This is a genomic window from Amycolatopsis sp. MtRt-6, assembly GCF_017308975.1.
Taxonomy (GTDB): domain Bacteria; phylum Actinomycetota; class Actinomycetes; order Mycobacteriales; family Pseudonocardiaceae; genus Amycolatopsis.
The window spans coordinates 1-44,689 of the sequence record NZ_JADWPD010000053.1; the positions used below are offsets into that span (position 1 = coordinate 1).

25 protein-coding genes and 5 pseudogenes are annotated in these 44,689 nt (G+C 72.9%); 8 read left to right on the top strand and 22 right to left on the bottom strand.

Translation table 11 applies throughout. The annotated features are described in order from the left end of the window. From I4Q55_RS50865 to I4Q55_RS50465, 6 genes and pseudogenes are all read right to left on the bottom strand, one after another. Positions 1-140 (bottom strand): annotated as a pseudogene (locus tag I4Q55_RS50865) (crotonyl-CoA carboxylase/reductase); the annotation flags it as partial. Further along, positions 137-676, bottom strand: a complete 540-nt coding sequence (locus tag I4Q55_RS47485) for a hypothetical protein (RefSeq protein WP_206797545.1) — start codon at positions 674-676, stop codon at positions 137-139. The gene I4Q55_RS47485 and the pseudogene I4Q55_RS50865, both read right to left, overlap by 4 nt. Continuing rightward, positions 663-2,615 (bottom strand): annotated as a pseudogene (locus I4Q55_RS47490) (beta-ketoacyl synthase N-terminal-like domain-containing protein); the annotation flags it as partial. The gene I4Q55_RS47485 and the pseudogene I4Q55_RS47490, both read right to left, overlap by 14 nt. Positions 2,616-2,628: 13 nt before the next feature. Next, a complete protein-coding gene (locus tag I4Q55_RS47495; RefSeq protein WP_374194551.1) occupies positions 2,629-9,258 on the bottom strand; it encodes an SDR family NAD(P)-dependent oxidoreductase in 6,630 nt (2,209 codons plus the stop codon). 90 nt (positions 9,259-9,348) lie between these two features. Beyond that, positions 9,349-16,712, bottom strand: a pseudogene (locus I4Q55_RS51190) (SDR family NAD(P)-dependent oxidoreductase); the annotation flags it as partial. 33 nt (positions 16,713-16,745) lie between these two features. Further along, complete coding sequence (locus I4Q55_RS50465; protein ID WP_374194552.1) at positions 16,746-23,516, bottom strand: type I polyketide synthase; 6,771 nt, start codon at positions 23,514-23,516, stop codon at positions 16,746-16,748. A 9-nt stretch (positions 23,517-23,525) separates the two neighbouring features. Here I4Q55_RS50465 and I4Q55_RS49970 point away from each other — a divergent pair, with 9 nt between their 5' ends. After that, entirely contained in the window at positions 23,526-23,948 is a 423-nt protein-coding gene (locus I4Q55_RS49970) for a hypothetical protein (RefSeq protein WP_242548025.1), read from the top strand. A gap of 35 nt (positions 23,949-23,983) precedes the next feature. On the opposite strand, the gene I4Q55_RS47530 is transcribed toward I4Q55_RS49970, so the two are convergent. After that, positions 23,984-25,399: a hypothetical protein gene (locus tag I4Q55_RS47530; RefSeq protein WP_307793500.1), complete on the bottom strand. Its 1,416-nt coding sequence runs from the start codon at positions 25,397-25,399 to the stop codon at positions 23,984-23,986. Between the two features lie 440 nt (positions 25,400-25,839). Between I4Q55_RS47530 and I4Q55_RS47535 the strand changes: the two genes are divergently transcribed. The 3 genes from I4Q55_RS47535 (at position 25,840) to I4Q55_RS47545 (ending at position 28,315) form a co-directional block, all read left to right on the top strand. After that, a complete protein-coding gene (locus tag I4Q55_RS47535) occupies positions 25,840-26,220 on the top strand; it encodes a peptidase inhibitor family I36 protein (RefSeq protein ID WP_206797552.1) in 381 nt (126 codons plus the stop codon). Positions 26,221-27,525: 1,305 nt separating this feature from the next. Beyond that, on the top strand, positions 27,526-27,870 hold the full coding sequence (locus tag I4Q55_RS47540) for a hypothetical protein (RefSeq protein ID WP_206797553.1): 345 nt from the start codon (positions 27,526-27,528) through the stop codon (positions 27,868-27,870). Positions 27,871-27,982: 112 nt separating this feature from the next. Next, positions 27,983-28,315, top strand: coding sequence for a hypothetical protein (locus I4Q55_RS47545; protein WP_206797554.1), 333 nt, complete (start codon positions 27,983-27,985; stop codon positions 28,313-28,315). Between the two features lie 285 nt (positions 28,316-28,600). Here I4Q55_RS47545 and I4Q55_RS47550 read toward each other — a convergent pair whose 3' ends face one another. The 4 genes from I4Q55_RS47550 to I4Q55_RS47565 form a co-directional block, all read right to left on the bottom strand. Further along, complete coding sequence (locus I4Q55_RS47550) at positions 28,601-28,996, bottom strand: LLM class flavin-dependent oxidoreductase (protein WP_206797555.1); 396 nt, start codon at positions 28,994-28,996, stop codon at positions 28,601-28,603. Between the two features lie 193 nt (positions 28,997-29,189). Beyond that, positions 29,190-29,366 carry a hypothetical protein gene (locus I4Q55_RS47555; protein WP_242548026.1) on the bottom strand — a complete coding sequence of 59 codons (177 nt, stop codon included), beginning with the start codon at positions 29,364-29,366 and terminating at the stop codon, positions 29,190-29,192. 78 nt (positions 29,367-29,444) lie between these two features. Further along, positions 29,445-29,885 carry an SRPBCC family protein gene (locus I4Q55_RS47560; protein WP_206797556.1) on the bottom strand — a complete coding sequence of 147 codons (441 nt, stop codon included), beginning with the start codon at positions 29,883-29,885 and terminating at the stop codon, positions 29,445-29,447. Between the two features lie 59 nt (positions 29,886-29,944). After that, a complete protein-coding gene (locus I4Q55_RS47565; RefSeq protein WP_206797557.1) occupies positions 29,945-30,835 on the bottom strand; it encodes an AraC family transcriptional regulator in 891 nt (296 codons plus the stop codon). A gap of 144 nt (positions 30,836-30,979) precedes the next feature. Between I4Q55_RS47565 and I4Q55_RS47570 the strand changes: the two genes are divergently transcribed. Beyond that, positions 30,980-33,658, top strand: a complete 2,679-nt coding sequence (locus I4Q55_RS47570; protein ID WP_206797558.1) for a glycoside hydrolase family 9 protein — start codon at positions 30,980-30,982, stop codon at positions 33,656-33,658. A gap of 94 nt (positions 33,659-33,752) precedes the next feature. On the opposite strand, the pseudogene I4Q55_RS49975 reads toward I4Q55_RS47570, so the two are convergent. After that, positions 33,753-34,318: pseudogene (locus I4Q55_RS49975) on the bottom strand (class II fructose-bisphosphate aldolase). 87 nt (positions 34,319-34,405) lie between these two features. Then, positions 34,406-34,726, bottom strand: a complete 321-nt coding sequence (locus I4Q55_RS47580; RefSeq protein ID WP_206797560.1) for a hypothetical protein — start codon at positions 34,724-34,726, stop codon at positions 34,406-34,408. Positions 34,727-35,005: 279 nt separating this feature from the next. Here I4Q55_RS47580 and I4Q55_RS47585 point away from each other — a divergent pair, with 279 nt between their 5' ends. Continuing rightward, a complete protein-coding gene (locus I4Q55_RS47585; RefSeq protein ID WP_206797562.1) occupies positions 35,006-35,602 on the top strand; it encodes a DoxX family membrane protein in 597 nt (198 codons plus the stop codon). Between the two features lie 65 nt (positions 35,603-35,667). Here the strand turns inward: I4Q55_RS47585 and I4Q55_RS49980 are convergent, their stop codons facing one another. The 3 genes from I4Q55_RS49980 to I4Q55_RS47600 all read right to left on the bottom strand — a co-directional run bounded on the left by I4Q55_RS49980 (position 35,668) and on the right by I4Q55_RS47600 (position 38,556). Next, positions 35,668-36,252, bottom strand: coding sequence for a hypothetical protein (locus tag I4Q55_RS49980; RefSeq protein ID WP_242548027.1), 585 nt, complete (start codon positions 36,250-36,252; stop codon positions 35,668-35,670). Positions 36,253-36,373: 121 nt separating this feature from the next. Next, positions 36,374-37,360 (bottom strand): nitroreductase family protein, encoded by a 987-nt coding sequence (locus I4Q55_RS47595; protein ID WP_206797563.1) that lies wholly within the window; start codon positions 37,358-37,360, stop codon positions 36,374-36,376. 245 nt (positions 37,361-37,605) lie between these two features. Continuing rightward, on the bottom strand, positions 37,606-38,556 hold the full coding sequence (locus I4Q55_RS47600; protein ID WP_206797565.1) for a nitroreductase: 951 nt from the start codon (positions 38,554-38,556) through the stop codon (positions 37,606-37,608). Positions 38,557-38,742: 186 nt separating this feature from the next. Here I4Q55_RS47600 and I4Q55_RS47605 point away from each other — a divergent pair. After that, positions 38,743-39,106: pseudogene (locus I4Q55_RS47605) on the top strand (universal stress protein); the annotation flags it as partial. Positions 39,107-39,138: 32 nt separating this feature from the next. On the opposite strand, the gene I4Q55_RS47610 reads toward I4Q55_RS47605, so the two are convergent. The 6 genes from I4Q55_RS47610 to I4Q55_RS47635 form a co-directional block, all read right to left on the bottom strand. Further along, the gene (locus I4Q55_RS47610; RefSeq protein WP_206797567.1) at positions 39,139-39,876 is read right to left on the bottom strand and encodes a hypothetical protein; all 738 of its coding nucleotides are present in this window, start codon (positions 39,874-39,876) and stop codon (positions 39,139-39,141) included. Beyond that, positions 39,873-40,208, bottom strand: a complete 336-nt coding sequence (locus I4Q55_RS47615; protein WP_206797569.1) for a hypothetical protein — start codon at positions 40,206-40,208, stop codon at positions 39,873-39,875. Before I4Q55_RS47615 ends, I4Q55_RS47610 begins: the two co-directional genes overlap by 4 nt. Positions 40,209-40,212: 4 nt before the next feature. Beyond that, positions 40,213-41,298 (bottom strand): acetate/propionate family kinase, encoded by a 1,086-nt coding sequence (locus I4Q55_RS47620; RefSeq protein ID WP_206797571.1) that lies wholly within the window; start codon positions 41,296-41,298, stop codon positions 40,213-40,215. 14 nt (positions 41,299-41,312) lie between these two features. Beyond that, positions 41,313-41,663: an acetate--CoA ligase family protein gene (locus I4Q55_RS49985; RefSeq protein WP_242548029.1), complete on the bottom strand. Its 351-nt coding sequence runs from the start codon at positions 41,661-41,663 to the stop codon at positions 41,313-41,315. A 130-nt stretch (positions 41,664-41,793) separates the two neighbouring features. After that, positions 41,794-43,488, bottom strand: a complete 1,695-nt coding sequence (locus I4Q55_RS47630) for a GAF domain-containing sensor histidine kinase (protein ID WP_206797579.1) — start codon at positions 43,486-43,488, stop codon at positions 41,794-41,796. Between the two features lie 223 nt (positions 43,489-43,711). After that, entirely contained in the window at positions 43,712-44,350 is a 639-nt protein-coding gene (locus I4Q55_RS47635; RefSeq protein WP_206797573.1) for a response regulator transcription factor, read from the bottom strand. Positions 44,351-44,512: 162 nt separating this feature from the next. On the opposite strand from I4Q55_RS47635, the gene I4Q55_RS47640 reads away from it, so the two are divergent. Then, a partial coding sequence (locus I4Q55_RS47640) for a cytochrome ubiquinol oxidase subunit I (protein WP_206797581.1) occupies positions 44,513-44,689 on the top strand: 177 nt, incomplete at its 3' end.

Below are 44,689 nucleotides of genomic sequence, written 5' to 3' on the forward strand. Positions count from 1 at the left end.
CTCTCCAGGCCCTCGAACATCCCGACCTCGTCCGCGTGCACCGTCACCCCGCGATAACTCTCGGGCACCGGCAACGAGCCGACCACGGCCGCCTCACCGGTCAGGATGGCCTGCTGGATCTCGCCGAACTGTGGTGTCACGGCAGCAGGCTCCCGTCATCCGGCAAGTACCGCTCTTCGTCTTCGTGCGAACGCCACAGGCCGGTGCCGTCCGGCGGTACCGGGTCACTGACTTTGTCCAGGATGTTCCGGCCCGGGTCGACCAGCCACTTCCGCAGCGCCTCGGTCCACCACGGTGTGTCGACGACCCAGTCGAGCTTGGCTCTCGGCTCGTCGCCGGGGAGCCCCCGCCGCACTGCGGCCAGCTCCGCGGTCCAGCCGTTGACGGCGGTGGCGAAAGCCTTCTCCGGATCGGGGTGCCCGAGCACGTCGCCGATCGTCGTCCAGCTGAGGCCCTCGGCCCGGGCCGCGACCACGGCGCGTTCGAGGTACCGGGCCGCCAAGCCGGTCAGCGCCTTCGCGGCGTGCAGCGCGGCGGCATCGGTGTCGTGCCGCCAGTAGTACTCGGGCGTCACGGCGTGCCGCGCGCACACGGCGATCTCCCAGCCCGCCTGCGCCGCGGCCACTTTCGCGTGCAACGCCTCCGGATAGGAATCGAAGTTTTCAGTGCCTTCCATGGCCAAGCCGTCCCTCCTGTCGAGGTTTCCCCGCCAGCCAGTAGTGCCGGCGCTGGAAGGGGTACGTGGGCAGGTCGACCAGCCGGGCGCCGGTACCGGCGAACAGCGCGGCCCAGTCGATGGGTGCGCCGCGGACGTACAGGTCCGACAGGACGGCCAGCAGGGCGTGCGCGGAGGTGACGGCGAGTGGCACGACCGTCGCGCCCGGCCCGGCGGCGGGCCGGGCGCCGAGCTCGGCCAGCCGGCCGGCCAGCGCACCGGCCGAACGAGCCTCCGGGAACCACTGGCGGAGGTCGGGATGGACCTGATCGGTCTCGGTGGTTTCCCAGACGAACCGGAAAGCGGGCTCCGCACGCGACGCCGGGGGGCGCGTGGCCAGCCGGCGGAGAAAATCCTGCCGGTCGGCGGCGACGTACGCGGCGCGGTAGCCGAACACCGCCCGGGCGGCCAGCGAACGGCCGATGTCGGCCACCGTCAGTTCGTCGTGGGCGAGCACGTGCTCGCGCAGCCGTTCGGCTTGCTCGTGCAGGGCGGCGGGGGTCCGCGCGGACAGCACCCACGGCACCGGGCCGCGCGGTGCCGGTGGAACGGCGGCGGCACCGGCGTACTCCTCGAGCACCACGTGGGCGTTGGTTCCGCTCACGCCGTGCGCCGACACCGCGGCCCGGCGCGGGCGGCCGGTCCCGGGCCAGTCGTGGTTCTCGGTGAGCAGCCGGACAGCGCCGCCGGCCCAGTCGATCCGCGGTGACGGGGCGTCCACGTGCAAGGTCCTGGGCAGCACCCCATGGCGCATGGCCTGCACCATCTTGATCAGCCCCCCGGCCCCGCCCGCGGCCTGGGTGTGCCCGAAGTTCGACTTCATCGACCCCAGCAGCAGTTCTCCGGCCCGGTCCTGGCCGTAGACCGAGATCAGGGCATTGGCCTCGATCGGGTCACCCACCGGCGTCCCGGTGCCGTGGGCCTCGACGGCGTCCACTTCGGACGGTCCGAGTCCGGCGTCCGCCAGCGCCGCGCGGACCAGCCGTTCCTGCGTGGGGCCGTTGGGTGCGCTGAAGCCGTTGCCCGCGCCACTCTGGTTGACGGCGGTGCCCCGGATCAGGCCGAGCACCCGGTGTCCGTTGCGCTCGGCGTCGCTGAGCCGTTCCAGGACCACCAGCGCGGCCCCCTCGCCGAGGCCCATGCCGTCGGCGGCGGCGGCGAACGACTTGCACCGGCCGTCGGGAGCCAGGCCGCCGCCCTGGCGGACGGTCTCTTCGAACAGTTCGGGGGTGGACATCACCGCGACACCACCGGCCAACGCGAGCGAGCACTCGTCGCGGCGCAGGGCCTGCACGGCCAGGTGGACGGCGACCAGCGACGACGAGCAGGCCGTGTCGACCGCGAGTGCCGGTCCCTCGAACCCGTAGGTGTAGGCCAGGCGGCCCACGGCGACACTTCCCGCGCTGCCGAAGTACCGGTAGCCGGGGATGTCGCTGGGCGGCTCCGGCAGCCGGTACGCGTAGTCGTGGAAGATGACTCCGGCGTACACGCCGGTCCGGCTGCCGCGCAACGGGTCCGGGTTGATCCCGGCGTGCTCGAACGCCTCCCAGGACAGCTCCAGCAGCAGCCGCTGCTGGGGATCCGAGGCCAGCGCCTCCGTCTCGGACATGCCGAAGAAGGCCGGGTCGAATTCGGCGGCGTCGTGCAGGAACCCGCCGCCGGCCACGGGCAGCGCCGCCGGGTCCCAGCAGCGGTCGGCCGGCGGCCCGGAAATCGCGTCGCGCCCCTGCACGAGGAAGTCCCACAGCTGCCCGGGCGAGCCGACGCCGCCGGGGAAGCGGCACGCCATGCCCACCACGGCGACCGGCTCGGACAGCCGCTGCTGCCGCTTGCGGAACTTCTCGTTCTCGCGCAGCGCCGCGCGCAGCGCTTCGGCGAGCCGTTCCGGCGAAACACCCATCGGGCTCCTTCGGTCAGGACGGGTTGTCGTCAAGGGCCAGTGACACGAGCGCTTCCACGTCCATGTCGTCGAATTCGTCCGGCTCGGGCCCGGGCTCGACGGCCTCCGGGAACAGGGCGGCCGCGAGGTACCCGGCGACGGCGCCCGGGGTCGGGTGGTCGAAGGCGATCGTGGCTCGCAGCCGCAGCCCGGTGGCGGCGGCCAGCCGGTTGCGCACCTCCACCGAGGCCAGCGAGTCGAACCCGAGTTCCTTGAACGGCCTCGCCGGCTCGACGTCGGCCACGGTCCCGTGCCCGAGCACCTCGGCGACCGTCCTGCGGACCAGCTCGGTCAACGCCTCGACCCGCTCGGCGGCGGGCAGGCCGGCCAGCCTGGTCAGCGCCGAACGGTCCGCGCCGGAGTCCTCGCGGACGACCCGGCGCGCGACCGTGCGCACCAGGTCGCGCAGCACCGCGGGCAACGGGGTGCTCGCGGCCAGGGACCGCAGCTGCGCGAGGTTCAAGCGCACCGGGAAGACCGAAGCGCGGTCCGAGCCCAGCGCGGCGTCGAACAACGCCATGCCGTCCCGCTCGTCGATCGGCAGCACGCCGGTCCTCGCCATCCGGCCGGCGAGCTCGGCCCGGTCCAGGTGGCCGGTCATCGCGCCGCCGGGGCCGGCCCAGTAGCCCCAGCCCAGTGCGAGGCCGGGCAGTCCGTTGGCGCGCCGGTGGGCCGCCAGCGCGTCCAGGAACGCGTTGGCGGCGGCGTAGTTCCCTTGCCCGGCACCGCCGAACGCGGAAGCCGCCGAGGAGTACAGCACGAAGGCGGCCAACCCGGCGTCCTTGGTCAGCTCGTGCAGCGCCCACGCGGCGTCGACCTTGGGCCGCAGCACGCGGTCGATCTTGTCCGGGGTCAGCGAACCGATCAGGCCGTCGTCGAGGACCCCGGCCGCGTGCACGACGGCGGTCAGCGGCCGGTCCGCCGGCACCGTCGCCAGGAGCCCGGCGAGTGCGGCGCGGTCGGCCACGTCGCAGGCGGCCACGGTCACCTCGGCCCCGGCTTCGCGGAGTTCGGCGGTGAGCCGGTCGAGGTCCGGTGCCCGCTTCCCGCTGCGGCTGACCAGCAGCAGGTGCCGCACCCCGTGTGCGGTCGCGAGGTGCCGGGCCAGCACCCGGCCCAGCGCTCCGGTGCCACCGGTGATCAGCACCGTGCCGCCGGGGTCCAGGACGCCGGTCCCGGGCGGGCCGGCCACCAACCGCCGCAGGCGGGGCACGAGGACACGGCCGTCCCGGAGGGCGAGCTGGGGTTCGCCGGACGCGACGGCCCGGTCGAGCACGGCTTCCGACGCCGCGGTTCCGTCGGTGTCGATGACCGTGAACCGGTGCGGGTTCTCGGACTCCGCCGAGCGGATCACCCCCCAGACCGGGGCGTGGGCGAGATCGGTGATGTCCTCGCCGGGAAGTGCGCTGACGGCTCCGCGCGTCAGGACGACCAGCCTGGCTCCCGCCGGTTCGTCCTTGGACAGCCAGGTCTGCGCGAGTTCCGCCGCGGCCGCCGTGGCGGCCTGCGCGTCCCGCTTGCCGCTGAGTTCGACGAGCACGGCCGCGGGCCCGGAGCCGAGCTGGGCCAGCTCCTCGGGTCCGGCCACCCGGCGCACTTCGCCGGCGGTTCCCTCGGGCAAGGGGACTTCGATGAAGTCCATTCCGAAGAAGGCGTCGCCGGGCACCTGGCGCTGCTGAGGCATCGCCGGGCCCGTGCGCACGCCCGCGATCGAGGCGACCGGATCACCGTCGTGGTCGGCGATGCGCACGGCCCACCAGCCGTCGCCCTGGTCGGTGAGCTCCGCGCGCAGCGTCGACCCGCCGGTGGCGTGCAGCACGAATCCCCGCCAAGCAACGGGAACGCCCGCGGAAGCCGCCGAGAACACGGCTTCCAGGAGCAACGGGTGCAGCACGAACTCGTCCTCCCGCCGCTCCCCGGCCAGCTGGACCTCGACGAAGGTCGAGGCTCCGCTGCGCCAGGCGGGCGCGGCCCCGGGCAGTGGCTCGGCACCGTGCGGCGGCCACTGCGCCAGGTCGAAGGACGGCACCCGGCCGGCCACGGCCAGGGACCCGGTGGCGTGGGTCGTCCACGGCCCGCCCGCGTCCCGCGAGTGGATGGTGAACTCACGGCTCCCCGTAGCACCGGGCCCGGCCACCAGCACCTGGAGCTGCCGGTCCTCCTCGCCGGGCAGCAGGACCGCGTCCCGGACCGTGAGCTCGGCGAGCAGGTCGCAGCCGACCTCGTCGCCGGCGCGGACCGCCAGCTCGGCCAGCGCAGACGGCACCGCCCGGCCGCGGAGCCAGGGGTGTGCGCCGGCGCTGAGGCCGCCGGTGAGCAGGCAGGCGTCCCCGGCCAGCGCGGTGCTGCCGGTCAGCACCGCGTGGCCCAGGGTGCCCTGGTCCTGCTGTGCGCCCGGGGTCGCGTAGTGCGGCCAATAGCGCCGGCGCTGGAACGGGTAGGTGGGCAGCTCGACTCGTCGGGCACCGCGGCCGGCGAAGGCGGCCCGCCAGTCGACCGGGATGCCACCGACGTGCGCCTCGGCCAGTGAAGTGAGCATCCGGCGCAGCCCGCCGTCGTCGCGGCGGATGCTGCCGGCCACGACCGCGGTCGTGGCGGCCTCGTCCAGGTTCGCCTGGATCGCCATGCCCATCACCGGGTGCGGGCTGACTTCGACGAAGGCCCGGAACCCCGCGCCGAGCAGGCTGCCGACGGCACGGTCGAAGGCCACCGGTTCCCGCATGTTGGCGAACCAGTAGCCCGCGTCGAGCGTGCCCGGTTCCCGCTGGGTACCGGTGACGGCCGAGTAGAACGGCACCTGACCGGGGCGTGGCCGCACGCCGGCCAGCAGCTCGGCCAGTTCGGCCTCCAGCTCGTCGACCTGGGCGCAGTGCGTGGCCACCGTGGACGCCACCAGCCGCGCCCGGATCCCTTCGGCGGTGAGCTCGGCGACCAGGCTCTCGACCGCCTCGGTTTCGCCCGCGACGGTGGCCAGGCCGGGCCCGTTGATCCCGGCGAGGGTCAGGCTCCCGTGCAGGCGCGCCCGCAGCTCGGCCACGGGCAGCGCGACCGAGGCGAGCACGCCCCGGCCGACCATCCGCTGGGCCAGGAGCCGGCTGCGGAGCCCGACCACGCGGACCGCGTCGGCGAGGTCGAGCTCGCCCGCCACGTACGCGGCGGCGATCTCACCCTGGCTGGTGCCGGTCACGGCGGCCGGGACGACGCCCAGCGAACGCCAGAGCGCCGCGAGCGACACCATGACGGAGAACAACACGGGCTGCACGACGTCGATGCGCCGGAGGTCCATCGCCCCGGCCGCGCCTTCGACCACGTCCCGGACCGACCAGCCCAGCAGGGACTCGAACTCCGCGGAGCACCTGAGCAGTTCCGCGCGGAACACCGGAGAGCCGGCGAGCAGTTCCCGGCCCATGCCGTCCCACTGCGAGCCCTGGCCGGGGAAGACGAACACCGGGCCGCCGGCCGGTGCGGCGGTGCCGGACAGCACCGTGCCGGCGGGCTTTCCCGCGCCGAGCGCGGTGAGCCCGGCCTGCAGTTCCGCCCGGTCTTCGCCGAGCACCACCGCGCGGCAGTCGAACGTGGCGCGAGTACTGACCAGCGAGTGGCCGACGTCCGCGGGTTCCAGCTCGGGGTGGTCCGCCAGCAGGGCACCGAGCTGCGCGGCCTGGGCGTGCAGAGCGGGGGTCGTCTTCGCCGAGAGGACGAGGGGGACGATCCCCGCGCCGCGCGGGCTTTCCGGCGGCGCGGGGCTGTCGGGCACCTGTTCCAGGATCACGTGGGCGTTGGTGCCGGACAGCCCGAACGACGACACCCCGGCCCGGACCGGCCGGTCCGAGCGCGGCCAGGACCGGGCCTGGGTCAGCAGGTCCACGGAACCGGCGGACCAGTCCACGTGGCTGGTCGGCGTGCCCACGTGCAGCGTCCGGGGCAACAGGCCGTGGCGCATGGCCATGATCATCTTGATCACGCCGCCCACCCCCGCCGCGGCCTGGGCGTGGCCGATGTTGGACTTCAGCGACCCCAGCAGCAGCGGCACCGCGCGTTCCTGGCCGTAGGTCGCCAGCAGCGCCTGCGCCTCGATCGGGTCGCCGAGCCGGGTGCCGGTCCCGTGTGCCTCGACGGCGTCCACATCGGACGGTGCCAGCCGGGCGTCGGCCAGTGCCTGCTGGATGACCCGCTGCTGGGCCGGTCCGTTCGGGGCGCTCAGCCCGTTGCTGGCGCCGTCCTGGTTGACCGCCGACCCGCGGACGAGACCGAGCACGGTGTGGCCGTGGCGCTCGGCGTCGGAAACCCGTTCCAGCAGCAGCAGGCCCACGCCCTCGGACAGCACTGTCCCGCTCGCGTCGTCGGAAAACGCGCGGCAATAGCCGTCAGTGGCCAACGCACGCTGCCTGCTGAACTCCACGTAGCTCAGCGGCGACGACATGACGGTCACGCCGCCGGCCACGGCCATCGTGCACTCCCCCCGCCGCAGCGCCTGGACCGCCATGTGGAGGGCCGACAACGACGAGGAGCACGCGGTGTCGACGGTGATCGCCGGGCCTTCCAGGCCGAACAGGTAGGCCAGCCGGCCGGAGAGCACGCTGGCCGAGTTGCCCATGCCCGCGTAGCCGCCGGTCAGGTCCTCACCGGCGAGCACCCGGGCCGCGTAGTCCTGGATGTTGCTGCCGATGAAGACGCCCGACCGGCTGCCGCGCAGGGTGTCCGGGGTGATGCCCGCCCGCTCGAACAGCTCCCAGGTGCTCTCCATCAGCAGCCGCTGCTGCGGGTCGATCACCAGTGCCTCGCGCGGGTTGATCTCGAAGAACGCCGGGTCGAAGTCGGCGAACCCGTCGATGAAGCCACCACGCCAGACCGACGTCTTGCCCGGTGCTCCGGGTTCGGGGTCGTACAGACCGGGATCCCAGCCGCGATCGGCCGGGAACGGACCGACGGCGTCGCGGCCCTCGGCCACCAGGCGCCACAGGTCTTCCGGGGTGCGCACGCCGCCCGGGTAGCGGCAGCTCATCGCCACGATCGCGATCGGCTCGTCGGCCGGACCCGCAACCGGGGCGACGCCGTCCGTGGCCGTGCCGTACAGGACGTCCCGCAGGTGCCCGGCCAGTGCCGCCGGAGTCGGGTGGTCGAAGACCAGGGTCGCGGGCAGGCGCAGCCCGGTGGCGGTGTTCAGCGCGTTGCGCAGCTCCACCCCGGTCATCGAGTCGAAGCCGAGGTCGCGGAACGGGCGCTGGGGCCGCAGCTCCTCGGTCCCGGTGAGGCCGAGCACGGCGCCGGCGTGCGACCGGACCAGCTCGAGCAGGACGCGGTCGCGCTCGGACTCGGGCAGTGCGGCGAAGCGGTGCGCCTGCGGGGAGCCGGCTTCCTCCGGCACGCGATCGAGGACCTCCCGGGCTTCGGGCACGCCGCGCAGCAGCGGTCGCGCGCCGGCGGTGCCGAACACGGGAACGAACCGGTCCCAGTCGACGTCGGCGACGACCACGGTCGTTTCGTCGTGGTCGAGCACCTGCTTGAGCGCCGACAGCGCGGTCGGCGGGGGCAGCAGCGCGGTGCCGCCGAGCCGGTGATCGGCCCGGTCCAGGCCCAGATCCCAGACGCCCCAGGCGATCGACGTCGCGGGCAGCCCGGCGGAGCGGCGTTGCTCGGCGAGTGCGTCGAGGTGCGCGGTGACCGCCGCGTGCTCGGCGTGCTCCCCGGCGCCCCAGGTGCCGGTGACCGAGGAGAAGAGCACGAAGGCGTCCAGATCGGCGCCCAGCAGCTCCGAGAGGTGGTCGGCGCCGCCGGCAGCCCGCGCGAGCGAGCCGGACAGCTCGTCCGGATCGAGTTCGGCGAGCGGGCGCAGGCCGGGGAAGGCGCCGACGTGCACGACCGTGCGGATCGGCTGTCCTGTCTCGGACCAGCCGCGCACCAATGCGGCCATGGCTTCCCGGTCGGCCGGGTCGCAGTCCGCGGCGGTCACGCGCTCGTCGCCGTACTCGCCGGCGCCGGTCAGCACGACGTGGCCGGCCCCGTTGTCCAGCAACCATTCGGTCAGCAGCGGGCCGACCGCGGTGGTGTCGCCGCTGACCAGGACCGTGCCGGCCGGGCGCCAGTCCCGGACGGGCGGGGCCGCGGCCAGCGGGGCGCGGTGCAGCCGGCGGACGAACGCGCCGCGCTCGCGGAGCGCGACCTGGTCCTCGTCCGAGGTGAGCACCGAGCACAAGCGGGCCCACGTGGTGTCCGTCGGCGAAGGCGGCAGGTCGACCAGCCCGCCCCAGCTCCGGGGGTGTTCGAGCGCGGCGACCCGGCCCACGCCCCACACCTCGGCCTGGATGGGGTCGACCTGCGCACCGTCGGCGCTCACGGCGCCCTGGGTCAGGCACCACACCGGAACCTCGATCCCGGCCAGTGCCTGAATCAGCCGGACCGTGTCCACCGCCGGGCGCGCGCCGGATGCCAGGAGCGAGAGGACGCCGCTCAGTGGTCCCAGCGGCGCGAGCCGTTCGGGCAAATCGGCCGGCGAACCGTCCACGACGGTGACGTCGGCCCCGTGCTCGGACAGGGCCCGCGCACAGTCCGCGCCGAGCTCGTCGCCGGGCGGGGTGAGCACCACCCAGCGACCGCTGAGCACGGGTTCCGGCGAATCGGGCTGCGCCTCCCAGCCGATCCGGTAGCGCAGCCGGTCCTGGACGGACTCGTGCCGGGCGTCGCTGACGGCGTCCAGCCAGTACCGGCGGTGCTGGAACGCGTAGGTCGGCAGGTCGACCCGCCGGCCGCCGGCCACCACCGGGGACCAGTCCACGGCCACGCCGCCGACGTGGAGCTCGGCGGCGCTGGTGAGCAGCCGGGCAAGACCGCCCTCGTCGCGGCGCAGCGTCCCCACCGCCAGCACGTCCGTCCCGGCGGCCTCGGCCGTGTCGCGGACCGCGGACGTCAGGACCGGGTGCGGGCTCAGCTCGACGAACACCCGGTGGCCGTCGGCCAGCAGCCCGTCGACCGTCGGGGCGAGCTGCACGGTCTGCCGGAGATTCCGGTACCAGTACTCGGCGTCCAGCCCGGAGGTGTCCACGACCTCACCGGTCACGGTCGACCGGAACGGGATCTCCGCCGCGGCCGGGGTCAGCCCGGCCAGGTCGTCGAGCAGCCGGGCGTGGATCGCCTCCACCTGAGCGGAGTGCGAAGCGTAGTCCACCGGGATCCGGCGGACGCGGACCTCGCGTCCCCCCAGGTCGGCGGCCAGCTCGTCGAGCGCAGCAGGCTCGCCGGAAACCACGACCGCCGACGGGCCGTTGATCGCGGCCACGGACACCCGGCCCGGCCAGGGCCGCAGGGCGGCCTCGACCTCGGCGACGGGCAGCGCGATCGACAGCATGCCGCCCTGCCCGGCGAGCACCTCGGCGATCGCCTTGCTGCGCAGGACGACCACCTTGATCGCCTCGGCCAGGGTGAGCGCCCCGGCCACGCAGGCGGCCGCGATTTCGCCCTGCGAATGCCCCACGACCGCGTCGGGCGCCACCCCCAGGGAGCGCCAGACCTCGGCCAGCGAAACCATCACGGCGAACAGCGCGGGCTGCACGACGTCCACGCGGGCGAGCGCGCCGGCGTCGTGCAGGACCTCCGGCAGGGACCAGTCGACCAGCCGGTCGAGCTCCGCCGCGCACTCGGCCATCCGGGCGGCGAACACCGGGCTCGACTCGGCCAGCTCCACGGCCATACCCACCCACTGCGCACCCTGCCCCGGGAACACGAAGACGATCTTGTCTTCGCCGTGCGTCGCGGTACCCCGCACCACTCCCGGTGCCGGCCGGTCGGCGGCCAGCGCGGCCAGCCGGGCGCCGGTGGTGGCGGGGTCCTCGGCGAAGACCACGGCCCGGCTGCGATGGGCCATCCGGGTCTCGGCGAGCGAATACCCCACGTCCAGGGGGTTCCGATCGGCAGTCCGCTCCCGCAGGCGCTCGGCCTGGGCGCGCAGAGCGGCTTCGGACCGCCCGGAGACGAGCCAGGGAACGACCCGCGGGGTCTCGGGCCGCTCCGCACTGTCCTCAGTGGACTCCGGTGCCTGCTCGATCAGGACGTGGGCGTTGGTGCCCGAGATGCCGAACCCGGAAACCCCCGCCCGGCGTGGCCGGCCGGTCTCCGGCCACGCGACCTGCTCCCGCAGCAGCCGGACCGCGCCCGCGGACCAGTCGACGTGCGGGGTGGGCACTTCGGCGTGCAGGGTCTTGGGCAGCACCCCGTGCCGCAGGGCCAGCACCATCTTGATCACCCCGGCGACGCCGGCGGCCGCCTGGGCGTGCCCGATGTTGGACTTGATCGAACCCAGCCACAGCGGGCGGCCGGCGGGGCGGCCCTGACCGTAGGTCGCCAGCAGGGCCCCGGCCTCGATCGGGTCGCCGAGCGTCGTGCCGGTCCCGTGTGCCTCGACCACGTCGACGTCCGATGTGGACAGTCCGGCGCCGGCCAGTGCCTGGCGGATGACGCGCTCCTGCGCGGGACCGTTCGGCGCGGCCAGCCCGTTCGAAGCGCCGTCCTGGTTGAGCGCGGACCCGCGCACCACCGCCAGCACCCGGTGTCCCCGGCGGCGGGCCTCGGACAGCCGTTCCAGCACCAGCAGGCCGGCACCCTCGCCCCACGCCATGCCGTCCGCCCCGGCACCGAACGCCTTGCACCGCCCGTCGGCGGCGAGCCCGCGCTGCTTGCTGAACTCCACGAAACCCCGGGTGGTGGACATCACGGCCACGCCGCCCGCCAGCGCCATCGTGCACTCTCCGGCGCGCAGTGAGCGAACCGCCAAGTGCAGCGCCACCAACGAGGACGAGCACGCGGTGTCCACCGTGATCGCCGGACCGGACAGCCCGAGCGTGTAGGCGACGCGGCCGGAGGCGACGCTCATCGAGTCCCCGGTCACCAGGTGCCCGGAAACCTCCTCGGCCACGTCCAGGTCACGGAAGCCGTAGCCCTGGTAACACATGCCGACGAACACGCCGGTGTCGCTGCCGCGCAGGTCGGCAGGCCGGATCCCCGCGTGCTCCAGCGACTCCCAGGCCACCTCCAGCAGCTGGCGCTGCTGCGGATCCATCGCCAGGGCCTCCCGCGGGGAGATCCCGAAGAACTCCGCGTCGAACTCGGCGCCGTCGTGCAGGAACCCGCCCCGCCGCACGTAGGTGCGACCGGGCAGCCCGGGCTCGGGGTGGTAGAGGGAGTCGATGTGCCAGCCCCGGTCATCGGGTGCCTCCGAGGTGACGTCGGCGCCCCGCGCGACCAGCTCCCACAGGTCGTCCGGCCCCCGGACGCCGCCCGGGTAGCGGCAGCCCATGCCCACGATCGCGATCGGCTCGCGGTCGGAGTCCTGGAGGTCCTGGATGCGCTTGTTCGCCTGCCGCAGCTCGACGGTGGCTTGCTTGAGAAAGTGCCGCAGCTTCTCCTCGCTGGTCGCGGTCATGAGATCCCGAACTCCTTACCGAGGATGTCGAACATGTCGTCGTCCGACGCCGAAGCCAGTTCGTCGTCGCCGAGGGACCCCTCGACGCGCCGCAGCAGCGCGCGCAGCCGGACGGCGGCCTGGGCGGAAGTGGCCTCGTCGGGCTCGCCGGCGGCCAGCGCGGCCTCGACCCGGTCCAGCTCGTCGAGCAGGGAGCCCGGCGCGGCCGGGGTTTCGGCGGCGAACAGCCCCGCCGCCAGGTGATCGGCCAGCCGGGCCGGCGTGGGGTGGTCGAAGACCGCGGTGACCGGCATGCGCAGCCCGGTGGCGGCGGTGAGGCGGTTGCGCAGCTCGACGGCGGTCAGTGAGTCGAACCCGGCGTCCTTGAACGCCTGCCCGGACTCCAGCCGGGTCGCGTTGCCGTGGCCGAGCACGGAGGCGGCCTCCGCGCTGATCAGCTCCCGAAGCGCGCGGAGGCGGTCCGGCACCGAAAGCCCGGCGAGCCGGTCGCGCAGCGGGGAATCGCCTGCCGCGGGCTGCTCCGCGGCTTCCAGGGCCTGCCGGACCTCGGGCAGTTCGGACAGCAGCGGGCTCGGGCGTGCGGAAACGAAGGTCGGGGCGAACCGGTCCCAGTCGACTTCGGCGACCGCCACACAGGTTTCGCCTTGGTCGACGGCCTCGTGCAGGGCACGCAGGTGCACCGCGGGCGAGGTCGGCGGCAGTCCGAGCGCGCGCAGCTGATCACGCATGCGTGGTTCAGCGGCCATTCCGTCGCCGGCCCAGGCGCCCCAGGCGATGGCGGTGGCGGCCAGCCCGCGGGCCCGGCGGTGCTCGGCGAGCGCGTCCAGGTAGGCGTTGGCCGCGGCATAGGTGCCTTGCCCGCTTGCCCCCCAAAGCCCCGACAGCGAGGAGAACAGCACGAACGCGTCCAGCTGCCGGTCGCCGAGCAAGGCGTCGAGGTGGGCGGCCCCGGCGACCTTGGCCGCGGTGGCCTCGGCCAGTCCGGCGACCGTCAGGTCCGCCAGCGCCGCGCTCTCCCCCACGCCGGCCGCGTGCACGACGGCGGAGATCTCTTCCGGCAGGTGGGCCGCGAGCTCGGCACGGTCGGCGACATCGCACGCGGCGATGGTGACCTCCACACCGCTTTCGAGGAGTTCTTCGCGCAGCCGCCCGGCGCCCGGTGCGTCCATGCCCCGCCTGCTCAGCAGGACGAGGTGGCCGACGTCGGTGGCCGCCAGCCGGCGGGCCACCGCGGCGCCGAGCGCGCCGGTCCCCCCGGTGATCACGACCGTGCCCGAGGGCACCCACGGGCGCTCCGGCCGGTGCGGGGCCGGTGCGGCGCGGGACAGCCGGCGGCCGAACACGCCGGCCGGCCGGACCGCGACCTGGTCCTCACCGCCGGTCGACGCCAGGAAGGCGGCGAGGCGGGCGGTGTCCTGTTCGGCCACGGTTTCGGGCAGGTCGATCAGGCCGCCCCAGCGACCGGGGTGCTCCAGGGCGGCGCACCGGCCGAGCCCCCAGACCTGGGCCTGCACCGGCGCGGTGACCGGATCGGCGTGGCCGGTGGAGACCGCGCCGCGGGTCAGGCACCACAGCGGGGCGTCGATCGCCACCTTCCCCAGCGCCTGCACGAGTTCCACCGTGGCGGCCAGCCCGGTGGCGACCGCGGGCCGGTCCGCCAGGGGACGTTCGTCCACGGCCAGCAGGGAAAGCACCCCGGAGAACTCGGGGCGACCGGACTCGGCGAGCCGCTCGGCGATCGCTCCGGTGGCGGCGGACTCGTCGATCTCGACCACCAGGACCTCGGCCCCGTGCTCGGACAGCCCCTTACGCAGGGTCTCGCCCAGTGTGCCCGGACCGGTCAGCAGCAACCACGTGCCGGACAGCGCGGCGCGGTCCGGCTCCGGCAGCGCCGTCCACCCGACGCGGTAGCGAAGGTGGCCGGTGTCCTCGGCGCGGCTCCGGCGCGAGGGCGGTGCCTGCAGCCAGTACCGCTTGCGCTGGAACGCGTAGGTCGGCAGGTCGACGCGGCCACCCTCGGGGACCACCGGCGACCAGTCCACGGGCACACCGCGGACGAACAGCTCCGCCGCGGCGGTGATCATCCGGTCCAGGCCGCCCTCACCCCGGCGCAGCGACCCGGTCACCAGGACTTCCGCCTGGGCGTCGTCGGCGGTGGCCTCGATCGCCATCCCCAGCACGGGGTGGGGGCTGACCTCCAGGAACGTGCGGAAGCCCTGGGAAACCAGGGTCCGGACGGCTTGCTCGAACCGCACCGGTTCCCGCATGTTCGAGTACCAGTACCCGGCGTCGAGGCTGCCCGGCGCGAGCCGGTCGCCCGTCACCGCCGAATGGAACGCCACGTCACCCTGGCGCGGCTCGACGGGCGCCAGCAGGTCCAGCAGCTCGTCGTGCAGCTCCTCGACCTGGTCGCAGTGCGTTGCCACCGAGGAGGCCACCAGCCGCGCCCGGATTCCCTGCGCGGAGAAGTCCTCGACCAGCCGCCGCACCGCCGCGGTCTCGCCCGCGACGGTCACCAGACCGGGAGCGTTCACCCCGCCGATGCTCACCCCTTCGCCCAGCCGGCCGCGCACCTGGTCCACCGGCGCCACGACGGACGCCAGTACCCCGCGCCCCACCAGGCGTTCGGCGAGCAGCCGGCTGCGCAGTCCCACGACCCGGGCGGCGTCGGCGAGACTCAGTTCCCCGGCCACGTAGGCCGCCGCGATCTCCCCTTGGCTCGTGCCGACGACGGCCGCGGGCCGGACACCCAGTGATCGCCAGACCGCGGTGAGGCCGGCCATCACCGAGAAGAGGACCGGCTGCACCACGTCGATCCGCTCGAGCGCCGGTGCTCCTTCCGCACCCGACACGACCGCGGTCACGGACCAGCCCAGCAGCGATTCGAACTCGGCGGAACACCGAAGCAGCTCCTCGCGGAACACCGGTGAGGTGTCCAGCAGCTCACGGCCCATGCCGAGCCACTGCGAACCCTGACCGGGGAAGACGAACACCACCCGGCCGGCCTCGCCGGCCACCCCGGTGACGAGCCCGGGCGCCGTCTCGCCGCCGGCCAGCGCCGCCAGCGCGTCGCGCAGCTCCTCCCCGGTTCCGCCGACCAGGACAGCGCGGTGGTCGAACACGGTCCGGGTGTGCAGCAGCGAAGCCGCGACCTCGGCCGGCGGCGCGTCGAGGGTGAGCAGGCGTGCGGCCTGCTCGCGCAACGCGGCGGGGGTCCGAGCGGACAGCAACCACGGCGCCACGCCGGCCGCCGCGACGCGCGGGGGTTCCGGCTCGGCGGCCTGCTCCAGGATCACGTGGGCGTTGGTGCCGGAGATGCCGAACGAGGAGACGGCGGCCCGGCGCGGACCGTCCGTGGCGGGCCAGGGAACGCTCTCGGTCAGCAGCCGGACCGAGCCGCTGCTCCAGTCGACGCGCGGCGTGGGCTCGTCCACGTGCAGGGTCTTCGGCAGCAGGTCGTGCCGCAGGGCCTGCACCATCTTGATCACCCCGCCGACGCCGGCCGCGGCTTGGGCGTGCCCGATGTTGGACTTCAGCGAGCCCAGGAGCAACGGCCGGTCCGCGGGCCGCTGCCCGTAGGTGGCGAGCAGCGCACCCGCCTCGATCGGGTCGCCCAGCCGGGTCCCGGTGCCGTGTGCCTCGACCACGTCCACGTCGGGTGGCGACAACCGGGCGTCGGCCAGCGCCTGCTTGATCACCCGCTCCTGCGCCCGGCCGCTGGGCGCGGTCAACCCGTTCGACGCACCGTCCTGGTTGACCGCCGACCCCCGCACCACCGCCAGCACCCGATGACCATTGCGCTCCGCGTCGGACAACCGCTCCAGCACCAGCATGCCGACGCCCTCGCCGAGCCCGACACCGTCGGCCGCCGCGGCGAACGCCTTGCTCCGGCCGTCCGGTGCGAGGCCGCGCTGCCGGCTGAACTCCAGCAACGCGGTCGGCGTGAACATCACGCACGCGCCACCGGCCAGCGCGAGCGAGGTCTCGCCCGAGCGCAGCGAGCGGACGGCGAGGTGGAGCGCCACGAGTGAAGAGGAGCAGGCGGTGTCCACGGTGACGGCCGGGCCTTCCAGGCCCAGGGTGTAGGCCACGCGGCCGGACATCACCGCGAACGTGTTGGCCGTGCCGACATAGCCCTCGACTTCGGCGGGCACCTCGTCGAGCCGGCTCGCGTAGTCCTGGTAGGTGGCGCCGACGAACACCCCGGTGCGGCTGCCGCGCACGCTCGCCGGGACGATCCCGGCCTGCTCCAGCGCCTCCCACGAGGTTTCCAGCACCAGGCGGTGCTGGGGGTCCATCGCGAGCGCCTCACGCGGGGAGATTCCGAAGAACTCGGCGTCGAAATCGAGGCTGTCCCGGAGAAAGCCGCCCTCGCGCGCATAGGTCCGGCCGGCCCGGTCGGGGTCCTCGTCGTACAGGCCGTGGACGTCCCAGTCGCGGTCGGCGGGCAGCTCGCCGATCAGATCCGCCCCCTCGGTCACCGCCCGCCACAACGCCTCCGGCGACTGGATCCCGCCGGGAAAGCGGCAGCCCATTCCCACGATCGCGATCGGCTCGTGCCCGGCACCTTCGAGCTCGCGCAGCCGGGCCTTGGCCTGGCGCAGATCGGTCAGCGCGCGGTTGAGGTACCTGCGGAGCTTTTCCTCGTCGGGCATCGGATGTCGTTCCCTCCCCTGTCAGTCGGCGCCGAGTTCGTGGTCGAGCAGCGCGAACATCTCGTCGTTGCTCACCGAGGCGAAGTCCTCTTCCCGCCGGTCTCCGCCGGCCGCGTCCACGGTCCGCACCAGCTCCCGGAGCCGGTCGGCCACCTCGGCGCGTTCCCCGGGGGAGAACTCGGCGGAACGCAGGACCGACGCCAGCCTCGCGAGGTCGGCCGCGACGACGCCGCCGGCGGGGTCACCGAACATCCGCTCGGCCAGGTGGGCCGCCAGCGCCGCGGGCGACGGGTGGTCGTAGATCGTCGTCACGGGCAGCTCGAGCCCGGTCGCCGCGCCCAGCCGGTTGGTCAGGGCGGTCACGGTCAGCGAATCGAACCCGATGTCCTTGAAGGTGCGGTCGGCGGAGACGGCACTTCGGTGGCCGAGCACCTCGGCGACTTCCGCGCGCACCAGGTCGACCAGCGCGTTGTCCCGTTCGTGCCCGGTGTGGCCGGCGAGCACGTCACGCCAGGTCCGGCGCGGCGCGGCCGGCTCGGCGGCGAGCCGCGTCACGGTGACCTCCGGCCAGAAGCGGTCGTGCTGGAACGGGTAGGTCGGCAGGTCGGCGTGGTTCCCGCGCGGCAGCACGGTTTCCCAGTCGACGTCCTCGCCGCGCAGGTACCGCCGCACCGGTTCGGCCAGGTCCGCCGGTGCCGGATCGCCGACGACGCCGGACTTGCCGGCCGCGATTTCGGTCAGCCCGCTCCGCAGGCCGTCCCGCGACCGGGCCACCAGCACGGCGCGGTGCGCGAAGGCCGCGCGCTCGGTCGCGAGCGTGAAGCCGACGTCCACCGGACGCTCGGTGTCCACCACCGGCAGGAGCTGTGCGGCCCGGGCCGCAAGCGCTTGCGGGGAGCGCGCCGAAAGCACCCAGACGACCAGCTCGGGCTCCGGCGCCTCGCGGACCGGCGTGGCGATTCCCTGTTCCAGGACGACGTGCGCATTGGTGCCGGAGAACCCGAACGACGACACGCCGGCTCGCCGCGGACCGCGGCGCGGTGGCCAGGACCGGGCCGTGGTGACCAGTTCGACGTCGCCGGCGGACCAGTCGGCGTGGGTGGTCGGCCGGTCCACGTGCAGGGTCGCCGGCACCACACCGCGGCGCATCGCCTCGACCATCTTGATGACGCCGACGATGCCCGACGCCGCCTGGGTGTGGCCGATGTTGGACTTCACCGAGCCGAGCAGCAGCGACGTTTCGCGGTCCTGGCCGTAGGTCGCCAGCAGCGCTTTGGCCTCGATCGGGTCGCCCAGCCTGGTCCCGGTGCCGTGTGCCTCGACGACGTCCACATCGGACGGTGCGAGCCCGGCGTCGGCCAGCGCCTGCTTGATCACCCGCTCCTGCGCACGACCACTGGGCGCGGTCAATCCGTTCGACGCACCATCCTGGTTGACCGCCGATCCCTTCACCACCGCCAGCACCCGGTGACCATTGCGCTCGGCGTCGGACAACCGCTCCAGCACCAGCACCCCGGCCCCTTCGGCCCAGTTGGTGCCGTCCGCCGCCTCGGCGAACGCCTTGATCCGGCCGTCGACGGCCAGCCCGCGCTGCCGGCTGAACTCGACGAACGCCTCGGGCGTCGCCATGATCGTGACCCCGGCCGCCAGGGCCAGCTCGCATTCGCCGCGGCGCAGCGCCTGGACAGCCAGGTGCAGCGCCACCAGCGACGACGAGCAGGCCGTGTCCACGGTCATGGCCGGTCCGTGCAGGCCGAAGGTGTACGCGAGGCGCCCGGACAGGGCGCTGTTCGCCAGCCCGGTGCTCAGCTGGCCCTCGACCGGGCCGGGATTCCGCCGCAGCAAAGCGGCGTAGTCGTTGCCGTTGGTACCCGCGAAAACCCCGCACGTGCTGCCGCGAAGCGAGGCCGGGTTCGTCCCGGCCCGCTCGAACGCCTCCCAGGCGGTCTCCAGCAGCACCCGGTGCTGGGGGTCCATCGCGAGCGCCTCACGCGGGGAGATCCCGAAGAACTCCGCGTCGAACCCCGCCGCGTCGGACAGGAAGCCACCCGAGCGGACGTAGCTGGTTCCGGCGTGGTCGGCGTCGGGGTCGTAGAGCGCCTCGACGTCCCAGCCGCGGTCGGCGGGGAACGCGGTGATCGCGTCACCGCCGGTGGACACCAGCGACCACAGGTCCTCGGGGGTGTGCACCCCACCGGGCAGCCGGCAGCTCATGCCCACGATCGCGATCGGCTCGTGCCCGGCAGCCCCGGCCCGGGGCGCGTCGGTCGCCTCGGGAGCCTCGCTGATCAAGCGCCCGGCGAGTTCGGCGGGCGAAGGGTGGTCGAACACCGCGGTGACCGGCAGCGGCACCTGCGTGGCGGCGACGAGCCGGGTGCGCAGCCGCACCGCGGCCACCGAGTCGAAGCCGAGGTCCTTGAACGCGCGATGCGGGTCGATCTCGTCCGGGTTGTCGTGCCCGAGGACGGCAGCGACCTCGGCCAGGACGATCGCCAGCGCGGCCTGCTCGGTCAGGCCGGCCGGCAGTTCGCCCGGGCCGGGCCGGGCTTCGCCGGGTTCGGCCCGCGCGTCGGCGAGATCCGCCAGCAGCGGGGCGGCCCGGCTGCTGAGAAAGACGGGCGCGAACTCCGCCCACACGACGTCCGCCACGGTCAGGCAGGTCTCGTTGGCGTTCAGGGCTTCGTGCAAGGCGACGACGCCCAGCTCCGGGTCCATCGGCACCAGGCCGCGTTCGCGCAGGTGCCCGGCGACGCGGGAGTCCGCGGCCATGCCTTCCCCCGCCCACGGTCCCCAGGCCACCGAGGTCGCCGTCAAGCCGCGCGCCCGGCGCTGGTGGGCCAGCGCGTCGAGGAAGGCGTTGGCCGCCGCGTAGGCGGCTTGGCCGCCGCTGCCCCAGACACCGGCGATCGAGGAGAACAGCACGAACGCGTCCAGCGGCCGGTCGGCCAGCAGGTCGTCCAGGTGCCGCGCGCCGTCGACCTTCGCCGACACGACCCGCGCGAACTCCTCGGCCGTGGTCTCGGTCGCCGGGGCGAACCGCCCGCTGACCCCGGCGGCGTGCACGACCGCGGTCAGGGGTTCGTCCAGCCGGTGCAGCACCTCCGCCAGCGCCGCCTTGTCCGAGACGTCGCAGGCGACGACGGTGACCCGGGCGCCCAGTGCGGTGAGCTGCTCGCGCAACGCCTCGGCACCGCCGTGCCGGCTGAGCAGCACGAGGTGCTCGGCGCCGGCGGCCGCCAGCCAGCGCGCGACCTGACCGCCGAGCGCGCCCGTGCCGCCGGTGACCAGGACGGTGCCCCGAGGCCGCCAGTCACGGACAGCGCGGTGTCCGGCGCGCCCGATCCGCCGCCCGAACACTCCCGCGGCCCGCACCGCCACCTGGTCCTCGCCCCCGGTACCGGTGAGCACGCCTGCCACGCGGTCGAACGCACGGTCGTCCAGGACCGCCGGCAGGTCGATCAGGCCACCCCACCGCGTTGGCTGCTCCAGGGCCAGCACCCGGCCCAGCCCCCAGACCTGGGCCTGTCGCGGAGCCAGCACCGGCTCGCCGCCGCCGACCGTCACGGCCGAGCGGGTGGCACACCACAGGGGTGCCGGGACTTCCGCGTCGGCGAGGGCCTGCGCCAGCGTGAAGGTGGCGAGTGCGGCCGCCGGATGCACGGCGAGCAGGGACAACACGCCGTCCACGGGGCCGATCGTGGTCAACCGGCTCGCCAGAGAGGCGCGCTCCGGCACGGCGGGGACTTCGAAGAAGACGATCCGGGTGGCTCGCGAGGCCAGCCCCCGGGCGACCGCGGTGACCAGCTCGTCCCGCGGTTCCGGCGATTCCGCGGGGACCACGAGCAGCCAGGTGCCCAGCGGCGCGGCACCGGCGGCGTCCGGGAGCGGCGTCCAGGTGACGCGGTACCGCCAGCCGTCGATCGTGGACTCCGCCGTGCGACGCCGTCGCCACGCCGCCAGCGCGGACACCGCCGTCTCGAGCGGGGCGTCCTCGTCGACCGCCAGGACCTTGGCCACTTCCCCGGCGTCCTGACGGTCGATCATGTCCCAGAACGGCCCGTCGAGTGCCCCGCCGTCGACGAGAGCCCGTTCGGCGGGCATCAGCCAGAAGCGCCGGTGCTGGAAGGCGTAGGTCGGCAGCGGCACCCGGTGCGCGCCGTCGAAGGCGGCGCGCCAGCGCACGTCCAGCCCGCGGGTGTGCAGCTCGGCGACCGCGGTGAGGAAAGCATGATCCTCGGTGCGGCCCTTCGCCTGCAGCGGAACCGCGTGCACCGCGCCGTCGGGCAGGCAGCGCTGCGCCATCGCCGACAGCGTGCCGCCCGCGCCGATCTCGACCAGGTCGGTGACACCCAGGTCGCGAAGGCGGTGGGCCGCGTCCTGGAACCGCACCGTCTCGCGCGCATGACGCACCCAGTAGTCCGGTGAGCACAGCTCCGCCTCACGGGCGACCTGCCCGGTCACCGTGGACACCAGCGGGATCTCCGGCGCGTGGAAGGCGATGTTCTCCGCCACGGCCCGGAACTCCGCGAGCATGGGGTCCATCAGCGGGGAGTGGAAGGCATGGCTGACCGTCAGGCGCCGGCTTTGCCGGCCGCGGGCGGTCAGCTCCGCGACGATCCGCTCGACCGTTTCGCGGGCACCGGACAGCACGACGGAGTCCGGGCCGTTGACCGCCGCGATGCCGGCCCGCTCGCGATGTCCGTCGAGCAGCGGGGCGACCTCGTCTGCACCGGCTTGGACGGCGACCATCGCGCCACCGTCGGGAAGCCGCTGCATCAGCCGTCCCCTGGCCGCCACCAGCGTCACGGCGTCGGGCAGCGAGAAGACGCCCGCCACGTGGGCGGCGGCCAGCTCGCCCACCGAGTGTCCGGCAAGGAACTCCGGGACGATGCCCCAGGACTCGGCCAGCCGGTACAACGCCACTTCGAACGCGAACAGGGCGGGCTGGGTGTACTCGGTCCGATCCAGGGTTTCCCGGTCGGCGTCGAACATGAGCTGCCGCAACGACTTGCCTGGTGCTGCGTCGAACAGTGCTTTGTCGAACAGGGCGCAGACCTGGTCGAGCGAGTCCGCGAACACCGGGAACCGGCCCGCGAGCACCCGGCCCATGCCCGGCCGCTGGGTTCCTTGCCCGCCGAACAGGAACGCGCTCCGGCGGTCACCGAGCGCGGTGCCACGCAGCAGGGCCGGGGCGGGCCGCCCCGCCGCCAGCGCCCGGACCCCGGCCAGCAGGGCTTCGGTGTCGTCGGCGACGACCGCCGCCCGGTGGTCGAAGGCCGATCGGGTGAGCGCGAGCGACAGTCCCACATCACGTGCCCGGAGCGGGTGATCGGCGAGGTGGGTCAGCAGCTTGGCCGCCTGCGCGCGCAACGCCGGATCCGACCGGCCGGAGAGCACCCACACCGTGGGGCCGGGCCGCTCGCCGGGCTCCGGCGGCGTGTTCCGGTCCGCCGCGGGCGCCTCCTCCAGGATCACGTGGGCGTTCGTCCCGCTGACGCCGAACGCCGACACCCCGGCCCGCCGCGGGGTGTCCGACACCGGCCACTCGCGCGCCCGGGACAGCAACCGGACCGTGCCGGCCGACCAGTCGACGTGCGAAGACGGTTCCTCCGCGTGCAGGGTCTTGGGCAACAGCTCGTTGCGCAGCGCCAACACGGTTTTGATCACGCCGCCCACACCGGCCGCAGCCTGCGCGTGACCGATGTTCGACTTCAACGATCCCAGCCACAGCGGACGCTCCGCCGTCTTGCCCGCTCCGTAGACGGCCTGGAGTGCGCGCGCCTCGATCGGGTCGCCCAGTGCGGTCCCCGTGCCGTGGGCTTCCACGGCATCCACCTCGGCCGGGGTGAGTCCCGCGTTGGCCAGCGCCTGCCGGATCACCCGCTCCTGCGCGGGACCGTTCGGCGCGGTCAGCCCGTTGGACGCCCCGTCCTGGTTGACCGCCGACCCGCGCACGACGGCCAGCACCCGATGCCCGTTGCGGTGCGCGTCGGACAGCCGCTCCAGCAGCAGCATGCCGGCCCCTTCGGCCCAGCCCGTCCCGTTCGCGCCCGCGCCGAACGACCGGCACCGGCCGTCCGGGGAGAGCCCGCGCTTGCGGCTGAACTCCACGAACACCCCGGGAGTCGACATCACCGTCGCGCCACCGGCCAGTGCCAGGGAACACTCTCCCGCCCGGAGTGCCTGGGCCGCCAGGTGCAGCGTCACCAGCGTGGACGAACAGGCCGTGTCCACCGTCATCGCGGGCCCCGTCAGGCCCAGCGCGTAGGACACCCGCCCGGACGCGACGCTGGTCAAGGCCCCGGTCAGCGCGTAACCCTCCACCGAGTCCGGTGCCCGGTGCCAGTTCTGCTCGTAGTCCTGGTAGGCGATCCCCGCGAAGACGCCGGTCCTGCTGCCCCGCAGGGAGACCGGATCGATGCCCGCCCGCTCGACCGCCTCCCACGCGGTTTCCAGCAGCAGCCGCTGCTGCGGGTCCATGGCCAGGGCTTCCCGCGGCGAAATCCCGAAGAAGTCCGCGTCGAAGTCCCCCGCGCGCTCCAGGAACCCGCCGGCCCGGGCCGTCGACCGGCCGGAAGCGCTCGGGTCGGCGTCGTGGATGTCGGTGTCCCAGCCGCGGTCCAGCGGGAAATCGCGCACCGCGTCGGTCTCGCCGGTCAGCAACCGCCAGAGATCCTCGGGGGTCTCGACCCCACCCGGAAAACGGCAAGCCATCCCGACGATGGCAATCGGGTCGTGCACAACCGGTGCGGAATCGGTTACCGTCGATGCCGGCGTGGTGCCCAATAGCATATTTTTCAGGTGCGCCGCCAGCGCGGCCGGATTGGGGTGGTCGAACAGCACCGTCGCCGGCAGATCCAGCCCCAGTTCGGCACCGACCGCCGCCCGCAATTGCGCCGCGCGCTCGCGTACCACACCCATCCGCCGGAAGGGCTCCTCCGGATGGAAGCCACTGCCCGCACCATGCTTACGAATCACGTCGAGCATTCGACGATTTCGCGCGGATTCCGGAAGAGTGGCCAGCGTTCGGCACCACAGCTCTTTCACGGCCTCCGAGTCAACACCAGAAGCATGGTCGAACTCGGTCATGTTCGCAGTACTCCCCCAAAGATCCCCGCAGACACCGGCGATCGTAGCACCGAAACGGACAAAGCAGGACCGGAGGCAACCATCACGGAGCACAATACGATCCATAACCAGGGGAAATGGATGGAAAATGAATAACATGAAGGCGGCCGGGCTGGTTTCCCGGTACCGGCTCAGCCGCCGCGCGGGACGACCAGCTCCATGTGCATCGAGTCGGTGGACTCGCCGGTCCAGGCGACGCCGAGGTCGAACCCGTGCCGCGCCAGCGCGACCAGGAACTCCGCGTTGAAGTGCTCGCGTCCCGCCACCGGGTCGCGGGGGTTGAAGTAGCCCTTCTCCACCAGCTGCGCCATCGACGGCGTGTCCGCGACCGTCGCGGTCGTGGGCCGCTCGCCCTTCTTGCGCTTCGCGCTGCCGAACAGGAACGCCGGATCGCTCAGCTTGGTCCGCAAGGACGTCAGCCTCGCGAGGGTTTCCTTGGCGCCCACAAGGGGTTTGAGCCCGTCGAGGAGGGTTTGGGCCTGCTCGGTGACGCGCGTGACGCGTTCGCCGAACGTGCCGTCCGGCTCGATCTTCACCAGCTTCTCCCAGGCGGCGAGCCGGCCCCACAGCTTGGACTTCGCGTCCGGTTCCTTGCCTTTCACCTGGGCGACGGCCCGCCCCGCCTCCCGCACGGCCGCCTCGATCTGCGCGATCCGCGCGGTGAGCTGGGCCTTCGCGGGCAGCGCGGCCGGATCGAGGGCGGCCGCGGCCGCCAACGCGGTCAGGCGCTGCTCCTCGGTCGTGATCGCGGTCGTCCACGGCACGATCAGGCCCGGGACCTGGTTCAGCACCGCGGTCTTCTCCTGCGGCGCCGACGCCTCGAAGTACTGGGTCCGCAGCTCGAGGAACTGGTCGCGCGCGGCACCGAGGCTCGCCTGGAAGGCCTGCGAGGACACCGCCAGCCGCTGCGACTCGGCGCGGATCTTGTCCATCAGCGCCGCCGCCTCCGCCGGGGGCGCCTCCCCCGCGGCGGTCGCGTCGCCGGTCGCGCTGATGACGGCCCGCCGGGCCGAGTACTCGCCGAGCTGGGCGTTGCTGGGACCGCCCCCGGTGAGCCGGAGCAGCTCGGCCGTCTCGCCGCGGCCGATCCGGGGCATGTTGGTGGCGTCGTAGTCGATCGCGTAGCCGAGCGTGTGCATCGACGCGGGCGTGTAGTGGGTGTCCTTGGTGAACGCCTTCCGGAACGAGAACGCCACGGTCGAGGCCGGCCCGGGCCCACCGAGCGACGCGACCGCCGCCTCCAGCCGGGCTTTCGCGTCCCGGTGCAGGAACGGCCGCCCGGGCGCGGCGGACTGCTCGATGCCGCGGAAGTGCTCCAGCGTCGCCTCGTGGCTGCCGAACCATTCCCGGCCCGCGCGCAGGAAGTCCTGCTTCGCGGCCTCGGTCGCCAGCGGCACGCCACCGTTGCCGGAAAGCACATGCGCGGGCAGCCCGTCGACAGCGGCGAGCGCGGCCTGGTCGTCGAGATCGCGCTGCACGGTGACCAGCCGCGTGGTCGCGGCGTTCCCGGCGAGGCGCTGCAGCCGCAGCAGCGCTGGCTCCGCCACCGCGGAGCCCCGGTCAGGCTGGGCATCGCGCGGCCGGACGGCCGGTTTCCTGCGCACATGCTCCACAACCCGAGAATACGACCAGCCAAGACCGGCAACCACGACCACGGGGGCAGACCGGGCGGCCCGAAAGGGCCAGGCCCGACGGCGGTCACCGGGAGCGCGAGGTCGCCGGGGCCGAGGGCGCCGCCCGGAACCCGACCCGGCCGCCACTCGGCCGGCGCGCGCCACAGGACGGCACTCCTACCCCTACCGAACCCCCGAATTCGCCCGCGCGTCCCCGCCGAGTTGATACCGTCGTGGGGAGGAACTCGATCTTGCCAATCTGAGTACAGACCGTGATTCCCCTTGTCCACCAGCGGTCTGCTCCGTGCGAGGGCGACCCTTTTCCGGGTATCAGACGAAAGTATCGACACGGGAAACCCCGCAAAGGAGATTCGATGCCCAACCGCAGAACCCTGGCGAAAGCCGGCGCGGCACTCGCGGTCCTGATGACGTCGGCCGCCGTCCAGGTTGCCGCGGCGTCACCGGCCGGTGCCGCCGGCACCTGCAATGTCACCGACGCCTTGTGCATGTGGGACCAGACCGACTTCGGCGGCGCCACGCTCAACGTCAGCCCGTTGCCGCCCAACCCGAGTGCCTGCGTCAACCTGGCGGAGCACGGCTGGGGCAACCGGGTGCGTTCCGCGATCAACACCAGCAGCAAGACCGCTTCCCTGTTCGAGAGCACCAACTGCACCGGCCGCCCGTATCCCATCGAAGGCAACTCGGCCAAGAGCTCGATCACGTTCGGCGCCAACAGCGTTTGGGTGCAGCGCTAGCCGAGCGACCCGTGCCGGAACCGGGTCTTCCGGCAGTACAGGCATTCCACCGGCACCGAGGTCGCCGACCGGCCGGGAAGTGCGGCGATCCCACCAGTCTTCCCGGCCGTCCGCCCCCGGGCGCGGTGCTCCCACGGCTGGCCGAAAGCTTGAAAAGCGTGCCGCAGCAGCGCAAGCAGGTTGCCGAGCAGGTCGAAAGGCGAACACCCAGCCCGGACTGGCAACCGCCAGCTCAACCGCGCGTTCTTCCTCGCAGCATGGATCACGGCCCTCGCTCAGGCTCAACACAGCAACGAGAATGCCCGAGTTCGACATGACTCGATACCTTCCCGGCCCACGGCAGCGACTTCCTGGCTGCTGGCCCGTACGTACGGTGCTTGCCGAGCCGACCCCGGAGGTGGTCGTAGCGGCGGGTGGTGATCGGCCGGCCGTCGGCATACCGCAGCGCCATCAGCGTCGGTGAGGCCGGCTGCCGGCGAAGCGTCTCGCCCCTTCTCTTGCCGGAAGATCAGGCACTGGTCGGTCGAGGTCTTGCGGCCGGAGCGCGAGCACACCGCCTCACCGCACGCCGGCTCGAAGGTAGACGGCGGGGCGCGGCGACCTTGCCGGCCGGGTTGTCGGCCACGTCGATCAGCTTGTCGTTTTCGGCGTGCCGGTGCTCGCCTGCGCCGCGAGCGTTGCGCCGGGCCACGACGTTGACCTTCACGTATTTCACCCAGCTGCTTGATCTCCGACGAAGGTCAGCTCGTCAAGGCGGCGGTCGCCCCAGTGCTCGGCGATGCGGTCGGGATGCACCCCGCGAACCGCCCAGACGACGACCGGCGCCGAGAACGCCGCCCGCGGACTACCGGCGTCGCGCCGGTGAGCGGATCATCGCGGGCCCAGCTATCGGGTCGCTCACCAACGGCACCCGGGGCCGTGTTCAGCAGCACCTGTCAGCCCGCGCCGCGCGTGCGCCGTTCGCGCCCGATCGCTTGCCGGCTCGGCTGTCCACCTGTGCACAACCGGTCAGTTCGGACAAACGAGTGATCACGACACGTTCCGGTTGACCTATCGGAACTCCCGCTGCCATGATCGCCAAGTCGCGTTGATATGGGGGTATCGTGCACAGTCGCGCTCGAACGAAATCAGCCGCAGTCGATCACTGACCGTCACTGACAGGTCGACGGCTGCGTGTCTGCCGGCAGGGGTGTCCGGTTCGGACACTGATCTTTCCTGCCCAAACACCGGTTCCACATGACGCCCAATCGGCATTTCTTGCCGGCCATTTCCGACGCGATTTTTCCGACAACAAGGGGAGCAATCATGATTTCTCGCGCCAAGGGATTCGCGGCAGCCGCGGCAGCAGTGGCAGCGACGGCACTCATGCCCGCAACCTCGGCCCAGGCCACCACCTCGGCCACCTATGCAGAGTTCTTCGACAACGCCGGTTTCTGTTGCTCTTCGATCTACCTCAATGGCCCGACCCACTGCTACAACCTCCCAACCTACTTCGTGAACGTGATTTCTTCAGTCAAGTCCAACACGAGGTGGAAGCTGTACTCGCGCCCCGGATGCTGGTCCGACGCCCTCCTGCTCGAAGGCACCGGCGACGTTTCCAACGTCGGCTCCACCGCGAACGACCGCACGATCTCGGTCCAGGTGAGCTGAACCGGCGCGGACGGTCGGGCCGGAACCACAACACTTCAGACACAAACGACTTCGGGGGTTTCCAGTGAAGAAGGCAAAGGCACTCGCGGGCGCGGCCATCGCGGCAGGCGTCATGACACTGATTCCGGCAAGCGCCGACGCGGCCCAGACCAAGGTGGCGGCGACGTGCTACGTGACCCAAGGCGACTGGGGCATGTGGTGTGAGAACATCGCGAACATCCCGGCGTACTCACGAGCCACGTTCGACTCGCAGATCGTCGGCCGGGTCACCTCGTCGTTCAGCTTCTTCAACTGCTGGAGCGACGGCGCCTACAACGGCCGGAACAACATCTGGTACTGGGCACAGACCGACGACACCGGCGCCTACGGCTGGGTCTCGAGCGTCTACGTCCGCACACCGGTCGACCCCATGCGGGACAGCGTCTACCAGATGCGCCACTGCTGATCCAGGCCGGATCTCGTGAGGGGATAGCCGGCCAAAGCCTGTATTAGATGCTGGTTCCAGGAATGGGCCGGGCCTCTGCCAGTGATCTTGACACCGCGTCTCGATCATTCCCGGCAGAGGCCCGGTATCTCTTTGCAGCTGACGGCGGCGGTAATCGCCGGATTCACCCTCGGTCTGACGCCCGCCGTCCAGGCGAAGACCGACGATGTCGAACGAGTGCGCGTGCTTCGGCTGCCAGTCAAACGCAAGCACGCCCGTGCTGGCCGTCCAGCTTGTGAAACACCGCTACAGCACGGCATCCGCGAGGCGGGAGACCTCGTCGAGGTCGGCCACCGTGGGGTTGAGGACGAGCTCGTCCGCACCGAGCTCGTCGAACGCCTTCACCGTCGCGCGGACGGCATCCGTTCCACCGGAAAGGGTGCCGGCGATCATCGACGCGGTGTCGTCGCCCATGAAGGAGTAGTAGTCGCGCACTCCGGCCCGGCCCCGCTCGACGTCGCCGAAGGCGAAGTAGGCGATGCCGACCAGCCGCGGCGGGTCCTCCCGCCCCGCCTCCTTCCAGGCCGTGCGAGCGGCGTCGAAGGATTGGCCCACCATCTCGACCGGCACGGAACCACCGATGTAGCCATCGCCTTCGCGCGCGGCACGAGCGAGCGCGGCCGGGCTGGGGGTCGACGTCACGGACCTGGTTGGGCAGGCCGATTCCAATGTGCATTCTTCGGGATTCTCCTTGATCGAGGCGGCCGGAACGGGCGGGGCCACCATCCGTTGCTCCTCAGCATGGCCGCGAGGCAGGCCGCTCGGCGGAGCCACGCGGTGACGCTGCCCGCAAATACTCCGGATTCGGGTGGCCGCGGGCATGACACGGGTCGCGTCACGCCCGCCGGTTGACGACCCGCAGGATGAGCCACTGGTCGAACCAGGCGCCGGCGGTGGTCACGACGAGCATCACGAGGCCGAGGACCAGGTGCGTGTAGCTGTGCAGCGGCGCTGCGCTGCCGGTCAGCTTCGACAGTCCGAACTGCAGGCCCAGCCGCAGCGCGAACAGCACGGCGACGAGCGCGAGGGCCTGCTTGCTGCGATCCCGATCCCCGCGGGCCGGCGCGCGCTGAGCGGGCTCGCCCCCGGCTCAGGCCGCCCCGGCGGCGTGGCCGGCCAGCCCGGTCGCCATGTCCTGCATGAAGCGACGCAGGTAGCGCTGCAGGAACCAGCGCATCCCCCAGCGGGCCGAATAGGTGCCGTGCCACCGGATCCGCGTTCCGCCGCCGGGCAGCGCCACCAGTTCGACCGCTGCCCGGTAGCCGGACAGCTGCGGGTTTTCGACGCCCTCGTAGGCGAATCGGCGTTCCGGCTCCAGCTCCGTGACGCGCTCCTTGGTGACGACCTTTCCGGTCCGGAACGCGCGCACCGCGCCGACGCCGTCCCGGCCGCCGGGGGACAGACCGGCCGACTGGGTGGTCTCGAGGGCGTCGATGCGGGACCAGGCCGGCCAGCTGCGGGGGTCGAGCAACAGCGCCCAGATCGCCGCGGGCGGTGCCGCGGATTCGGCGGTGACGTCGTAGGACTGCATGAAGGCAGGCTAGGGCCGGTGCCGATCACGTGCCCAGACCCGCGATTGCGGTGTGCCGGTCAGGAATTGCGGTAGGCCGACGGGCGGATTCCGGTGTGGCGCACGAACGCGGCCGACAGGGCGCCGGGGCTGGTGAAGCCGCATCGCGGTGCGATCCGATCGAGTGTCAGGCCGGTTTCGCGGAGCAGCCGCTTCGCCTCTTCGACCCGCAGTTCGGTGAGGAACCGGTGCGGGGTCTGTCCGGTCGCGGCCCGGAACACCCGGACGAGGTGGTAGACCGACAGGTGCACCTCGTCGGCGAGGTCGGCCAGGGTGATCGGCTCGGCCAGCCGCTCGCGCAGGAACGCGACGGCGGCGCGCACGCGGGCGTCCTCCCGGGCCGGCGGCCGGCCGGCTCGGAGCCGCCCGTGCCGGGTCAGCAGATGCGTGGCCAGGAAGGCGGCCGCTGCCTCGGCGTACAGGTCGTCGGCCGCGCCCGGGGAGCCGAGCGCCCGTACCGTTTCCTCGAGCAGCGGATCGCCGGCGGCGACGGAGGCGGCCATGGCCTCGAAGTCCGGGACGTCGCCGCCGAGGCGCGCCACGACCGAATCGACGGTGTCGCGCGGGATGTGCACCTGGATGCTGCGCATGTCCGCGTCCCCGCGGTAGCGGCGGACGGTGGCCTGGTGCGGGATACCCAGCCGGCCCTGCCCGGGAAGCCACCGATCGCGCACGGCCCGGCCGCCGTCACGCGTCTCCAGCTCGGCCTGCCCGGCGACCGGGAGCACCAGGTGCAGGTCGGCCGCGGCGGGCAGCGCCATGTCCTCGACGACCGGGAGGTGCTCGAACCGCTGCACGAGCAGGGAGCGCCAGCCCGCGTCCTCCCAGCTGCAGAACGTCCGCCGGACGAAGCGTTCCGTTTCGAAGCCGGTGTAGGGCCGGAGGTCGAACCGGGTCGAGTCGAACACCATGAGCCGAGGCTACCCACGGCAGGACGGATCTTCGACCGGCTGATCGACGGGGCTGGTTGAGAGCGCTCCCAAACGGCACCTTGCTTCACCGGTCTCGGCTCTTTACCCTCACTCTGGAAGCGCTCCCAGATCCGAGGAGGCGGAGTGCGCACTTCGACGACGAAGTCGATTTCCCGGGCGGTCGTGGCACTGCTGGTGCTCGGCCTGAGCCTGGCGGTCCCGGGAGCACCCGCGAGCGCGGCCGGGAAGTTCAACTACGGCGAGGCGCTGCAGAAGTCGATCTGGTTCTACGACGCCCAGCGCTCCGGTGCCCTCCCCTCGGCCAACCGGGTGTACTGGCGCGGGCCGTCCGCGCTCGATGACGGCAAGGACGTCGGCCTCGATCTCAGCGGCGGGTTCTACGATGCCGGTGACCACGTCAAGTTCGGGCTGCCGTTCGAGTTCAGCATGACCATGCTCGCCTGGGGCGCGCTGGAGAACCGCACCGCCTACCAGAACTCCGGGCAGTGGCCGCACCTGCTGTCGAACCTGCGCTGGGGCGGCGACTGGCTGCTCAAGGCGCACCCCCAGCCGAACGTGCTCTACGGCCAGGTCGGCCGGGGCGACGACGACCACAAGTGGTGGGGCCCGGCCGAGACGATGGCCATGGCGCGGCCCGCCTTCCGTGTCGACACCTCCTGCCCCGGCTCGGACCTCGCCGGCGAGGCCGCCGCGCAGCTGGCCGCCGGCTCGATGGTGTTCCAGGCCGACGACCCCACGTACGCGGCCACGCTGCTCACCCACGCCAAGCAGCTGTACGCCTTCGCCGACAACTACCGCGGCGTCTACTCCGACTGCATCACCGACGCCAAGAACTTCTACAAGTCCTGGAGCGGCTACCAGGACGAGCTGGTGTGGGGCGCGATCTGGCTCTACAAGGCCACCGGCGACACCGGCTACCTGACCAAGGCGCGCACGGCGTACCAGAAGCTGGCCACCGAGCCGCAGACCACCACCCGCTCCTACCGCTGGACGCTGGCCTGGGACGACAAGTCCTACGGCGCCTACGTCCTGCTCGCCCAGCTCACCGGCGACCCCGAATACCTCGCCGACGCCAACCGCTGGCTGGACTGGTGGACCACCGGCGTCAACGGCCAGCGCGTGCCCTACTCCCCCGGCGGCCAGGCCGTGCTCGACCAGTGGGGTTCGCTGCGCTACGCGGCGAACACCGCCTTCGTGGCGCTCACCTACTCGGACTGGCTGCGCGCCACCGATCCCGCGCGTGCCACCAGGTACCACGACTTCGCCGTCCGGCAGATCGACTACGCGCTCGGCGACAACCCGCGTGGCGCGAGCTTCGTGGTCGGGTTCGGCGTCAACCCGCCGCGCAACCCGCACCACCGCACCGCGCACGGCTCCTGGGCGGACACCATCACCGAGCCGGCGCTGAACCGGCACACGCTGTACGGCGCGCTCGTCGGCGGCCCGAGCTCGGCCAACGACGCCTACACCGACGACCGCGGCAACTACACGATGAACGAGGTGGCCCTGGACTACAACGCCGGCTTCACCGGCGCGCTGGCCCGCCTCTACGGCGAGTACGGCGGGACGCCCCTGACCGCCTTCCCGCCGAGGGAAACCCCGGACGGCCCGGAGATCCTGGCGCAGGGCGCGCTCAACCAGCCCGACGGCGGCTCGTTCACCGAGGTGAAAGCCTACGTGCTCAACAAGTCGGCGTGGCCGGCACGCACGTTCACCGGCTCGCTGCGCTACTACTTCACCCTCGACGGTGCCACCACGCCCGGCCAGATCTCGGTGACGTCGGCGTACAACCAGTGCGACGCGCCGGCGGTGCGCCAGTTCTCCGGCGCCGTCTACTACGTCGAGGTGCCGTGCTCCGGCGGCGTCGCGCCCGGCGGCCAGTCCCGCTACCGCAAGGAAATCCAGTTCCGGATCACCAGCACCGGCACGTGGAACCCCGCCGACGACTGGTCCCGCACCGGCCTCGCGCCCAGCGGCAGCGCACCGGCGGACGCCTCGCGGCTGGTGCTCGCGCAGGGTTCCACCGTGCTGTGGGGCACCCCGCCAGGACCGTCCACAGGGGACACCACCCCGCCGTCGGCGCCCACCGGGGTCACCGCCACCCCGGGCAGCACCGGCGTCAACCTCACCTGGACCGCCGCCACCGACGACGTCGGCGTCGCCGGGTACGACGTCCTCGACGCGGCCGGCGCGACGATCGGCAGCACCACGAGCACCGGCTACCAGGTCACCGGTCTCACCCCGGCCACCGCGTACACGTTCTCCGTCCGCGCCCGGGACGCCGCCGGGAACCTGTCCGCCGCCGGCGGCCCGGTATCGGTCACCACCACGACCGGCGGCGGCAACCCCGGCACCGGTTCGCTCGCCGTGCAGCAGCGTTCCGGCAGCGGCACCACCGGCAACCAGATCCGCACCGGCCTGCAGATCGTCAACCGGGGCAGCACCGCGGTCGCCCTGACCGGTGTCACCGCGCGCTACTGGTTCACCGGCGACGCCACCAACCCGGGCTATCAGATCTGGTGCGACTACGCGGTCCTGGGCTGCGGCAACGTGACGCTGCGCGTCGTGAAGCTCAGTACGCCACGCCCGGGCGCCGACGCGTACGTGGAGGTCGCCTTCAGCGGCGGCACCCTCGCGGCCGGCGCGAACACCGGCGAGCTCCAGATCCGCGTGGCCAAGGCCGACTGGTCCCCGTTCAACCAGGCCGACGACCACAGCTACCGCGCGGCGACGGCGTTCTCCGACCTCGCCACCGCCACCGCCTACCAGGCCGGCACCCTCGCCTGGGGCACCGAGCCCTGATCAGCCCACGCGAGCCGGCCACTCGGCGACATCGGAGACCACCGCGGCGTCGACGTGCCCGGGCCGGGCGTAGCCGGCCGGGGTCGAGGGGCCGTCACCGGGTAGTCGCGGCCGCCCTGGCCGAGGAAGACCGGCACCGGCAGGGCCACCGTCGCCGCGACCGGGTCGTAGCCGCGCAGGTCGAGCCAGAGGACGCGGGCAAGCCGAACGGCAGCTCCGCCGGCGGGGTCTCCGGCGTCAGCCCGGGGCTGTCGACGAGCGCCGCCTGCCGTTCGAACGCCGCCACCGTGGACGAATCGAATGGGTCCGTGCGGACGCCGGGGGCGTGGGCGCCCTCCTTGCCGCCGATCTCGCCGAGCTCCGCCGCCACGCGGCAGCCCGCCGCGTGGCAGCGTTCGGCCACGGCCTTCGTCCGGGTCACGTTCTCCGTGTACGGCACGCGGCGGCGTCGAACATCACCGACGTGATGCCCAGGGCAAGCCCCTCGCTGATCAGCTCCTCGTCCTCGACGTGGTCGAGGTGGACCAGGACGGGCACGGTCGCGGTCTCCGCCAGCCGCAGGCAGGCGGCCGCGAACGGCGCGAGCGAACCGTGGTAGCGGACGGCGTTCTGCGAGATCTGCAGGACCACCGGGAGCCCGCACAGCTCCGCCCCGGCCACGACGGCCTCGGCGTGCTCGATCAGGATCGCGTTGAACGCCCCGATCGCGCGCCGCTGCGCGCAGGTCGTCCAGCAAACGGGCCCAGTTCATCGAATCCTCTCCACCTTGATGTCACGGATCCACCAGCCCGGCCTGCGCGCGCTCCTCTGCCCCTGACCCGGCTCGGCTGCGGCATGCCCGGCGACACCGAGCTCGGGAGGCCGGGCTCGGCAGCCGCACGTGCCCTGCACGCTCGTCGGTGTGCTGCTCAGCGTCATCCAGTTCGAGCGGTAGTCGAAACCGGCGGGGCAGTCGAGCCACAGCCGCCACTGGCCGCCGGAGCCGGTGCAGGTGGCACCGCCCTGTTCCGCGATCTTCCACTTGCCGCAGCTCGCCGTCACCGCCCACGCCGGCGCGGTGGAAACCACCAGGGCCGAACCGATCAGACCGGAAACGAAGACTGCGGCAAGGGCGCTCCCCGCGCACGCGCGACGCGGGACCCGGGTTTAACCGGCGGAGCCGCTTGACGGCGTCCCGGCGCCGGACGCGCACTGCGGCGAACGGACCAGCGCAGACCACCAGTGCTGAACCCGATCCAGCCTGCGAACGGGCGTCCAAGGGCCTCGCGGCCGGGGACCTTCGACCCCAGCCCACGCCGCCGCGACGGCAGAAGCTGAGGGCAACAACGAAAGAACGGAGGTTTCCCCATGTCCATCCGACCGGATGCAAAGAAGGCCACCGCGGGCCACCGGGCCCCCGAACCGACGGCCGTCCCCGATTTCGTCGCCGGCCCCACCGTCGCCGGGAAGTCCCTGGCCGCCCTGCGCATCGCCACCGGGTTCGTCTTCCTGTGGGCGTTCCTCGACAAGCTGTTCGGCCTGGGCTACGCCACCCCGGCGAAGGGTGCGTGGATCAACGGTGGCTCACCCACCAAGGGCTTCCTCAGCGGCGTCCACGTCGGACCGTTCGAGTCGACGTTCCACGCCTGGGCCGGCACCTGGTGGGCGAACTGGCTGTTCATGCTCGGCCTCGGCGCCATCGGCATCGCCGTCGTCGCCGGCATCGGCCTGCGGCTGAGCGCCGCCGCGGGCGCGCTGATGATGCTCATGATGTGGGCCGCCGAATGGCCGTTCGCCCTGAGCACCAGCACCGGCGAGGCGACGCGCTCCACCAACCCGATCGTCGACTACCACATCATCTACGCCCTGGTTCTCATCGTGCTGGCGGCCGCCGCGGCCGGGAACACGTGGGGCCTCGGCCACCGCTGGGCCGCCATCGTCGGCGACCGCAAGTGGCTGCGTTGAGAGCGATCCCACCCACGGGCGCCCGCGTTCCGGCTGTCCAGACCGGGAGAAGAAATGAAGGTGGATCAAGAACGTGACTGACACCCCGTGGAAGCGACCACCGTCCGATTCGGCTGGTGGCCGCTTTCCGGCGTCGGCGCCGTTTCCTTGTCCGGCTCCGGGACGGTTCGCGCCGGGATCACGACGACCGGGCAGCCCGCCTCGCGCAGGCAGTGCTCGGCGCCGACGGCTTCGATGACCACACCGGCGCTGCTCAGCGGCGGATCCACCGGGTTGCCGGTCCGGTCCACCCAGATCGTCGACGTTTCGCCCGTGAGCGTGCCCCGGGCGGCGGCCACCTGGCCGACGCGCCGGGTTCCGTCGGCGAGCACCCAGGTCGCGTCGGTGGTTCGACCGCTGCCGACGACGCCGGCGCGCGAGTTGGCCGCCATGGGCGGTCCGTCGGCGAGCAGGGTCGCGGTGACCCGGGTGCGCTCACCCAGCTGCTGCGCGGACCGCACCTGTTGCCGCACGTACGTTTCCGAGCCGAAGCCGGCGGCCACCGGCAGCGCGGCGAGGGCGAGCAGCACCACGAAGACTCCCACGCCGGCCTGGAACCGGTCCGAAGCCCGCGCGACCGAGCCGCGGCCGGGCAGAATGGTGCGCCACATCCGCATCGGTTTCGACGACGCGCTCATCCTCCTGGCCCTCCGGTCGGAAGTCGTTGGTACCGCAAGGATCAGCGATTTCCCAGACCGTTCGAAGAGGCCTTGGTCCGGCCGTGCCTGAGTCTCATTCCGCCGGCACGTCCGACCCGGCGCGGTGGGTCAGCACGTCCTCGACCGGCCGGCGGCTCGTGAGCCGCGTCGGGTAGCCGTAGCCGATGCGCAGCAGGGTGTGTGGCTGCCCGAGCCCGGCGAAGAGGCGGTCGAGCGACGCCCGCGTGCGCGGGGTTTCGAACGGCTGCGACAGGAACGACGTCGCCAGGCCTTCCGCGGTCGCGGTCAGCAGCACCCGCTGCATCGCCATCCCGGCCCGCACCTCCGCGTGCGGCCCCCGGTCACGGGTCAGCACCGCGCCGAGCAACGGCTCTCGCTCGAACTCGCGGGCAGGCAGGTCCTCGTTCTCGTGCGACGCCCGCAACGAGACGACGCCATGGCCGTGCGGCGGCGGCCCAGACGCGGTTTTCGGGACGCCGTCGGGGCTGTCGGCCTCGCGGTGCGTCCAGTGGGCGGCTTCCGCCCGGAACGCCGAGTCCTCCGCCTGCAGCGCCTCCGCCTGCCGGACCAGCGACGCCACCGGCGTGTAGCGGCCCGACGCGTCGAGGTACTCGACCTGGCCGCCTTCCTGCAGCGCCGCGGACTTGAGCGCCGACCGCACCGCGGACGGCACGTCCTTGTCCAGCATCGGGCGCCGGTTGGTGTGCCGGCGGAACACGGCCTCGGCGAGCTTGCGTTCGGCCGCGGTGGACTTCTGGTTGCCGTCCAGCCGGACCACCGCGATCAGATCGGGCTCGGCCGGGTCCGGCAACATCCGCACCTGCACCGCGAGCCCGTTGGCCCGCAGGCAGATGACCAGGTTGAACGCGGCGGCACCGCACGCCAGCCGCGCCTCCCGCCCGTGCGGATCGGCCACGGTGAGCAGGCGCTCGCGGTCCAGCCACACCTCGATCACGTCGTGCTCGACGACGAACCGCCACGGCTGGGTGTTGTGCGGCGACGGCGCGCGCACGGCCGAGGCGAGGGCCTGGTCGAACACACCGGGCAGTGGTCGGCTCATCGTCGGCTCCGGTCTCCTGGGGAACGAACACACCCAGCATCACCGGCGCCGGCGTCCGCCCGCGACAGCCACGCGTCACGAGCCGGAGGGACCAAAGACCTTCGCGTGCCCGGGGCTGGGACGGGTTTCGGCCGATCCGTGCGATGCTCGACCCCGTCACAGCAGGCCACGCCCGGGCGAACGCGTGCGGTCGCCCGGGCCGGCGCCTGCCGAACCGGCGAATTCGCCGGTGGCGCCCAGTGCGGTCACAGCGGGAGCCGTGGTGAGGGCGCCGCCGGACCGGCGGGGTGTCCGTACCGGAAGATCGCCTGCGGCACGCCGGGCAGGGCCAGCTCCGACGCCAGCCGCGCCCGGAAGCCGGTCAGGTGCAGCGGCTGGGTGATCACCGAACCGACGAGGGCCTTGACCGTCGCGGTCAGCCAGACGCGCTGCAGGGCCGCGCCGGCGGCGAGGTGGTCGGCGCGGGTATCGGTGTCGGTGCAGACGATCAGGAGGTTTTCCGCGGCCGGCCGGCCGGCGAGCACGACGTCGTCCGGGACCGGGGTAGCGGTGCGCACGAGGCCGGCCACCGGCAGGGCTTCCGGACTCAGCGCGTCCTCGGGGATGCCGTCACCGACCGCGTTCCCGCCGTGGGTGTGCGCGGTCCACAGCTCCAGCTCCCGCTGGTAGCCGCGGTCGTCACGGAGCACGCGGGTGGCGAAGCCGAACAGCTCGGCCAGCTTGTCCAGGCGGCCGGGTTCGACGAGGTGCACGCCGGTGGCCTCGCCGGCCACGGTCACCGCGGCGCGGACGCCGCCGGGCACCCGGCCGGGGAAGAACGCGCGCCGGTGACTGCGGCGCCGGGGAATGGCGTGGTACAGCGCGAAGTCCCGGGCCGAAGCCGGGCGGGGACGGCCGATCGTCACCGTGGCCACCACATCTCCACCGTCGCGGTACTCGACGTGGCAGTCCCGGCCGAGCGCGCGCACGGCGAGTTCGAGGTCGGTGAGCGCGGCACCGCAGGACAGCAGCCGATCGCGGCCGAAGGGGTCGTGGCGGCGCAGCGCGGTCCTGGGCCGCACCGCGAGGTCGACCTCGGTGCCGCGGACGCGCAGCTGCCACGGCTGGCTGTTGTGCACCGACGGCGCGCGGCTCACGGCTCGCGCGAGGAACCCGAGCTGCTCGGTGGTCAGTGCGGCCGGTGTGGCGGTGGTCATCGCGATCCCTCCCGTCGCGGAGCCGGACGCTCCGCCGGTTCATGGTCGCCGCGGCGACATGACCGGCACCGGAGCACAACGGCCCTCGGTCCGGCGGAATTCGTCCCCTACCGACGCACGCCTGCCACGCCGCACGATCGAGACAAGACCGGAGGAAAGAAGGCAGGTCATGGATTCACCCGCTGGCACGCCGGCGACACGGTCCGCGCGATCCTCGTCCGGCCGCGCGACACGCTCCTGCCCGGGACGTCGTTCGCGATCCAGCCCCACGGTCGCGTGCCGGAGGCCGGCTACTCGCTGGACGAGCACGTCGCCCACCTGGCTATCGACACCGCGGCCCAGCTGGAGACCCGCACGGTGCACGGCGACCCCGCGACCGAACTGGTCACCGCGTCGGCGGACGCGGACCTGCTCGTCCTCGGCACCCACCGCGGCGGTGCGCTGACGGGCCTGGTGCTCGGCCAGCGTCGGGCGGGAGTGCGTGCGGTACTCGCGGTGCCCGGTCGTGGTCATCACCCCGGAGACCGCCCACCGGCCGGCTCCGGCCTGAATCCGGGGCACCGCCGGTTCTGAGGTGCGTGGTTATCCCGCGTTCCTTCGCTTCGGCGTGGCGAGGCCGATCAGCAGCAGTCCTTGCGGGATGCCGGGTAGCAGCGATTCTTCGACGTACCGGGCCCGTTCCGCGGGCGTTTGGACCGGCAGCGGAATCTCGTGGGAAGCGAAGCCGCGGACCGCCGCGGCCAGGCGGGTCGCGTGCAGGGCGGCACCGGCCAGGACCTGGTGGCGGCGGCTGTCGCCGGGGGTGGTGACCAGCAGGGACGACTGGCCGGTGAGGTCCGCCCCGAGCTGCGTCAGCGTCGGTGCCCACTCCGGGCGCACGATCCGGACGTCGGTCTCCGGCCAGAAGCCTGTACCGGCCAGCGCGTCCAGCACGGCCAGGCTGACCGGCCGCCACGGCTTGCCCTGGCCGGGCTCGCCCAGCTTGCCCAGCGCCGCGTACCGCGCCCATTCGCCGCTGGACGGACCACGCGGGCCGGCGACCCGGACGACCGCCACGACGTCGGGGCGGGCCGGGTCGTCCGGGAAGGCCACCACCGGCTCGCGACCCAGCACCCGCACGACGGTCCAGACCGTCGACAGGGCCGCACCGCATCCGAGCGACGCGGCCCTCCCGGCTCGCTCGCGGCGGGCGGAAGGCTCGGTCAGGGCGATCTCGTCCGGCCGGACCTCCGCGACGCACCGGTTCGGGCCGAGCCGCACCAGAGCGTCGCCGAGGACGGCACGCGACGAGCGGTCCCACCGGAACGCAGGCGAAATCATCCGAGGACGCCGAGTTCTCCCGACGCGGCCCGGCAGGTGGCCAGGAGGCCGTCGACGTCGACCACGGTGACGCGGTTCTCCAGACCCGGCGGTACCTCGGCCCGCACGCACACGTCCGGGGACACCAGCGCGACGGGCACGTGGTCGCGGACCGCGCAGACGAGGTCGGGCTGGGCGAACGGCTCGTCGAGCGGACAGCGGCCACCCGGCGCCGGCGCGCGGCGGACCCCGGCGCGGCTGTGGCACCGGCTGACCAGGCAGCCCGCGTCTCGCAGGGGCTGGACGAGGAAGCCGGAGTCGCCGAAGGCGGATTCGGTCAGGAGGACGTGCATGGGGTCACATCGCGGGCACTCGGGCGAGCGCCGCTTCGGCGCCGCGGGCCAGTTCCAGGTCTTCCCGGGGCAGGACGATCAGGGCGGGCACCGGCGAGTCCGGTGTCGTGACGACCCGGTCGGTTTCGGTGTGCGGGGTGTCCCCGGCCCGCAGACCGAGTACTCCCAGCCGGTCGACGACCGAGGTGATCAGCCCGGGCTGGTGCTCGGCGACGCCGCCGGTGAAGACCAGCGCGTCCAGCCGCGACAGGCTCATCGCGGCCGCTCCGATCTCGCGGCACAGCCGGTGCCGGTAGACGTCCAGGGCCACCAAGGCGTCGGCGTCGCCGCGGGTGGCCGCGGCCAGCACGCGCCGCAGATCGCCGTTGGTGCCCGTCATCCCGGCCAGGCCCGAACGGTGGAACAGCGCGTCGGCCAGCTCGGCCGCGCTCATCGGCGCGGTCTGCATCACGTGCAGCAGCAGGCCCGGGTCGACCGAGCCGGACCGCGTGGCCATCATGGCGCCTTCGAGCGGGGTGAAGCCCATGCTGGTGTCGACGCCGCGGCCGTCGCGGATGGCCGTCACCGACACCCCGGCCCCGACGTGGGCGCAAACCAGCTGCAGGTCTTGCGGCGCCTGGCCCAGCAGTTCACCGGTGCGACGCAGCGCGTATTGACATGACAGGCCGTGGAAACCGTAGCGGCGCAACCGGTTCTGGGCGGTCCACGCCCGCGGCAGCGGATACCGGGCCGCCGCTTCCGGCATCCCGGCATGGAAAGCGGTGTCGAAACAGGCGATGACCGGGACGTCCGGCAGCAGGCGACGGACCTCGCGGGTCACCGACAGCGACAGCGGCTGGTGGTTCGGTGCCAGTGGCGTGAGCCGTTCGAGGTTCGCCAGCAGGACGTCGTCGACCCGCGCGGGCGCTTTCTGCGAGCCGCCGTGGACGAAGCGGACGGCGACCGCGTCCACATCGGACCAGCGGCGGACCGCCTGGGCAACCACGCCGGGAACGGCCATGTCCCACGCGGCCCAGCCGACCGCCGCACCGCCGGCGACCAGCGACACCTTCATGCTCGACGAGCCCGGGTTCAGGGTCAGGACACGCACGGTTTCCTCCGGTTTCAGTCGCGCAGGCGGCGCAGGAACGGGTCGGCGGACACATCCGGCTCGAACCGGGCGCGGACGTCAAGTGCCACGCAGCCGTCCGAGCGCACGCGCACCGGGTTGAGGTCCAGCTCGGCCAGCTCCGGCACCAGCTCGGCCAGGCGGCTGACCTTCAGCAGCAGCTCCCGCACCGCCGCCAGTCTGTCCAAACCGGACGGCCGGGCGCCGAAGAACCGGAAGTAGGTGTCCTGCTCGGTGAGCCTGGTGCGCAGGGCGAGCACCTCGGCGGTGTCGGCCGGGTGCAACGGGCGCACCAGCACCACGTCGCCGTCCGCGAGCAGGGCCCGGGAGCCCGCCTCGACGCTCATTGTTTTCTCCTCTCGGCGACGACGGGCGTCGCACCACAAGGAGACCTCGGGCACCGGCTGCCGCGACGCGGCCGGACTGCCCGAACTCCGAGGACCTTCGTCACCGGAACCCGCCGGGTGGGCGCGACCGTCAGCCGACCGGGGCCGACCACTCCAGTTTCAGGCCGCCCGCCGGGACGGCGTCGACGGAGAACTGCCCGCGCACGACCTCCGCGCGGTCGCCGAGGTTGCCGAGCCCGCTCGGCGAGACGTCGTCGGGCAATCCCTTGCCGTCGTCGACCACCACGACACGGACCATGTCGTCCTTCACCGCGACCGATACCGACAACGTCGCGGCTTCGGCGTGCCGGACGGCGTTGCTGACCGCTTCACGGACGACTGCTTCGACGTGCTCGGCCAGCTGGGTGGGCACCGTGTCGAGCGGGCCGGACATGCTCACCGTCGGGTGCACCGGGGCGTCGTCGGTCAGCTCGGCGATCGCGTCGTGCAGCCGGTGCCGCAGCCGCTGGCCCGTCTCCCCCGCGACGCCGCCGTGCAGGTCGAAGATCGCCGTGCGGATCTCCTGCACGATCTCGTGCAGCTGCTCGATGCTGTCCCCGAGCCGCTTCTGCAGCTCCGGCGACTTCGTCCGCCGCTGCGTGCTCTGCATCGACAACCCCACCGCGAACAGCCGCTGGATGACGTGGTCGTGCAGGTCGCGGGCGATCCGGTCGCGGTCGCCCAGCACGTCCAGCTCGCGGGCGGCTCGCTGCTGGGCCGCCAGCTGCAGCGCCAGCGCGGCTTGGTCGGCGAAGGAGGCCACCACCGGCAGCTGGGTCGACTCGAACGACGTGGCCCCGGATTCCCGGATCGCGATGAGCACACCCGTCGTCCGGTCCCCCGCCCGCAGCGGCACGACCAGCGCGGGCCCGAAGCGGTGCTCGCCCAGCCGGAGCTCGGGAACGCTGCGGGGTGTGCGGTCCCGGAACACCGCGCCCGGCACGCTGCTCTCGAGCTCGATGTGCAGGCCCGACAGCTCCGCGGCCCGGGCGCCGGCGCTGACGGTCACGGTCAGGTCGTCGACCTCGTCGCCCCAGTCCTCGTCGACGTCGAGGCGCCCCGAGTTGGGCAGGGCGAGCATCGTGACGTCCGAGCCGGTCAGCTCCAGCGCCCGGCTGGCGATGGTGGTCAACGCCTCGGCCGGGTCGGTGCCGCCCAGCAGCTCGGTGGTCACCTCGCTCGTCGCGGCCAGCCACTGCTGCCGCACCCGCGCCTGTTCGTACAGGTGGGCATTCTCGATCGCGATCCCCGCCGCCGCGGCCAGCGCCTGCACGACAACCTCGTCGTCGTCGGTGAACGGCTCCCCGTTCTTCTTCTCCGTCAGGTACAGCCGGCCGAACACCTCGTCGCGCACCCGCACCGGCACCCCGAGGAACGAATGCATCGGCGGATGGTGGGCCGGGAAGCCCACCGACGCGGGATGGGACGAGATCTCCTCCATCCGCAGCGGCTTGGCCTCGTCGATGACCACACCCAGCACCCCGTGGCCGGTCGGCAGGTCACCGATGAGCCGGCGGGTCTCGTCGTCGATGCCGAGGTAGATGAACTCGGCCATGGAACCGTCTTCGGCGAGCACCCCGAGGGCGCCGTACTTGGCCTCGCCGAGCTCCATCGCGGCCTGCACGATCCGCCGGAGCGTGGTGTCCAGCTCCAGCCCGGAGGCCACGGCCAGGACGGCGTCGAGCAGGCCGTCCATCTTGTCGCGCGTGCCGATCAGCAGCTCGATCCGGTCCTGCAGGTCGCGCAGCACCTCGCGCAGCCGCAGCCCGGACAGCGTGCCCGCCATCCGCCGCGGACCGGGGCCGTCCGCCGCCGGATCTCCGAACTCGTCAGCCGACACCCTGTTCCAACCTCCGCGTCACCGGTCCCGGCCGCACCGCCGGTGAGCCACCCGTACGACAGTGTGCCCGCCCCCGGCACCGCGGGGAAACCAGGACCTTGCCATCACCTCGATCGGCCTGCTGGACCCCGATCAGGTGAAGTCCGCCGACGGCCGCGGCCGGAGGGATTCACTCGCCCTGGTTGCGGAGTTCGGTGGCCAGGACCGCGGCTTGGGTCCGGCGTTCCATCCCGAGTTTGGTCAGCAGCCGGGAGACGTAGTTCTTGACCGTCTTCTCCGCCAGGAACATCCGTTCCGAGATCTGCCGGTTGGTCAGGCCCTCGCCGATCAGCTCCAGCAGCTTCCGCTCCTGGTCCGACAGGTCGGCAAGGGGTCCCTTCTTGGTCTGGCTGTCGCGCAGCTTGGCCATCAGCGCCGCCGCGGCGTGCGCGTCCAGCAAGGACTTCCCGGCGCCGACCTCGTGCACCGCCGAGACCAGGTCCATGCCCTTGATGTCCTTGATGACGAACCCGCTCGCGCCGGCCAGCACCGCGTCCAGCATGGCCTGTTCGTCGGTGAACGAGGTCAGCATCAGGCACTTCAGCTCCGGCAGCTTCGACCGCAGCTCCCGGGCCAGCTCGATCCCGTTGCCGTCGGGCAGCCGGACGTCCAGCACCGCGACATCCGGGTTCAACGCCGGAATCCGGGCCAGCGCCTGCGACACGCTGCCGGCCTGGCCGATCACGGTGAGGTTCTCGTCCTCGTCCAGCAGGTCGGCGACCCCTCGACGGACGACCTCGTGATCATCGACGAGAAACACCCGAAGCATCCGACCTCCTGAGAACGGTTCGACAGGGATCAGCGTACGACCGCGGGGCCCTTGGCGGCAGGGACCCGAGACCGTTCGGAAAGTGACCAAGGACCCTCTCGCCGGACGGCCCCCCGCCCCGATGCTTCCGTGGCAACAGCGTCCGCGTGAGCAGGAGAACCGATGAGCAACCTCGACCTGGCGCGATGGCAGTTCGGGATCACCACCGTCTACCACTTCATCTTCGTCCCGCTGACCATCGGGCTGTCGTTCCTGGTCGCCGGGATGCAGACGGCCTGGGTGCGCACCGGGAACGACCGCTACCGCCGGATGACGAAGTTCTGGGGAAAGCTGTTCCTG

What these genes read in the sequence shown, in the direction of transcription:
- I4Q55_RS47595 (WP_206797563.1), bottom strand. Translation starts at nt 37,360, where the DNA reads ATGAGCCGACCACTGCCCGGTGTGTTCGACCAGGCCCTCGCCTCGGCC.
- I4Q55_RS50465 (WP_374194552.1), bottom strand. Translation starts at nt 23,516, where the DNA reads ATGCTATTGGGCACCACGCCGGCATCGACGGTAACCGATTCCGCACCG.
- I4Q55_RS47635 (WP_206797573.1), bottom strand. Translation starts at nt 44,350, where the DNA reads ATGCTTCGGGTGTTTCTCGTCGATGATCACGAGGTCGTCCGTCGAGGG.
- I4Q55_RS47540 (WP_206797553.1), top strand. Translation starts at nt 27,526, where the DNA reads ATGATTTCTCGCGCCAAGGGATTCGCGGCAGCCGCGGCAGCAGTGGCA.
- I4Q55_RS47630 (WP_206797579.1), bottom strand. Translation starts at nt 43,488, where the DNA reads ATGGCGGGCACGCTGTCCGGGCTGCGGCTGCGCGAGGTGCTGCGCGAC.
- I4Q55_RS47615 (WP_206797569.1), bottom strand. Translation starts at nt 40,208, where the DNA reads ATGCACGTCCTCCTGACCGAATCCGCCTTCGGCGACTCCGGCTTCCTC.
- I4Q55_RS47565 (WP_206797557.1), bottom strand. Translation starts at nt 30,835, where the DNA reads ATGGTGTTCGACTCGACCCGGTTCGACCTCCGGCCCTACACCGGCTTC.
- I4Q55_RS47535 (WP_206797552.1), top strand. Translation starts at nt 25,840, where the DNA reads ATGCCCAACCGCAGAACCCTGGCGAAAGCCGGCGCGGCACTCGCGGTC.
- I4Q55_RS47600 (WP_206797565.1), bottom strand. Translation starts at nt 38,556, where the DNA reads ATGACCACCGCCACACCGGCCGCACTGACCACCGAGCAGCTCGGGTTC.
- I4Q55_RS49985 (WP_242548029.1), bottom strand. Translation starts at nt 41,663, where the DNA reads ATGAGCGTCGAGGCGGGCTCCCGGGCCCTGCTCGCGGACGGCGACGTG.
- I4Q55_RS47545 (WP_206797554.1), top strand. Translation starts at nt 27,983, where the DNA reads ATGACACTGATTCCGGCAAGCGCCGACGCGGCCCAGACCAAGGTGGCG.
- I4Q55_RS47485 (WP_206797545.1), bottom strand. Translation starts at nt 676, where the DNA reads ATGGAAGGCACTGAAAACTTCGATTCCTATCCGGAGGCGTTGCACGCG.
- I4Q55_RS47610 (WP_206797567.1), bottom strand. Translation starts at nt 39,876, where the DNA reads ATGATTTCGCCTGCGTTCCGGTGGGACCGCTCGTCGCGTGCCGTCCTC.
- I4Q55_RS47585 (WP_206797562.1), top strand. Translation starts at nt 35,006, where the DNA reads ATGTCCATCCGACCGGATGCAAAGAAGGCCACCGCGGGCCACCGGGCC.
- I4Q55_RS49980 (WP_242548027.1), bottom strand. Translation starts at nt 36,252, where the DNA reads ATGTGGCGCACCATTCTGCCCGGCCGCGGCTCGGTCGCGCGGGCTTCG.
- I4Q55_RS47560 (WP_206797556.1), bottom strand. Translation starts at nt 29,885, where the DNA reads ATGCAGTCCTACGACGTCACCGCCGAATCCGCGGCACCGCCCGCGGCG.